The organism is Sphaerisporangium corydalis (assembly GCF_025506355.1).
Classification (GTDB): domain Bacteria; phylum Actinomycetota; class Actinomycetes; order Streptosporangiales; family Streptosporangiaceae; genus Sphaerisporangium; species Sphaerisporangium corydalis.
In genome coordinates this window covers 1-57671 of record NZ_JANZYP010000042.1, presented here as the reverse complement: position 1 = coordinate 57671, position 57671 = coordinate 1, and the positions used below count along the sequence as shown (strand labels likewise).

The 57671-nt window shown below is 70.9% G+C and carries 50 protein-coding genes and 1 tRNA gene (1 of these 51 running past the window's edge); 20 read left to right on the top strand and 31 right to left on the bottom strand.

From position 1 onward, the window contains the following. From NYZ98_RS25900 to NYZ98_RS25885, 4 genes are all read left to right on the top strand, one after another. A protein-coding gene (locus tag NYZ98_RS25900) for a hypothetical protein (RefSeq protein ID WP_262845864.1) crosses the window boundary here: on the top strand, positions 1-61 show its 3' portion. It extends 323 nt beyond the left edge of the window; 61 of the gene's 384 nt are visible here — the last part of the coding sequence; its start codon lies off the left edge, out of view; its stop codon occupies positions 59-61. Continuing rightward, entirely contained in the window at positions 58-1389 is a 1332-nt protein-coding gene (locus NYZ98_RS25895) for an ATP-binding protein (protein WP_262845862.1), read from the top strand. The genes NYZ98_RS25900 and NYZ98_RS25895 overlap by 4 nt, the downstream gene beginning before the upstream one ends. Then, a complete protein-coding gene (locus tag NYZ98_RS25890) occupies positions 1367-3301 on the top strand; it encodes a hypothetical protein (protein WP_262845860.1) in 1935 nt (644 codons plus the stop codon). Before NYZ98_RS25895 ends, NYZ98_RS25890 begins: the two co-directional genes overlap by 23 nt. A gap of 283 nt (positions 3302-3584) precedes the next feature. Further along, entirely contained in the window at positions 3585-4094 is a 510-nt protein-coding gene (locus NYZ98_RS25885; protein WP_262845858.1) for an HAD family hydrolase, read from the top strand. A 107-nt stretch (positions 4095-4201) separates the two neighbouring features. Here NYZ98_RS25885 and NYZ98_RS25880 read toward each other — a convergent pair whose 3' ends face one another. Next, positions 4202-5788, bottom strand: a complete 1587-nt coding sequence (locus NYZ98_RS25880; RefSeq protein WP_262845856.1) for an ISL3 family transposase — start codon at positions 5786-5788, stop codon at positions 4202-4204. Between the two features lie 33 nt (positions 5789-5821). Here NYZ98_RS25880 and NYZ98_RS25875 point away from each other — a divergent pair, with 33 nt between their 5' ends. Further along, on the top strand, positions 5822-6124 hold the full coding sequence (locus NYZ98_RS25875; RefSeq protein WP_262845854.1) for an HAD family hydrolase: 303 nt from the start codon (positions 5822-5824) through the stop codon (positions 6122-6124). A 76-nt stretch (positions 6125-6200) separates the two neighbouring features. Then, positions 6201-6275, top strand: a tRNA-Phe gene (locus NYZ98_RS25870). A gap of 190 nt (positions 6276-6465) precedes the next feature. Here the strand turns inward: NYZ98_RS25870 and NYZ98_RS25865 are convergent. Then, positions 6466-7452, bottom strand: a complete 987-nt coding sequence (locus NYZ98_RS25865; RefSeq protein ID WP_262845852.1) for a winged helix-turn-helix domain-containing protein — start codon at positions 7450-7452, stop codon at positions 6466-6468. A 431-nt stretch (positions 7453-7883) separates the two neighbouring features. Here NYZ98_RS25865 and NYZ98_RS25860 point away from each other — a divergent pair, with 431 nt between their 5' ends. Continuing rightward, positions 7884-8285 (top strand): hypothetical protein, encoded by a 402-nt coding sequence (locus NYZ98_RS25860; protein WP_262845850.1) that lies wholly within the window; start codon positions 7884-7886, stop codon positions 8283-8285. Positions 8286-8739: 454 nt separating this feature from the next. Here the strand turns inward: NYZ98_RS25860 and NYZ98_RS25855 are convergent, their stop codons facing one another. Then, positions 8740-10389 (bottom strand): ATP-binding protein, encoded by a 1650-nt coding sequence (locus NYZ98_RS25855; RefSeq protein ID WP_262845848.1) that lies wholly within the window; start codon positions 10387-10389, stop codon positions 8740-8742. Positions 10390-10669: 280 nt separating this feature from the next. On the opposite strand from NYZ98_RS25855, the gene NYZ98_RS25850 reads away from it, so the two are divergent. The 3 genes from NYZ98_RS25850 to NYZ98_RS25840 all read left to right on the top strand — a co-directional run bounded on the left by NYZ98_RS25850 (position 10670) and on the right by NYZ98_RS25840 (position 18606). Beyond that, positions 10670-11578 (top strand): hypothetical protein, encoded by a 909-nt coding sequence (locus NYZ98_RS25850; protein ID WP_262845846.1) that lies wholly within the window; start codon positions 10670-10672, stop codon positions 11576-11578. A gap of 112 nt (positions 11579-11690) precedes the next feature. Beyond that, complete coding sequence (locus NYZ98_RS25845) at positions 11691-18230, top strand: nucleotidyl transferase AbiEii/AbiGii toxin family protein (RefSeq protein WP_262845844.1); 6540 nt, start codon at positions 11691-11693, stop codon at positions 18228-18230. Beyond that, positions 18223-18606 carry a hypothetical protein gene (locus tag NYZ98_RS25840; protein ID WP_262845842.1) on the top strand — a complete coding sequence of 128 codons (384 nt, stop codon included), beginning with the start codon at positions 18223-18225 and terminating at the stop codon, positions 18604-18606. Before NYZ98_RS25845 ends, NYZ98_RS25840 begins: the two co-directional genes overlap by 8 nt. On the opposite strand, the gene NYZ98_RS25835 is transcribed toward NYZ98_RS25840, so the two are convergent. The 9 genes from NYZ98_RS25835 to NYZ98_RS25795 all read right to left on the bottom strand — a co-directional run bounded on the left by NYZ98_RS25835 (position 18564) and on the right by NYZ98_RS25795 (position 27130). After that, positions 18564-19472: a hypothetical protein gene (locus NYZ98_RS25835; protein WP_262845840.1), complete on the bottom strand. Its 909-nt coding sequence runs from the start codon at positions 19470-19472 to the stop codon at positions 18564-18566. The two genes, NYZ98_RS25840 and NYZ98_RS25835, sit on opposite strands and share 43 nt — an antisense overlap. Before the next feature lie 179 nt (positions 19473-19651). Beyond that, positions 19652-20833 (bottom strand): ABC transporter permease, encoded by a 1182-nt coding sequence (locus NYZ98_RS25830; protein ID WP_262845838.1) that lies wholly within the window; start codon positions 20831-20833, stop codon positions 19652-19654. Position 20834: 1 nt separating this feature from the next. Further along, a complete protein-coding gene (locus tag NYZ98_RS25825) occupies positions 20835-21533 on the bottom strand; it encodes an ABC transporter ATP-binding protein (protein ID WP_316249606.1) in 699 nt (232 codons plus the stop codon). Next, entirely contained in the window at positions 21530-22582 is a 1053-nt protein-coding gene (locus NYZ98_RS25820) for a peptidoglycan-binding protein (RefSeq protein ID WP_262845836.1), read from the bottom strand. Before NYZ98_RS25820 ends, NYZ98_RS25825 begins: the two co-directional genes overlap by 4 nt. Further along, complete coding sequence (locus NYZ98_RS25815) at positions 22582-23106, bottom strand: hypothetical protein (protein WP_262845835.1); 525 nt, start codon at positions 23104-23106, stop codon at positions 22582-22584. Before NYZ98_RS25815 ends, NYZ98_RS25820 begins: the two co-directional genes overlap by 1 nt. 93 nt (positions 23107-23199) lie before the next feature. Beyond that, positions 23200-24402, bottom strand: coding sequence for a sensor histidine kinase (locus NYZ98_RS25810; protein WP_262845834.1), 1203 nt, complete (start codon positions 24400-24402; stop codon positions 23200-23202). Between the two features lie 16 nt (positions 24403-24418). After that, a complete protein-coding gene (locus tag NYZ98_RS25805) occupies positions 24419-25072 on the bottom strand; it encodes a response regulator transcription factor (protein ID WP_262845832.1) in 654 nt (217 codons plus the stop codon). Between the two features lie 122 nt (positions 25073-25194). Then, positions 25195-25830 carry a LuxR C-terminal-related transcriptional regulator gene (locus NYZ98_RS25800; RefSeq protein ID WP_262845830.1) on the bottom strand — a complete coding sequence of 212 codons (636 nt, stop codon included), beginning with the start codon at positions 25828-25830 and terminating at the stop codon, positions 25195-25197. Positions 25831-25891: 61 nt separating this feature from the next. After that, positions 25892-27130 (bottom strand): sensor histidine kinase, encoded by a 1239-nt coding sequence (locus NYZ98_RS25795; protein ID WP_262845828.1) that lies wholly within the window; start codon positions 27128-27130, stop codon positions 25892-25894. Between the two features lie 334 nt (positions 27131-27464). Here NYZ98_RS25795 and NYZ98_RS25790 point away from each other — a divergent pair, with 334 nt between their 5' ends. After that, a complete protein-coding gene (locus tag NYZ98_RS25790; protein ID WP_262845826.1) occupies positions 27465-28889 on the top strand; it encodes an alpha/beta hydrolase family protein in 1425 nt (474 codons plus the stop codon). Between the two features lie 40 nt (positions 28890-28929). On the opposite strand, the gene NYZ98_RS25785 is transcribed toward NYZ98_RS25790, so the two are convergent. The 7 genes from NYZ98_RS25785 to NYZ98_RS25755 all read right to left on the bottom strand — a co-directional run bounded on the left by NYZ98_RS25785 (position 28930) and on the right by NYZ98_RS25755 (position 34198). Next, positions 28930-29745, bottom strand: a complete 816-nt coding sequence (locus NYZ98_RS25785) for an NIPSNAP family protein (protein WP_262845824.1) — start codon at positions 29743-29745, stop codon at positions 28930-28932. A 77-nt stretch (positions 29746-29822) separates the two neighbouring features. After that, positions 29823-30254: an Rrf2 family transcriptional regulator gene (locus tag NYZ98_RS25780; RefSeq protein WP_262845822.1), complete on the bottom strand. Its 432-nt coding sequence runs from the start codon at positions 30252-30254 to the stop codon at positions 29823-29825. Between the two features lie 90 nt (positions 30255-30344). Next, positions 30345-30977 carry a response regulator gene (locus NYZ98_RS25775; protein WP_262845821.1) on the bottom strand — a complete coding sequence of 211 codons (633 nt, stop codon included), beginning with the start codon at positions 30975-30977 and terminating at the stop codon, positions 30345-30347. Positions 30978-30980: 3 nt separating this feature from the next. Next, on the bottom strand, positions 30981-32315 hold the full coding sequence (locus tag NYZ98_RS25770) for a sensor histidine kinase (protein ID WP_262845820.1): 1335 nt from the start codon (positions 32313-32315) through the stop codon (positions 30981-30983). Further along, the gene (locus NYZ98_RS25765; RefSeq protein ID WP_262845818.1) at positions 32309-33031 is read right to left on the bottom strand and encodes an ABC transporter permease; all 723 of its coding nucleotides are present in this window, start codon (positions 33029-33031) and stop codon (positions 32309-32311) included. The genes NYZ98_RS25770 and NYZ98_RS25765 overlap by 7 nt, the downstream gene beginning before the upstream one ends. Beyond that, complete coding sequence (locus NYZ98_RS25760) at positions 33028-33744, bottom strand: ABC transporter ATP-binding protein (RefSeq protein ID WP_262845816.1); 717 nt, start codon at positions 33742-33744, stop codon at positions 33028-33030. The genes NYZ98_RS25765 and NYZ98_RS25760 overlap by 4 nt, the downstream gene beginning before the upstream one ends. 139 nt (positions 33745-33883) lie before the next feature. After that, positions 33884-34198 carry a hypothetical protein gene (locus tag NYZ98_RS25755; protein WP_262845814.1) on the bottom strand — a complete coding sequence of 105 codons (315 nt, stop codon included), beginning with the start codon at positions 34196-34198 and terminating at the stop codon, positions 33884-33886. A gap of 164 nt (positions 34199-34362) precedes the next feature. Between NYZ98_RS25755 and NYZ98_RS25750 the strand changes: the two genes are divergently transcribed. Further along, entirely contained in the window at positions 34363-34614 is a 252-nt protein-coding gene (locus NYZ98_RS25750) for a hypothetical protein (protein ID WP_262845813.1), read from the top strand. Between the two features lie 55 nt (positions 34615-34669). Here the strand turns inward: NYZ98_RS25750 and NYZ98_RS25745 are convergent, their stop codons facing one another. The 3 genes from NYZ98_RS25745 to NYZ98_RS25735 all read right to left on the bottom strand — a co-directional run bounded on the left by NYZ98_RS25745 (position 34670) and on the right by NYZ98_RS25735 (position 38066). Beyond that, positions 34670-35950 carry a WXG100-like domain-containing protein gene (locus NYZ98_RS25745; RefSeq protein WP_456115256.1) on the bottom strand — a complete coding sequence of 427 codons (1281 nt, stop codon included), beginning with the start codon at positions 35948-35950 and terminating at the stop codon, positions 34670-34672. A gap of 69 nt (positions 35951-36019) precedes the next feature. Beyond that, on the bottom strand, positions 36020-37504 hold the full coding sequence (locus tag NYZ98_RS25740) for an MFS transporter (protein ID WP_262845811.1): 1485 nt from the start codon (positions 37502-37504) through the stop codon (positions 36020-36022). Between the two features lie 73 nt (positions 37505-37577). Beyond that, complete coding sequence (locus tag NYZ98_RS25735; protein ID WP_262845810.1) at positions 37578-38066, bottom strand: MarR family winged helix-turn-helix transcriptional regulator; 489 nt, start codon at positions 38064-38066, stop codon at positions 37578-37580. A 147-nt stretch (positions 38067-38213) separates the two neighbouring features. Here NYZ98_RS25735 and NYZ98_RS25730 point away from each other — a divergent pair, with 147 nt between their 5' ends. Continuing rightward, on the top strand, positions 38214-38846 hold the full coding sequence (locus NYZ98_RS25730; RefSeq protein WP_262845809.1) for a class I SAM-dependent DNA methyltransferase: 633 nt from the start codon (positions 38214-38216) through the stop codon (positions 38844-38846). A gap of 15 nt (positions 38847-38861) precedes the next feature. On the opposite strand, the gene NYZ98_RS25725 is transcribed toward NYZ98_RS25730, so the two are convergent. Continuing rightward, complete coding sequence (locus tag NYZ98_RS25725) at positions 38862-39488, bottom strand: GntR family transcriptional regulator (protein ID WP_262845808.1); 627 nt, start codon at positions 39486-39488, stop codon at positions 38862-38864. A 148-nt stretch (positions 39489-39636) separates the two neighbouring features. On the opposite strand from NYZ98_RS25725, the gene NYZ98_RS25720 reads away from it, so the two are divergent. Further along, positions 39637-41160 (top strand): aldehyde dehydrogenase, encoded by a 1524-nt coding sequence (locus tag NYZ98_RS25720; RefSeq protein WP_262845807.1) that lies wholly within the window; start codon positions 39637-39639, stop codon positions 41158-41160. A 57-nt stretch (positions 41161-41217) separates the two neighbouring features. On the opposite strand, the gene modA is transcribed toward NYZ98_RS25720, so the two are convergent. From modA to NYZ98_RS25700, 4 genes are all read right to left on the bottom strand, one after another. Further along, positions 41218-42027 carry a molybdate ABC transporter substrate-binding protein gene (gene modA / locus NYZ98_RS25715; protein WP_262845805.1) on the bottom strand — a complete coding sequence of 270 codons (810 nt, stop codon included), beginning with the start codon at positions 42025-42027 and terminating at the stop codon, positions 41218-41220. Positions 42028-42037: 10 nt separating this feature from the next. Beyond that, complete coding sequence (locus NYZ98_RS25710; protein WP_262845803.1) at positions 42038-42448, bottom strand: helix-turn-helix transcriptional regulator; 411 nt, start codon at positions 42446-42448, stop codon at positions 42038-42040. A 209-nt stretch (positions 42449-42657) separates the two neighbouring features. Next, positions 42658-43359: a class F sortase gene (locus NYZ98_RS25705; protein ID WP_262845801.1), complete on the bottom strand. Its 702-nt coding sequence runs from the start codon at positions 43357-43359 to the stop codon at positions 42658-42660. Positions 43360-43501: 142 nt separating this feature from the next. Next, on the bottom strand, positions 43502-44329 hold the full coding sequence (locus NYZ98_RS25700) for an MBL fold metallo-hydrolase (RefSeq protein ID WP_262845799.1): 828 nt from the start codon (positions 44327-44329) through the stop codon (positions 43502-43504). Positions 44330-44801: 472 nt separating this feature from the next. Here NYZ98_RS25700 and NYZ98_RS25695 point away from each other — a divergent pair, with 472 nt between their 5' ends. Then, entirely contained in the window at positions 44802-46175 is a 1374-nt protein-coding gene (locus NYZ98_RS25695; protein ID WP_262845798.1) for an FAD-binding oxidoreductase, read from the top strand. Positions 46176-46325: 150 nt separating this feature from the next. Here the strand turns inward: NYZ98_RS25695 and NYZ98_RS25690 are convergent, their stop codons facing one another. Then, positions 46326-47363 carry an NAD(P)-dependent oxidoreductase gene (locus tag NYZ98_RS25690; protein ID WP_262845796.1) on the bottom strand — a complete coding sequence of 346 codons (1038 nt, stop codon included), beginning with the start codon at positions 47361-47363 and terminating at the stop codon, positions 46326-46328. Continuing rightward, positions 47353-47811, bottom strand: a complete 459-nt coding sequence (locus NYZ98_RS25685) for a nitroreductase family deazaflavin-dependent oxidoreductase (protein ID WP_262845794.1) — start codon at positions 47809-47811, stop codon at positions 47353-47355. The genes NYZ98_RS25690 and NYZ98_RS25685 overlap by 11 nt, the downstream gene beginning before the upstream one ends. Before the next feature lie 256 nt (positions 47812-48067). Here NYZ98_RS25685 and NYZ98_RS25680 point away from each other — a divergent pair, with 256 nt between their 5' ends. From NYZ98_RS25680 to NYZ98_RS25660, 5 genes are all read left to right on the top strand, one after another. Further along, the gene (locus NYZ98_RS25680) at positions 48068-48460 is read left to right on the top strand and encodes a YciI family protein (RefSeq protein WP_262845905.1); all 393 of its coding nucleotides are present in this window, start codon (positions 48068-48070) and stop codon (positions 48458-48460) included. Continuing rightward, positions 48457-49623: an epoxide hydrolase family protein gene (locus NYZ98_RS25675; protein ID WP_262845792.1), complete on the top strand. Its 1167-nt coding sequence runs from the start codon at positions 48457-48459 to the stop codon at positions 49621-49623. The genes NYZ98_RS25680 and NYZ98_RS25675 overlap by 4 nt, the downstream gene beginning before the upstream one ends. A 90-nt stretch (positions 49624-49713) precedes the next feature. Continuing rightward, positions 49714-51003, top strand: coding sequence for an alpha/beta hydrolase family protein (locus NYZ98_RS25670; protein ID WP_262845790.1), 1290 nt, complete (start codon positions 49714-49716; stop codon positions 51001-51003). Positions 51004-51181: 178 nt separating this feature from the next. Beyond that, the gene (locus NYZ98_RS25665; protein ID WP_262845788.1) at positions 51182-53125 is read left to right on the top strand and encodes an amidase; all 1944 of its coding nucleotides are present in this window, start codon (positions 51182-51184) and stop codon (positions 53123-53125) included. Further along, the gene (locus NYZ98_RS25660) at positions 53122-53307 is read left to right on the top strand and encodes a hypothetical protein (protein ID WP_262845786.1); all 186 of its coding nucleotides are present in this window, start codon (positions 53122-53124) and stop codon (positions 53305-53307) included. Before NYZ98_RS25665 ends, NYZ98_RS25660 begins: the two co-directional genes overlap by 4 nt. Here NYZ98_RS25660 and NYZ98_RS25655 read toward each other — a convergent pair. Together NYZ98_RS25655 and NYZ98_RS25650 are read right to left on the bottom strand one after the other, a co-directional pair. After that, positions 53302-55170, bottom strand: coding sequence for an ABC transporter ATP-binding protein (locus tag NYZ98_RS25655; protein WP_262845784.1), 1869 nt, complete (start codon positions 55168-55170; stop codon positions 53302-53304). The two genes, NYZ98_RS25660 and NYZ98_RS25655, sit on opposite strands and share 6 nt — an antisense overlap. Next, positions 55167-56969, bottom strand: a complete 1803-nt coding sequence (locus tag NYZ98_RS25650) for an ABC transporter ATP-binding protein (RefSeq protein ID WP_262845782.1) — start codon at positions 56967-56969, stop codon at positions 55167-55169. Before NYZ98_RS25650 ends, NYZ98_RS25655 begins: the two co-directional genes overlap by 4 nt. Positions 56970-57671 lie beyond the last annotated feature (702 nt).

Below are 57671 nucleotides of genomic sequence, written 5' to 3'. Positions count from 1 at the left end.
GGGTGGGTCGGTCACCCAGATCGGCGGCGACCAGAACCCGGACCCTTCAACCCAGCCATGACCGGCCATGCACAGAACCCGGGCATGGTGTCACAGGACGCCAAAGCCTTCGGTCGGAGCTATGTCAACCAGGTCGGCGGAGACCAGCACATTCATCATCACTACCCGCCGATGGGCAGTGCGGTGGCGGCGGGAACCGAGACGATGAGGGGGACGACACCGGGACGTGTGCGTCCGGGCAGGCCCCTGACCCAGGTAACCGATCCGTTCGCATTGGAGGTGCACCACGCCATCGAGTCGGCTACGGCCAGTCTGCCGCAGCTTCCAGCGTACGTGCCGCGCGAACACGACCACGAGCTGGCGCGGGCCGTGCAGGCCGCCCTGGACGGGCACAGCGCGATCGCGGTGCTGGTCGGTAGGTCCTCAACCGGTAAGACCCGCGCCTGTTGGGAGGCTTTGCAGCCGCTGCGCAAGACCGGCGGGTGGTGGCTATGGCACCCGATCGACCCAACTCGTCCAGATGCGGCACTGGCCGATCTAGGGCGGATCGAGCCTTACACGGTCGTGTGGTTGAACGAGGCCCAGTTCTACCTGGCCGACCCCGCCCTGGGTGAACGTGTGGCCGCCGGTCTTCGGGAACTCCTGCGCGATGCCAGCCGGAGGCCGGTGCTGGTGCTGGCCACCGTGTGGCCCGACCACTGGGGAACCTTGACCACAATCAGCCATCCCGATGTGCACTCCCAGGCACGGGCGCTCCTAACCGGGCACAACATCTGGGTGCCGGAGACTTTCGCCGGCACTGACCTCGATGCCTTGGCCATTCACTCCGCATATGATCCGCGACTGCGACAAGCCGCCAAGTACGCGGGCAACGGTCAGATCACCCAGTACCTGGCCGGGGTCCCGGTGCTGGTGGATCGCTATCGAGGCGCTCCGCCAGCCACCCGGGCGCTGATTCACGCGGCGATGGATGCCCGCCGGTTGGGGTGCGGGCCGCGCCTTCCGCTGGCGCTGCTGGTCGGCGCCGCCCCGGGGTATCTGACCAACCGTGAGTGGGAGCAGACCAGCGAGGATTGGTTCGAACAGGCGTTGAACTACACCGCGACCCCCTGCAACGGCATCCCCGGAATCCTTACCCCGGCCAAGGCCGCGGCCCTCCGTAATCGCCGCCGAGGGGCCCCTGGACTTCAGCCCGCAACCAAGCGCGGACCGGTATATCGGCTAGCCGACTACATAGACCAGTACGGCCACACCCACCGCGCCGAACAGATTCCGCCGATCGATTTCTGGACTGCTGCCGCAGCTCATGCACATCCTAGCGACCTGAGAGCCCTGGGAGACGCCGCCTGGAATCGTGGTCTGTACCGTGGACTCCGCTCAGCTCCATAAATACGCCACCGCCCACGGTGAGCCCTATGCCGCCGCTGCTCTGGTCGACCATCTGCACGCGCTGCACCCAGCCGACCCCCGGGCCGCAAACTGGGCCACTGCTCACGTCATCCTCGACGACCCAGCTGGCGTGGGCGAGCTGCTGGATGGGCTGCGCCAGGTTGGGGCACATGAGCAGGTCACCGCACTGCTGGCCCGTGGCCCCGCCGCCCATGTTGGCCTCGACGACCCAGCTGGCGTGGGCGAACTGCTGGATGGGCTGCACCAGATAGGGGCACATGAGCAGGTCACCGTGTTGGCCGAGCGGGCCGCTGCGCATGTCGCCCTCGACAACCCCCATGGCGTGGTGCGCGTGCTGGACAGCCTGCAGAAGGTCGGGGCACATGAGCAGGTCACCGTGTTGGCCGAGCGGGCCGTCGCCCATGCCACCTTCGATGACACAGATGGCGTGGGCGTGTTGCTGGACAGCCTGCAGAAAGTCGGGGCACATGAGCAGATCACCACACTGCTGGCTTGTGATCCCGCCATCCATGTCGCTCTGGACAGCCCGTACAGCGTGGGCGAATTGTTGGACAGCCTGCAGAAGGTGGGGGCACATGAGCAGGTCACCGTGTTGGCCGAGCGGGCCGTCGCCCATGCCACCTTCGATGACACAGATGGCGTGGGCGTGTTGCTGGACAGCCTGCAGAAAGTCGGGGCACATGAGCAGATCACCACACTGCTGGCTTGTGATCCCGCCATCCATGTCGCTCTGGACAGCCCGTACAGCGTGGGCGAATTGTTGGACAGCCTGCAGAAGGTGGGGGCACATGAGCAGGTCACCGTGTTGGCCGAGCGGGCCGTCGCCCATGCCACCTTCGATGACACAGATGGCGTGGGCGTGTTGCTGAGCAGCCTGCAGAAGGTCGGGGCGCATGAGCAGGTCAGCGTATTGGCGGAGCGGGCCGTCGCCCATGCCACCTTCGATGACACAGATGGCGTGGGCGTGTTGCTGGATGAGTTGCGCCAGGTTGGAGCATACGAGCAGGTCAGCATGTTGGCCGAGCGAGCCGTCGCCCATGTTGACCTCGATGATCCGGATGACGTAAACCGGGTACTGGCTGGGCTGCGCCAGGTTGAGGCACATGATCAAATCACTGCACTGCTGGCCCGTAACCCCGCTACCCACGTCGCCCTTGATGACCCAGATGGCTTGGGCGTGTTGCTGGATGGGCTGCGCCAGGTTGAGGCACATGATCAGGTCACTGCACTGCTGGCCCGTAACCCCGCTACCCATGTCACCCTTGATGGCCCTGACGAGGTGGGGTGGCTGCTGTACAGGCTGTGGGAAATTGGGGCGTACGAGCAGGTCACCGTGTTAGCCGAGCGGGCTGCGTCCCATGTTGACCTAGATGACCCGTACGGCCTGGGCGGCCTGCTGGACAGTCTGTGGAGGGTGGGGACAGACGAGCAGGTCATCGTGCTAGCCGAACGGGCCGCGGCCCATGTTGACCTCGATAACCCGTACGGGTTGAGCGGCCTGCTGAACGAACTGTGGGAGGTCGGGGTGTATGAGCAGGTTGCAGTGTTGGCCGAGCGGGTCGCTGCCCATGTCGCGCTCGATTATGTAGACGAGGTAGGCGGACTGCTTGATGGACTGCGGAAAGTGGGGGCAGACGAGCAGGTCACCGTGTTAGCCGAGCGGGTCGCTGCCCATGTCGCGCTCGATGATGTAGACGAGGTAGGCGAACTACTGAGCAGGTTGCGGGGGATTGGAGCTCACGACCAAGCCGTTGCATTGGCCGAGCGGGCCGCCGGTGCAGGCCAATTCGATCATTTCATGAACATTGGTGATCATAGGGAGCGGTTCCGGTTCGGGCTGGAGCCGGACATGACCGCCGCCGCTGCCTGGACATGGGACGATCTTGAATAGCCAGTGACGTCTTTTCCGTAGACGCCGCGGCGCTGGCCTTCCCACGGGACATGTGCGGGATGATCTTGCGAGCACTGCGGAATGCGCCCCGCGTTCACGCACCTCGGGCCAGATAAGCCCGCCAGACCCGTCACCGCTCTCCTAAGCGGTGCTCTTTGTGCTTCCGCGGGGGCTTCCGGTGTGTCCTCGGGCCTGACGGCCCTGCTGTACGGGTCTCCTTGTCACCGGATGACCTTGTGATTTCGCCATTTACGTACATGCGAACAGAGGAACGCCCGCGGGTATGGTGGCCGCCGTGCAGAGGCTCGCGCTCTTCGACCTGGACAACACACTCGTCAACCTGGATGAGGCGTTCCAGGTGTGGGTCGGAGAGTTCGTAAAGGAACATGGGTTGAAGCGCGAAGCGGCTGACTGGTTGATCTCCCTCAATCGGGCCAGCTATCCGCACCGTGAAGTTTTCTTCAGCAAAGTCCGGGACCGTTTCGCCTTGTCGGAGCAGGTTGATGAGCTGTGGAGCTGCTACCGCCAGCGCATGCCGTACCTCGTCCGCTGTGGGCCCGAGGTGATGAACGGGCTGTCTCGACTCCGCGCGTCGGGCTGGAAAATGGCGATCATCACCAATGGCACTGCGGACAACCAGCTCGGCAAGATCCAGCAGACAGGACTGGCTGAGGTCATTGATGCTTACGCGCTCTCAGGGTCTCGACGACGGCTGAATCCTGGTTCTGGATCACTTTTGGTGCCAGGGCCACGGAGGGTCACCGACTCCACGATCATGAGCGGTCGTGACTGACGATCTCCTCCAAGACCTCTGGCTCGGCCATATCCCTGACGTCGCGGTCAACACCCTCACCATCAGCGCCAACCGCGTGACCGTCCACGCCACGACAACCACGGACCTCATGCCGAGTGCAGGACGCGCTTGCGCAGGAGTTCGAAGCCGGCGCGACCGAACATCTGCCGCTTGAGCATCTTGTTGTTCTGGCCCTCGACGGCGCCGGAGCTGTAGCGCAGGCTGAGCCCGGCGACGACCGCGTCGAGGTCCTGGACGAGGCCGTCGGCGAAGGTTCGCAGGGCCGGGACCTGGTCCTGCTGGACGCGTGCGATCCAGTCCTTGAGCTTGTGGCCGCGGCGGTTGTTCATCAGCTCGGCGAAGGCTCTGACATGCTCGGCGGTGCGGGCGAGTTCCGGGACGCGGGCGAGGATCTGCTTGAGTTGCTGGGCATCGTCGGCTTTGAGCCGGTCGGGATGGCGAGTGATCCAACTGGTGACATCCCTGACGGAAGGCGTTCGGCGACGCGGAGCCTGGTGCGGAAACGCTTCGCGGAGCCGGTGGACGTACTGCCGGACGATCTGTTCCTGCCCGGGGTATCCACGCTGTTGGATCTCCGCGAACAGACGGCGGGCGACAGTGCATCCCTCGGCGAACCGTTGGTCGAGGTAGGGCTTGAAGGGGTCGAGGATGCTGGTGCGGCCGGTCCAGCGGCCGACCAGCAGCTCGTCGGGGTCCTTGGCGCCTGCCAGCCGGCGGACGGTGTTACGGGCCAGCCCGAGCCGGCGGGCGATGGTGCGTAGGCCGACGCCGTCTTTCAGCATTCCATGGACGATGGCGTGCTGTTCACGGACGCGGTCCGACAGACGGCCGGAGCGTCGTGGTTCGACGGTGACGGGCGGCAGGGTCACAGGCTGGGCCCGACCGGTTGGCGGTGCAGGCTCGGGCAGGAGCGCGCGGTAGTGCAACACGGTCTTCTCGACGGCTTCGGCCAGGTTTTTCCACAGGTGGAACCGGTCGGCGACGTGGATGGCGTCCGGGGCGCCCAGTCGTGCGGCCTCGGCGTAGGAAGCTGAGCGGTCGCGGCAGATGACCTTCACGCCGGGGTGCTGGGCCAGCCAGGACCGGACGGTCTCGACGGTGCGGTCGGGCAGCAGGTCGACCGGACGGCGGGTCTCGATGTCGACTAGGACCGTGGCATAGACATGGCCTTTGCGCAGGGCGAACTCGTCGATCCCCAGGACGCGTGGGACTTGGGGGGCAGCCTCGGGCAGCGCGCGTATCAGCCTCAGGAGGGTGGAGCGGCTCACCGGGACGGCGAAGGCATCGGCAAGGCGGGAGCCGGCCCGGCCGGCCAGCATCAGAGCCAGTCGCTGCAGCGCGCTCTGCAGTCCCTGACTGCGCCGCCCGTGCCGGAAGGTCAGACCGGCCACCTGCTCAACGAAGGTGGTTCGCGCACAGGCTCGTTCCCGACAGCGGAACCGGCGGACCCGTAACTCGATCACCACTCGACGCTGAGCTGCGGCGCTGTCATCGAGGCGGCGCACATAGCTGCTGTGCACCCGGGCCGAGGCCGTCCCGCACGACGGACACGCCGCCCCGTCCGTGGTTGTCGTGGCGTGGACGGTCACGCGGTTGGCGCTGATGGTGAGGGTGTTGACCGCGACGTCAGGGATATGGCCGAGCCAGAGGTCTTGGAGGAGATCGTCAGTCACGACCGCTCATGATCGTGGAGTCGGTGACCCTCCGTGGCCCTGGCACCAAAAGTGATCCAGAACCAACATTCGCGCGTCGTCGACACAGGGGTCGAAGGAGTCCGTAAGCCCGACATCAGGCTGTTCAAGGTCGCGGCCCAGCGCTGCGGTTTGCCCCTCGAAGGCGGGGGATGGATGGTCGGTGACAACCTTCTCGCCGACATCGGCGGGGGACAGGAGGCCGGGCTACGTACGATTTGGATCGACCGAGGCGTTTGGGTCGGCCACGATCACAGCGCCGATCATGTCGCCACCGACGTACTCCAAGCCATCGAGATCATCGAGTGTCATGCGTAGACCTGACGACAACAGTGACGACAACATCGGCCACCGCGAGCACACGTCAGCAGCCTTCCACAGCCTTCTGACCTCGGGTCTGTCGAGAGGAGCAGGGTGATCGCTCCGCCTGAAAAGCGGAAGGTCGGCGGTTCGACCCCGCCCCTGACCACATCATATGACCAGCATAAACGCCCCGAGCCATCCGGCTGCGGGGCGTTTTTGATTCGAATGACAGCAACTCTGACAGCAACATCGGTCAGCGTGCTGTCGACGATTATGGCCCTGCCTCTGCTGATTGCGGGGATACAAACGGCCAGGAGCGATCTAGAAGGCCTCGGACGTGGCCGTCGGCGTTGCCGTTATGTCCCGGCCGTCCGTCCCTCCAGCAGGGCGGTTCCGAGCGGCGTGAGTGAGTGCAGGACGGCGGGACCGGCGCGGCGGGTGTCGATCAGCCCGGCCTCGCGGAGCACCATGGTGTGGCGGCTCGCCGCGGCGGGCGAGATCTGAAGCCTGCGGGCGAGCTGGGTGGTGGTCGTGCAGTGGTCGAGGGCCGACAGCACAGCCGAACGGTTCCTGCCCATAAGGGCTGCCAGGTCGCGGCAGCCGGCCGTCGCGGAGCTCCAGCGGTGCCGATGCTCGATCGGGTAGATCAGCACCGGCTCCAGCCGGGGATCCGCCAAGGACACCGGCACGCGCTGGCAGAAGTAGGACGGCACGAGCCGCAGGCCGCGTCCGTCGAGTCGCAGTTCCTTGTCGACGACGTAGGCGACCTCCAGCACTGGTGGCTTCCAGCTCATGAGCGGGGACATCCCGGTGAGCAGTCCTTCGACCCCCGCGTCGAGCAGGCTCGCGGACCGGCACGCGCGCTCGGCGGCGAGCGAGGAGCGGACGAGCGACTCACACGGGGCGATGGCGGCCTCGTAGTAGGTGCGCAGCCCGTCGCAGAGCGCGGTGAGCGTGGTGACGTCCCCCTCGGCCAGAGGGCGAACCCACCCCGGCAGGGGGTGCCGCGCGGCCAGCAGGCACAGCTCGTCGGCGAGTCGGCCCTTCGGGGTCCGGAGGATCGCCTCCAGGCCGTCCGCGAGGCCGCCACCCGCCTCACGCGGGGTGAGGAAGTCGGGGAAGTACGGCGCCGGCGGGGCGAGTACGTCGAGAAAGCGGGCCCCGGCCTTGATCCGCGCGTTCCGTTCCGGGTGGGCGCGGAGTTCGGCGAGCCAGGGCGTGAAGGCCGCCGGGCGCACCCGGTCACGTAGCCGGAAACGGCTGAGCAGCACCTCCCACAATGGATCGGGTTCACCCGCGAGGCTCACGCGGGTGAGATCATCGGCGGTGAAATGAATTCGCAAGATCCCCATTCTGCCCCCCGGGAAACCGCTGCCGTGACGCCCCCTGTGCATCGGCTTCGAGGCTACAACACCATTCGATTAGTCGCCGGTCAGGGCGGTAAAGGCTGAATAGTGGTGGATCCGAAAAGCGTGCACCCGCCGCTGGTCCGCTCCGCTTTGATCAATGTTCATGGTGCGTTATCCCAGTTCACGGCCTGGTCGATCTTCAGATGGGTGACCGTTGATATTTCTCAGGGCGGGCTCTGATGCGTGGGCGGAGTTCATCCGCCGGGTGTTGTCCGGCGTGAGGGGTTACTCCCGTTCACAGTGGTCGAACGCTCTGACCAGGACCATTGACTTGGGGAGTAAACGCGTTGCCCGGCCGTTTCCGTGTGAGCCAGTCTGGTGCCCATCCGATCGATCAGTTTCACCACGGGGAATTGGAGCTTGAGTTGTCTGACAGGAGAATGCTGGGCCTAGCCTCGCTGGCCGTCGGCGTCGTGATGGCGTGCGCCGTCACCCTGCCGGCGGCGGCCGCCGGATCGACCGCCTCGGGGCCGGGCGGCGACCCGGTGCCGCTCGGAACCTGCACTGCCGGGGTCATCTGCGGGACCGTCCAGAACGCCGGCGGATCCGACGACGATCTGTGGATCATCAACAACTGGCCGCCGGACACCGCGTCCGGAGCCTTCTTGAGCCCGGGGGAGACCTCGACCAAGTACTTCAAGGACACCGACGGCTTCTACATCCCCACCGGATGTAAGGGAGTCCGCAGCTGGGCCCCGGACCTCTCCGGAGGGGCCTGGTACAAGATGCCCGACACCTTCCACTCGACCATCAGGCTCGACTGCTGAGTCGCCCGGGCGGGAGGTTAGGTCCCCGCCTCGACACGAGTTCCAGCGGCCGGTTGCCGGTCTTGTACTGGTGGGGATGGGCTTGGGGGCAAGGGCGGTGTCGGAACGGGGGGTCCGGCACCCCTGGCCCATCCCTGCCAGGTCACTTTGGAAACGACTCGACAAAGCTAGCAACTACCTCTGTCTGGTATGCAGGCTGTGGACCACGAACCGGATGATCGTGATAGGAAGTGCTCCTCGTTTTGTCGGACCATCTCAACTATCTCGTGATGATCCGGAACGTGGGCTTTGCCCTGACCACATCACATGGCCCGCACGAAGACGTGAACGGGTGGACCTGGTCGCCCGCCGTGGGGATCACGTCCTTTCCTCGCGTTGACGGCATGTCTGGGGGCGCTGGCGTATGGCCAGGCCCAACCGGATCAATCAGTGGGCCGGCTACGAGGTGGGAGGGCTATGGGCGTTTGTTTGTTAGGGGGAGGCGGAGGACGAAGCGGGCGCCGTGGAGGGAGTCTTCGATGGTGAGGGTGCCGTTGTGGGCGTGGGCTATGTCGCGGGAGATGGCCAGGCCGAGGCCGCTGCCGCCCGGTTCCCTGCGTCGGCCCTCGTCCAGGCGGACGAAGCGCTCGAAGACGTACTCCCGGTCCTGCGGCGCGATTCCGGCGCCGTCGTCGCACACGGTGATGGCGGCCGAGCCCTTCGCTCGTGCCACGGTCACCTCGACCTTTGTGTCCGCGTGCCGCCGGGCGTTGACCAGGAGGTTGTCGATGACACGGATGAGCTGGATCCGGTTGCCGAGGACGTTCACGTCCCGGCCCGCGTCGACGTGGAGCGGCACGCGACCCGCCGTGGCCGCCACCTCTCGTACCACCAGCGCGCCGACGTCGATCGGCTCGTACGCGGTCGGCTCCCCGGCGTGGAGCCGAGCCAGCACCAGCAGGTCGTCGACGATCGTCTCCAGGCGATCGGTGACCGCCAGCGCCTCCCTGATGGTCTCCTGCGGATCGATGTCGGTGGGGTAGAGCACCGCCTCCTCGAGCCGGGCGCGGAGGCCGGCGAGCGGCGTTCTGAGTTCGTGAGAGGCGGAGGAGGCGAACCGGCGTTGCTCCTCGAACATGTTGGCGTTGTCCACCGCGAGCCCGGCCCGGCTGGCGATGTCGCCGACAAGGGACAGGTCGGCGGAGTCGTACGACAGGGAGGTCTCATAACGGGCCAGGGTGAGCGCACCCAGCACCCGGCGCGGCGTACGCAGCGGCGCGACGATGACCGAATGGGCACCCAACTCCTGATAAGGCCGCCGCCGCTGGATGCCGCACTCCTCCTGTTCCATTCGCTCGGCCAGTTCCTCAGGGCCGAACAGCACCGCGGGGCCGCCGCGCAGCACCCGCGCCATCGGCTCCTGGGAGGTCTCAGGAAAGGCCGGAAGCGGCCCCTCCCACTGCTCGCACTCGACACCGTCCCGGTCCTGTCTTACCACGACCGCCACCCGGTCCACCCCGTCGCCGCTGGGGCCGAGCAGGTCGATCATCGCCCAGTCGGCCAGTCGGGGCACCACCAGGCGAGACAGCCGCCGCAGCGCCTCGTCCACCTTCAGGGTGGAGGCCAGCACGGTACTGGTCTCGGCCATCAGCGACAACCGGTCGGTCAGCTTCTCCAGTGCCGCGAGGGCGGCCGCCTGCTCGTGTTCCACGGCCTTGTGCCGCGACAGGTCGTAGAACAGGACCACCGAGCCCGTTTCCTCCCCGCCCAACGGGAGCGGGGCCGCCATCACGCCCACTGGGAGCAGGCCTCCGGATCCGCGGGTGAACCACGCCTCATCGCTGCGGACGTACACCCCCTCGGCGAACGCGGCCAGAATCTGGCAATCCCCCCGGGGGATCGGGCTGCCGTCGGGGTTGCGGTGCAGCAGGTCGTGGGGGTCGGCCCCGATCAACTGCCGTGCGGGACGATCAAGCAGCCTCTCGGCATACGGATTGACCAGGAGGACCTTCCCCGTAGGGCCGACCACGTACAGACCCACGCGCAGACCATGGAACAGAGCTCTGACGAGTTCCTCGCTGAACCCGTACCTCGCCCAGTAATCCAGGCCATCGCTGTCTGTCACGGCGGCCCCCCTTACCCCCCACCTGTCCAGCCCGCCCAAACGGGGAACAATCCTCTAAGGGTATGTACCTCGCGAGAGACTGCCGTGTGCCCTGGGGAGATCCTTCGTAGATCGTTGTCGACCTAATGCCGAAATATGGTCGTACGGCGCACGTGGCTCGTTTCCACGGCCAGGGCCGATCATGGCCGGGGCGCTTTTGTCCATGGGGGTCGGGTGGAACGTCGGGAGTGTCTTGTTCGTCATTTGAAATGTGACCAGTTCATCAGAACTTGACGGGCGGTTGCGTGACGCGGCCGCCAGGACACACCGGGCCGACCATCTGCGGCGGCTGCGGAAAGTCACCGATGAGCAGATCAGGGGAGCCCAGCACGCTCTGGCGGGCCTGGAGCTGGAGTTGACCAAGGAGAAAAAGGACGTCGCCCGTTTGGAGAGCGGGGTGTCCGCCATGCTGGCTCGCCTGCTGGGCGTTCGCGAGGAGCATCTGGCTCGTGAGCGCGTCGAGGTGGCCGTCGCCCGGCAGCGTGTCGACGGCCATCGGGCCAGGCTGGCCCGGCTCGAGGCGGACGCGCGGGCGGCCGAGGCGGAGCTGGCCGGGCTCGCGACGGCTCCGGCTGAATACGCCGGGCTGCTGGCCGAGAAGGAACGGCGACTCATCGGCGACGGTGATCCCCGTTCCAGAGAGCTGGCCGACATCGGCGCCGCCCTTGACCGCGTGACGGCGGGAGAGCTTGAGCACAGGCAGGCCCACCACGCCGGGCAGGTCGCTCATAACGCCATCGGTGGCGTGCTGCACTATTTGGACTCGGCCCTGGGCGCGTCCACCTGGGATGTCTTCGGCGGCGGCCTGATCGCCGATTCGATCGAGCACGACCGGCTGGGCAGCGCCGACCAGGCGGCCTGGGGGGCCCAGCGGGCCCTGGACGTCTTCTCCCGTGAACTGGCGGACGTCGGCATCTCGGCACGTGCTCGCCTGCCCCAGATCGACACGCGGTGGTTCGCCGACGTCTTCTTCGACAACATCATCACCGATGTGATCAGGCATGACCGGATTGAGCGCAGCCGGGCTGAGGTCGTGAAGACGGCCGGATGGGTCCGGAACATGAACGCGTGTGTGCGGGACCGCCACACCGCGCTGTCCGCCGAGCGTGCGCGGCTGCTGGCAAGGCGAGAGGGGCTACTGAGCGATTAGCGAGGCGTGTGGGGGCGAGGGGCTGTGCGGGGGCACGGTTCGTTGATCGTAATATTGACGATCAACAGGGGGAAAGTTGGCTATTCGGGGGGTTGACGGCTACGGCCGGCGCGTGGGGTACGTAGAGGTCTATCCGAACAAGATCACGGCGGCCGCCGAGGTGATCGCCGACGCGGGACTGGTGCTGACGGCCGGCCTGGTCGGGCTGGTCAGTGCGCTGAACGCGGAGGGGTCGCCCTGGGGTAACGACGAGCTCGGGCGGGCCTTCTTCGACGGATCGGCCGAGGGCATCGGGTTCCGGGAGGCGCGCGACGAGCTGCTCGACGGCATCGCACAGCTCGCGCTGGCCCTGCGGGGGCACGCGGTCGGAGCGGTCCGCATGGCACAGCGCTGGGCGCAGGTCGAGTCCGGCGACAACCCCCGCTTCGATCTCGACGGGGACAGGGTGGCCTCCGGCGAGGCGTCCACGATCCGGCGGGTGGCCGGGCCCGAGGCCGATCACCTGGTGCGCGACGACCCGCCGCCGGCCTGGTACCACGAGGTCGAGCCGTTCCTGCAGCTGATAACCGTCAACTGCAGGATGCCCGACGGTGACTCGATGGGCATGGAGCGCGTGGCGGCGGCCTTCGACCGGATGGCCCAGGTCATCGAAGAGGTGACCGACAGCGCCGCGGGGCACGCCTCGCGGATCTCCACCGAGAACGCCGGGGCCGACATCGAGGCGTTCGGCAACTCGTTCGCCGCGCTGGCCAACGCCGGTGGCGGGTATCTCGCCGACGCCCTGGCCGCGTGCAAGGGCCTCGCCGCCTTCTGCCGCTCCCTGGCGAACGAGATCAAGTCGGCCAAGGCGCAGTTCTACCTGTCGACGGTTTATCTGTTCGGCCTGTGGGCGGTCGCGCGCATCTTCGCCCCGACCCCCGCCGGACCCGCCGCGCAGCTCACCGCGTTGACCGAGACCCGCGTCGCCGGGCTGAACCTGTCGGCGATGCTGCGCACGGCCGAGGCCCGCGCCGCCGCGGCCGGCGCCGTCTACGTCGGCGGTCTGAACCTCGTCGTCCAGGGCAGCCGCCACTGGTACGGCCTGCAGGAGGGTTTCGACGCCCGCGCGTTCAACGAATCGGTGGCGCTCGGTGCGGCCGGCGGCGGGATGACCGGCGCGATGTACCGCGTGATGGGTGACGCCGCCACGAACGGCAGCTCCCTCGCGGCGGTGTTCACCGACTCCACCCCGGGTCGTCTGGCCCTGCACACGGGTGTGAACGCCACCGTCAACATCAGCACCGACGTCGGCGGGAACGCGCTGCAGAACCACGGGAACGTCAACTGGCACGAGATCAGGTGGGGTGAGAACCTGCTGATGGCCGTCGGCATGGGCGTCCACGCCGAGGCCACGAACGCCCTCCACGGCTCCAGCACCGCCGAAGGGTTCGCCGTCCCCGGGACGCGGGGGGAGGTGTCCTCGGGGCAGACCATGGCAGGCCACGTCCACCCTGCCGCCGGTCACGCCCAGGCCTCTCCGGGGGCGTCGATCCCCGTCCATACCGAGCTGTCCGGCCTGGACGCCCAGGCTTCCCCGGCCGGTGCGCACGGCCCCGCCCTCGGGGAGCCCGTCCCGCCCGGCACTCATGTACGGCCGGCCGGCGACCACGATCCCGGCGCCGGGACGATGGTCACCGGTCACGACCCGCGGGGACCCGTTCGCACCGACGCGGGGGACGGCCAGGTGGCGGGTCGTCCCGAGCAGGGCTCGGGCGGCGCGCGGCAGCCCCTCACCGGCGACCTCGCGCCGGCCGACCGGATCCGCCAGGCCGGCTCGCTCGACCCGGCCGGCTCGCTCGACCCGGCCGCCGCCGACCGGACACGGAAGCCGGGGCCGCCGGAGGCGGAGGCACGCCCGGCGGAGCCGAGGGACGACCTGCCGCCCGGCGGGGGGCGTCCGGCCGGCGCGCGCGTCGACCTGGCCGCTGACGGCGCGCCCGCGGTCGCGCGTGACGAGGTGAGGACCGAACTCGCCGGGCCCGGTGCGGTGGCCCGGAACATGTCCGCGGATCGCGTGCCTTCGTCGCGGGAGCCCGCGACCGGAGAGCCCTCGTACAACAAGGTGGCGCAGGCGTTGGGCGATCCGGACGTCCAGGACGCGCATCCCGGGCCGAGGGCCGAGCAGGCGGGTCACCCGGCGACCACCTCGCCGGACGGGGTGGCGACGGCGTTGGCCACGCACCCGGAAGCGGTCAAGACGGCGCATTCCGAGGGGTCCTTGCCCGCGCGCGCCCACCCGTCCGCGGACGGTGGGGATCGGGCGGCGGCGCACTGGACGGACCGGGCGGCGGGCGGGGCGCGTCCGGACGCCCTTTCCGGAGGTCACTCCGGTGACGATGTTCCCGGGCGGCGCGTTCCCGAGGATCGGGCGGTGGGCGGTGGGCGTCCCGAAGGGCTCTCCGGAGATCGTGATCCCGGGCGGCGCGCCCCTGAGGACGGCGACCGTCAGCCGAGGTCCGACAGGGATGGTGATGGTCAGCCGGGGTCCGACAGGGATGGCGACGGTCGGGCGGGATCCGATGGGGACGGTCAGGGGCGGTCTGATGGGGACGACGGGGCCGGCTCGCCGGGGGTCGGATTCGGTCCCGCGGGCGGGCATCAGGTCGGGGGCGGTCCCGCGGGTGTTCCGTTCTCCGAGTTCTGGCGCGATCTTGGTGGGCGGGTGCGGGCCGAGGCTGAACGCCAGGGCACCACGCCTCTGGACGCCATGCAGCAGTTCGCCCTCCAGCGCGCGCTCGCGCGGATCTTCTCCGCCAGCCCGGACGGCTGGATGCTCAAGGGCGGGCAGTCTCTGCTCGCCCGGCACCCGGACAGCCGGGCGAGTACCGACATCGACCTCGTACGGCAGGGCGACACCGACCCCGTACGCATGGCCGCCGAGTACTCCGAGGCGCTGCGGCTCGACCTTGGGGACCATCTGAGGTTCGAGCCGAAGTCCGAGGTCCCGCTGATGCACGGCGAGGCGGTGCGGATCGCGCACACCGTACTCCTCGGCGACATGCCGCTCATGGAGCTGAGCGTCGACCTGGTCCCGCCGGCCCGGCCGCTCTGGAAGACGCCGGAGATCATCCCGTTCCCCGAGCACATCATGAGCACCGGCTCCCCGCACGAGCGACCTGACCTGCGCGTCATCTCCAGGGAGGACACTCTCGCCCACAAGATCTCGGGTATGTTCACCCACGGCATCAGGACGTTGGACACCAAGTGCCTCGACTGCGTGTCCAGGGGCGGGGGACTGTTCAGTTGCAAGTCCGGTGATCTGCCCTACCGCTCACAGGACCTGGTCGACACGCTGTTCCTCGCCCTGAACCACCCCTGGGACGGGCCCGCCACGCACGCCATGCTGCGCGGCGAGTTCGCGATGAGGATCGAATGGGGCGAGAACCTGCAGGTGCCCGACCGGTTCGAGCTGCCCAACCCTAACTGGGGCAAGGCCATCGCGAAGTACCTCGCGACCACCCCCGGGATGCCGTACCTGTCGCTGCTGGAGGCCACACCGCTGGCCTCGGCCTTCCTCGACCCGCTCCTGGCGCACGACCCGCCGAACGCGGACTGGAACCCCGCCACCCGGCAATGGGTCGAACGGACGCCGGAACGGCTCCCCGGCCCGGAGTTCACGGTCACGGAGGCCGGAATCACACCTGCCGCGTCCACCGACGGCGTGTCCGGTACGGCGCACCCGTACCAGGCGCGCGCCGCCGACGTCGCGCCCGAGGGGCCGGTGCGGCCGATCGAGGCCACCGGGCACGCGCCGCCGTCCAAGGCGGTCGCCGAGCGGGACATGATCGCACGGTGGAACGAGCTTTCGTCGGGACCGGATGACCCGCGCGGCCTCGAAGCGCGGCTCGACGCGCTCAAGGCACGGACCGACCTGACGACCGGGGAGAAGATCACTTATGTCCGCAAGGAGCTGATGGCCCCCTCCGGGTACGAACCGACCCGGATCTCCGACCTGGACAACAAGAGCCTCCGCCTGTACACCCACCAGAGCGGCGAGGTCTACATCCACGCCGCGGCGCTGATGGCCGACCCGAAGACCACGGTCGAGATCGCGTACATGCCGGATCGGACCTTCGGCACCTTCCAGTGGGAGGCCAACGAGACGCACTTCTCCCATCTGGACGCCGTCCCCGAGGGCATGACCGCCGACGAGGCCAACGCCGTGGCGGTGCGGCGGGCGCTGCGGGGCCTGCCCATCCACGGCGTCGACCCCACCGTGCTGAGCGGAGACCTCGTCGACCTGCACGCCCAGCCGCTCGGCGACGCGCTCGCGATGCGGCGGCGCTTCATCGACGAGTACGGCATCGAGCCGCACCGCGTCCGGCTGGCGCACGCCGACTCGGCGCAGGAGTCGCACTACAGCGAGACCCGTTGGGTCAGGTCGCACATGTTCGCGCTGGACAGGGTCCGTGAGACGCCGGTCGAGGCGCGCCAGGCCATGGTCGACGGCATGCGCGGCACCCGGGAGACCGCGAGGTCGCGCGACGCGCGGGCCCAGGCGGTGGCCGAGCGCGTGTACGCGGCGAACGAGAGGCAGCGGCCCCGGAGCACGGGCACGGGCCGGGAGAAGTACGCGCTGCTGTGGGTCAGGGAGACCCGCGCACAGCCGGTGGGGGGCCGGCACGGCCCGCACCTGGACACCCGGCCGGAGATCCTCCGCCAGACCATCGAGACGCTGCGCGAGTCACAGCCCGACCGGCACATCCTCCTGGTGGGGGACGACCTGTTCGCCAGGCGCCCCGAGCTGCGCGAGGCGTGGGATCGCGAAGGCGTTCTGGACGGCGTCGACTCCTCGACCCTGGTGAAGTTCTGGGACGCGGCGCGCAACGACGGCGTGCGCCTGAACCACGCCGAGCAGGCGCTGTTCTTCCACCGGCTCAACACCGAGCGGGACATCGTGCAGATCGGCGTGGAGAGCGGCGTGCTGGAGATGCCTGCCGTCCTCGGGGTGCCGACGGTGTACTTCGAGGCCCGTGAGCACGACGGCAACAAGGGAAACCGCTGGCAGCTCTACTGGGCGGACTGGCAGTACGGCCGCACAGAAGCGGTGCACGACGAGCAGGGCAATCCGTACTTCGACACCTCGGCCCGTCCGGTGACCGCGTTCCGCGGGACCCGTGACCGGCTTCCCCCGCCGCTGGACGCGATGCGGCGCGTGCTGTACGGCCCCGACCTGCCCGACCCGGCCAACCGCAGGGGCGCGCCGGTGGCCGTCTACCTCCCCGCGAAGGTGGCGGTGACCGCCGACCGGATCAACCGGCTGGTCGAGAGCGGGGAGCTCGCCGAGTGGCCGCGGCGGCTCGGCCGCGGGGTGCTGCTCAAGGCCGAGGAGTGGTACTCCTGGGACGACGCGGACTGGAGGCGGAGCCGGTTCTACACCGAGGAGCTCCACCGATGGCTGCGCACCGAGGTCGCCATCCCGCAGGAGGCCGGCCGCAAGTGGGACGCCATCCGGCTCACGCTCAAGGGCGTGATCGAACCGCGCTTCGACACCGACTCCAGCTACGAGGGCGCCTCGATCGTGCACCCGTACAGGATGCTCGTCTCCGAGCACGAGCTTCCCCCCGCCGAGACGGCGCGGATCGGCGACGCCTTCGACGCCCCGCCCGAGCGGCGCGGCCAGGCCGTCGCCGGGATAATCAAGGACCTTCTGGATAGCCCGGACTTCCGCCGCCAGGCGGTCGACGACCTCCGGATCTTCCGCCTCGACGAGGGAGAGATCCACCACCTGCGGGAGGCGATCGACGAGGCGGTCCAGGTCAACGCGGCCCGCCGCATCGCGCCGTTCGACCTCGGCGGCGACGCGCCGCCCCCGCGGTTCGCCGAACGGCTCGACGTTCCTCTCGGTGAGGGGCGGCCCACGCCCCGGGAGGTGCTGGAGAGGTTCGACGCCACCCAGGCCGGGCTCCCCGAGATGACCAGGCGGGACGCGGTCGCGTACATCGCCGCCAACGCCGAGAGGCGGCCGTGGCTCGCCCCGGCGCGCAACCTCCACCCGGACGTCCAGCGCGTCGTCGCGGCCCTCGACCTCGGCAGGTCGCACGTCTTGGAGCGGCACGCCGGGCACGTCGACGAGGCCGCGCTTCATCGCCGCGCCACCCGGCTGGAGGATCCCGCGCAGACCGACCCGGTCCTGCGCGCCTGGGGGGTCGACGCGTATCGCGGGGGCGACCGCTGGCACCGCTGCCCCGACGTGGCCACGTCCATCCCGGACCTCACCGCGTTCGCCACGGCGCTCGCCCGGGGGCTTGAGCACCCGGAGGTGCAGAAGTCCCTCCACATGTACGTCGACCCCGACATTCGTCCCGACCGGGTGTCGCTGCCGATCGCCGACCTGCTCGGGCCGGACGGGCATCGGTACTGCGTCGGCTACCTGCTCGATCCCCTGGCCGGCAGCGTGGGGGTGGCGCAGGAGGCGCGCGAGACGTGGGTGGAGGCCAGGCGGGCGGGACGCGAGCCGGACGTGCCCGAGCCCACCGCGACCAGGATCGACACCTTCGAGGGCGGCACCATCGACTTCCTGTTCACGCCGAACTCCGTCGGCGACGGCTACGAGGTCATCACGATGTTCATGGAGCCGCCGTTCGCCAAGGAGGGGAGAACCGATGGATGAGCCGTTCCGCCCGCCCGGCGCTTCTTTCGCCACGCTGCTGCGGGTGGCGGGCACCTACTGCCATCCGGAGGCCGACGAGGAGGCGTACGGCGGGCTCGTGCGGCGCGCGCGGCGCGAGCACGACCACGAGATGGCCCTGTTCAAGCAGGACCTGCGTCTCGCCTTGGCGCACCCCGAGCGGGTGCCCGAGGAGGAGCTGCGCCGCCGGGTGAGGTACTTCGACAGGAACGCGCCGCGTTTTCTGCGGCGCCTCTGGCACGACCTCTACCCCGGCGAGGCACCCCCCGGTCAGCCGCCTCCCGGGCGATCGCTTCCCGGTCAGTCGCTTCCCGGTCAGCCGCCTCCCGGACGGTCGCTTCCCGGGCGCGGCGATTGACCTGTGGTCGTCGTGCGCGGACGCCGGCCGGTCAGCTCGATCCGCGCGACGAGCTCCTCGGCGAGGTCGCGGGCCAGCTCGTCCTCCCCGTCCCCCCCTCCGTTCGTGGTGGGGATGGCGGCCCGCATCGCCGCCACCACGGGTTCGAGCAGGCGCCGTGCCTCCGCGACGGTGTCGCCCGAGACCAGGTCGGCGAGCGCGCGCAGGTTGCGGGTCGACAGGTGGCCCGGTGGCAGGTCGGGCAGGAAGTACCGGACGAACCCCAGCCCGTCCGCAGGGAACTCGTGCCGGTCCGCCAGCGGGGCCAGGTCCGCGTGCAGGGCCCGCAGGTCGACCAGGTCTCCCCGGACCGCCTCGGTCACGGCACTCCGGACGTCGTTGGGGTTGGTCCAGTCGCGGACCAGGTCGAGGATCGTCCGGTGCGGCGTGGTGACGGGCGTGCCCTTGACGACCTCGATCTCGCCGGCCGCCAGGCTCGCCACGTGGACCTTGACGGCGCGGGGCGACCGCAGCTCGTCCGGGGCGGTGAAGACCATCAGCGGGGCCGGCACCGAGCCGAGGCCATGCAGGCGGCAGGCCGACTCGTGCGACAGCACCGCGTCACGTTCCGGCCGTTCGGGGCGCTCCCAGCGGAACAGCTCGGGCGACAGGGCCAGCCAGGCCGCGTACGGGTAGCCGTACATCGGGCCGAGCGAGGCGCCCGCGAGCTCGTAGACCCCCCAGTCGAGCTGCATGATCAGGCGCGCCTGGGAGAGGCCGGTGAGCGCCGCGCCGTCGACGCCCAGCCTGGCCGCCTGGGCAGCGGTGATCATCCCTTGCTGGCGCGCGGCCGCTGTCGCGAGCTGGTAGAAGGATTCCTCCCACATCGTTCCTCCAGGGGAAGCGGGCGCCGGGCGGACGATCGGTGCCGGACGAGGCCGACGATCATCCCATATCGTGGTGCCCAGGCTACGGTACGCGGATCTTGGAGATCCCGGTCCGCCCAGGTCCCCACGCGAGACCCACTGTTCACGAGCCGGAAGGCGCCTCCCCGGAGCGGTGTTCGTCAGGTTGTCGCCAGGGCCTCCGTGGGGGACAGGCGGGCGGCGCGGATCGCCGGGTACAGGCCCGCGAGGGCGCCGATCAGCACCGTCGCGCCGACGGCGCTCGCGAGGACCCACAGCGGGACGACCGTGGGCCATTTCTGTGTCGTGGCATACATTCCGGTCACCAGGTAGCCGAGCAGCGCGCCGAACGCGCCGCCGAGCAGTGAAAGCAGCAGCGATTCCATGACGAACTGCGTACGGACCTGGCCTTTCGTGGCGCCCTGCGATCTGCGCAGGCCGATCTCCGAGCGCCTTTCCAGCACCGAGATCACCATCGTGTTGGCGACGCCGATGCCGCCCACGAGCAACGCGACCGCGCCCAACCCGAGGAGCAGCGCGTCGAAGGTCGCGTTGGTGGCCCGGCGCGCGGCCAGCGCGTCGGACGGCTTCGAGACCTGCACCGAGCCCGGCGCCGACGGGTTGGCCGTGGGCGCGAGCACCGCGCGCACCGCCTCCACCTGCGACTCCACCGACCGCGTGTAGACGGTCGTCGGATGCCCGTCGAAGCCCAGGTACGTCGTGGCCGCCGGCCACCCCATGAGCACCGCCGAGTCGAGCTCCGGCGCGAGCAGCACCTTCCGCAGCACGCCGACCACGACCCACCATCGGCCGCCGATGTAGACGGCGGGCACGTTCCCGAGCCGCTCGGCCGCCGTCGTGCCGAGCACCACCGCCGGGTACCTGTCGGTGGCCGCGTTGAGCCAGGCGCCGTGTTCGAGCGTGCCGCCGACCGTTTCGAGCAGGTCGAGCTTGGCGGCGAGCACGGACAGGCCGCCGGACTGCGCCGCCGGGATCCGGTCGTTGCGATAGGCGTAGGTGGCGCTGAGCGTGCCGGTCGCGGTGACCGACCGTACCGGGCCGATCCACTTGATCATGGCGATCGACTCGTCGGGCAGCGTGGCCTGCTTGCCGAACATCGTCGTGCCGGGTGACACGGTCAGCATGTTGGTGCCGAGTTTGGCGAGTTCCTGGTCGAGGTCGGCGCGGCTGGAGGCGGAGATGCCGACCACGGCGGTCATCGCCGCGATGCCGATCGCGATGCCCAGCGCCGACAGCACGGCGCGCAGCGGGCGCGAGCGCAGGCCGTATCCGCCGAGCCGGGCCAGATCCGACAGGCGCAGGCGGGCGGGACGCAGCGACATCTCAGACCACCTGCCCGTCGCGCATCGGCACCTGCCGGGGCAGGGCGGAGGCGATCTCGCGGTCGTGCGTGATGACCAGGATCGTCGTGCCCGCCTCGTTCAGCTCGCGCAGCAGTCCCATCACCCCGGCTCCGGAGACCGAGTCGAGGTTCCCGGTCGGCTCGTCCGCGAGCAGCAGCGGCGGGTCGCCCGCGACCGCGCGGGCGATGGCCACCCGCTGGCGTTCGCCGCCGGAGAGCTGGTAGGGGCGGTGGGTGAGCCGCTCGCCCAGACCGACCCGCACCAGCGCGGCCTCGGCGCGCCGCTCGCGTTCCCGCCTGACGAGGCCGGTGTAGAGCAGGCCGTCGGCGACGTTGCCCAGCGCGTCCCGCCCCGGCGCGAGGTGGAACTGCTGGAAGACGAAGCCGATGCGCCGGGCGCGCAGCGCGGAGAGCCGCCGGTCGGACAGCGACGCCACGTCGTGCCCGTCGATCCGGACGGTGCCCTGCGACGGCCGGTCGAGCGTGCCGACCAGGTTCAGCATCGTGGACTTGCCCGAGCCCGACGGCCCGACGATCGCCAGCAGTTCGCCGTAGCCGACGACCAGGTCGACCGAGCGCAGCGCGGTGACGCCGCCGGGGTAGGTCTTGGTGACGCCCGCGAGCTCGATCACCGGGTGGCCAGCGAGAGGAGCCGTCATGATGGTTTTGAGGGGGTTCATGACGGCATCGCCACCTTCAGGCCGGCCCGCAGCCCGGTCCCGGTGATCTCCACCTTGCCGTCGGCGAACAGCCCGCTCTTCACCGCCACGATCCGCGTCGTGCTCCCTTCTACGACCCGCACCCCGTACCCGCCCTCGGCGAGCGCGAGCAGCGCGGCCACCGGGACGGCCAGCACGTCCGGCCGACTGCCGGCGGTGAAGGCGACGGAGACGGCGGCCGCGCCCATGCTCCTTACCGCCGAGGTGAAGCGGATCGTCACCTGGATCCGGGTGCTGTCCGCTTCGCCGTTCTCGCCCTGGCTCACGACCGTGGCCACTTTGATGATCTTGCCTCGGACGACCTTCTTGCCGGGAAGGGTGACCCGCACCCTGGCGCCCTTCCTGGCGAGCCGCCCCGAGCTCGTGTCCAGCGTGACCGTGGCCAGCGGTGTGGTGCCGGTGATCTTCTCCACGGTGGTGCCGGGCCCGATCACGGTCCCCACCTGCGTGCTCAGCGAGTCCACCCGCACCGCGCCGGCGGCGTAGACGATCTGGCCGGGACCCACCGTGCCGGCCTTGGTGAGACCGAGGTCGTCCTGCCAGTCCTCGACCGCGGAGGCGGTCGCCCAGTTGTAGGTCCTGTCGACGGTGAAGCCTCGGTAGCCGAGCGCCCGGAGGTTCCGCTCGAACTGCTTGACGTCGGCGCCCTTCACGCCCGCCGAGAGCGTGCGAAAGGCGGGGAGCGCGCCGTAGAGCAGGGTGACCGGCCTGTTGTCGAGGTGGAAGATCGCCTTGCCGCGGGTGACCGTCGCGCCCTCCGCGGGCAGCCCGGTCACGGTGCCGGTACCGCGCGACGAGATCGACGTGGTGTCGCCGTGGCCGAGCGTGCCGTCGTGGTCCTCCCGGTCGACCAGCGTCAGCTTGGTGATCTCGGCGGTGGCCGCCGGCGCGCTACTGGCGGAGCTGGGGATGGCCTCCGACATCGGCAGGTTGAAGACCGTGATCGCGGCGGCCACGGCACCGGCCGCGAGCACGCCGGCGATCACACCCGCGGCGCGTCGCGCATCCATCAAGAGTTTTCCTTGTTACGCGGCGCCGGCAGGTACTTGTCGCATTCCTGGCGCGCCTTCTGAAAGGCCGGGTCGTCGGGCTCGAAACCGGCGGCACCGGAGTCGATCTTGATGGAGCCGTTCGCGTCGGGGTCGGGGTATTTCGCGAATCCGTGGTCCCGTACGCACTGCGACACCTTCCGCAGCTTGTCGAGATCCTCCGCGCTGATCGGCCGGCCCTGCCGGCTTTCCCAGGGGGAGTACGCCTTGCACGCCTCCTCCGCCTTATCGATTTTGCCCTGGTCGGCGCCTTCGGGGGCGTGCACTCCCAGATTGCCCTGGGCGTTCGGGTCGGGGAACCACGTGAGGCCCTGATCGCGCATGCACTGCGAGAATTTCAGCGTCGAGACCTGGTCGTTTCCCGCCGTCGCGGCGGCTTTGGGCGCGCCGGACGTGGCGGTCGCCACCGTCGGGTCATTTTGACGGGCGCAACCCGCCGTTCCCGCGACAAGCAGCAAAGTGACCGAGGCGAGAGTTCGTCGCATTGTCGTCTTCTTCGCCCGAGGCTTTTTCGTATTCGTGGACATGCGTCATGTTCTACGCTTCGACCGGTCACACGACGGGCACAGAAATCGCCCTCAGGCGCTTTCCCGAGCCGGGAAGAGCACCCTGATCGCGAGGCCGCCCGCCGGCCGGGCCCGCACGGTCAGGTCCGCCGCGTGGGCGACGGCGATCGACTGGACGATGGACAGCCCGAGGCCGTGGTGACCGTCGTCGGCCGTCCGGTCGAGCCGCTGGAACGGGTCGAGAAGCCGAAGAACCATCTCCGGCGGGACGCGCGGCCCCGTGTTGGTCACCGACAGGAAGGGTCGCCCGCCCTCCGTGCCCGTCGCCACCTCCACCCGCCCGTCCGGGACGTTGTGGCTCATCGCGTTGTCGACCAGGTTGGCCACCAGCCGCTCGACGAGGGCCGGGTCGCCGGTGACCCGGGCGGGCCGGACCTCCGCCGCGACGGCCAGGCCCTGCCGTCGCGCCTGCGGGCCGGCGGCCCGCAGCACGTCGCCGGTCAACCCCGACAGATCAACGCTCTCCAGGCGGTCCAGGCCGCGTTCGCTGGTCGCCAGGACGAGCAGCGATTCGAGGAGCCTGGCCTGTTGCTCGCTGACGGCCATCAACTGCTCGAACTGCCCCCGGAAGGAGTCCGCCGTCGCGTCCGGGTCGATGACGGCCTCCTCCAGCAGCGCGTGCTCCAGCGTCAGCGGTGTACGCAACTCGTGCGCGGCGTTGGCGACGAACCGCTTGTGCGAGTCGAGCGCCGCCTCCAACCGGCCGAGCAGCCCGTCGACGGTGTCCGCGAGATTCTTGAGCTCGTCGCGCGGCCCGGTGACGGCCAGCCGCTCGTCCACGTTCCGCGCCGAGATGCGCTGGATGCTGTCCGTCATCGTCCGCAGCGGCCGCAGCACCCGCCCGGCCACCAGCCAGCCGAGCACGGCCGCGAGCACCGACATGATGGCGAGCGCCACGCCCGACTGCACGAGCAGCTGATGCATGATCTCCGCCTGCTGCCGGCGGGCCTGCCCCTGGACCGCCTCGGCGACGCGCCGATCCGCCTCGGACAGCGGGGCTCCCCTCGGCAGGACCTCCCCCAGGTAGACGCTGACGCTCCGCCCGCCGGAGGGCGTCGTGCTGGTCGTGGACATCGCGATGTTCGACCCGCTGTGCGCGACCAGGAGATAGGTGATGGCCAGCAGTACGGCGCCGGAGATCAGGAAGAGCGCGCCGTACAGGAGGGTGAGCCGCAGCCGGACCCGCATACCGGAGATCGTGGACTTCAGGCCCATGAGGATCCCGTCCCGTTCAGATTCGATAGCCGGCCCGGGGAACGGTCTCGATGACGGGCGGCTCACCGAGCTTCGACCTGAGGCGGTTCATGGTCGCCTTCACCGTCGTCGTGAACGGGTCGGTGGCCTCGTCCCACACCCGTTCGAGGAGTTCCTCTGCGGAGACGACCCGGCCCCCCGCGGTGAGCAGGTATTCGAGGACGGCCATTTCCTTGGGATTGAGCGCCAGCCGTGTCCCGGCCCGGGTGGCGACCCGCCGCGCCGGGTCGAGCGCGAGGTCACCGCGCACCAGCACGGGCGGCACGGCGGGCTGGGAACGCCGGCCGAGCGCCCGTACGCGGGCCACCAGTTCGGGATAGGCGAACGGCTTCGGCAGGTAGTCGTCGGCGCCGATGGTGAGGCCGCGCACCCGGTCGGCGATGGTGGCGGCAGCGGTCAGCATGAGCACCCGGGTGCGCATCGGCTCCCGCGTCAGCCGGTGGCACACCTCGTCGCCGGAGACCCCCGGCAGATCACGGTCGAGGACCACCACGTCGTAGTCGACCTCGGCGGCGCGTTCGAGGGCCGCCGTCCCGTCATACGCCACGTCGACCGCCATGCCCTCGCGCCGCAGGACCCGCGCCACCGAATCGGCGAGCCGCGCCTGATCCTCGACCACCAGGACCCTCATCCGCCTCCCCCGACCACCCTTCACCTTCGAACCGGACGCCAGCGTACGGGTGACCCGGTCACATGGTGGTCACAGCCTTCTGGTCCACGCCGTGGAGGCGTGAAGGGCACGTGTCGCGAGGTCTACTGGTCGAGGTAGGCCAGGACGGCGAGGACGCGGCGGTGGTCGTTGCCGGACGGGGGGAGGCCGAGTTTGGCGAAGAGGGTGTTGATGTGGTTGCTGACGGACTTCTCGGTGATGACCATCTGAGCGGCGATCGCGGCGTTGGAGCGGCCCTCGGCCATCAGGCGGAGCACGTCCCGCTCGCGCGGGGTCAGGACGGCCAGGGTGTCGCGCTGGTGGAGAAGCTGCGCGACGACCTCCGGGTCCATGACCGTGGCGCCGGCGGCGATCTGGCGGATCGTGTCGACGAACCGGCGTACGTCGCCGACGCGGTCCTTGAGCAGGTATCCGACCGCGCCCGTACGGTCGGAGAGCAGTTCGCGGGCGTAGAGCCGCTCGACGTACTGGGAAAGGATCAGGACCGGCAGGCCGGGGACCTCGGCGCGGGCGGCGATTGCGGCGCGCAGTCCCTCGTCGGTGAAGGTGGGAGGCAGGCGCACGTCGATCACGGCGACGTCCGGCCGGAGTGAGACGAGCGTCTCGGTCAGCCAAGACCCCTCGTCGACGGCGGCCACCACGTCGAAGCCGTACGCGGTCAGCATCCGGCTCAGCCCGTCGCGCAGCAGGAGCTGGTCTTCGGCGATCAGAACGCGCATCGGGGTTCCGTGTCCGGGGTTCAACGGGCATGCCCGATCGTGCGGAGCGTGTCCAGGGCGGTCAGGGCGCGCATGGCAGGTCCATGCGCAGTACGGTGGGGCCGTCCGGGGGGCTGGTGATCTGGAGGGTTCCGTCGAAGGCGGACAGGCGACGCTGGATGCCGCGCAAGCCGGTGCCGAGTGACGGGTCGGCGCCGCCTCGGCCGTCGTCGCTGACGGTGATGCGCAGTACGTCGCCCGCGTCGGTGACCGCCACCTGGATGTGCCGGGCGCCGCTGTACCGGACCGCGTTGGCCAGCGACTCGGCGATGACGAAGTACGCCGCCGACTCCACCGGGGCGGCGAGGCGCCGGTCGAGGCGGAGATCCAGTTCGACGGGGCCGCAGGACAGGGCGAGGGCCCGCACCGCACCGGCCAGGCCCCGGTCGGCCAGCACCGGCGGATGGATGCCGCGCACGAGGTCGCGCAGCTCCGTCAGTGCCACGCCGACACCGGCCTTCGCCTCGGCCAGCAGCGCCTTGGCGCCGGCCGGATCGGTGTCGATGACGTCCTCGGCGATGCCGAGGTTCATGGTCGCCGCGACAAGGCGTACCTGGGCGCCATCGTGCAGATCACGTTCCACGCGGCGCAACTCCACCGCGGAGGCGTCGACGGCGGCGGCCCTGCTGGCGGTCAGCCGATCGACTCGCGCGGCCAGCCGGGCGGTGCTCGTGGGGCGCAGCAGCGCACGCGACAGCAGGGCCTGGGCGGCGATGAGATGCCGGGGCAGGCGGTAAGCCGGCAGGATCAGACCCGCGCCGACCGGGACCAGCAGCCAGGTCAGCGGGCCGGACCGGCCGGTGATCTCCAGCACCACGGGATCGAAGCTCGTGGCGGCCGGCAGCAGCGCCCGCAGCAACGGCGCCGACACGCATTGCACGACCGCGAGCCACAGCCCGAGGCCCACCGTCACGCTGAGCGTGCCCAGGACGAACTGGCACGGCAACCACGCGAGGTCCCGCCAGGTGGCCGGGTCGCCGAGCAGGACCCGGATCCTCGGCAGAACGCCCGCGGGCAACGGCGCGTACGGGGAGGTCACCGGTCCGCCCAGCACCGTGGCGGCCCGGCGGCGCTGCAGGTCGGCCAGCTTGCGGGTCACCCAGACGGTCGCCGCGAAGATCAGGACGCCGAGACCCGCGGCCAGGCTCGCCGGCACCGAGATCAGCGTCAGCACCAGCAAGGGCGGTGCGCCGAAACCGATGGCCGCGCCGGCCAGCAGCCATCCTTGCTCGCGCGCCATGCGCACGATCGTCGATCGCATGATGACGATCCTCCCAGTCTCCGACGGACCTCTCCGGCCGACGCGACCAACGCTAGGCGCGGGCCTGCCGGTGATCGACGGCGCGGAGACCCCGACCGATCCAGGTGCCTGCACCCCCATGACCTCAGGTGCGGTGGCCATGGTCCGTTTTCCATGATCCAGCGAGGCTGTGTGTCGCGGACGGCACGTCACCGGACGCGTCCACCGAGCTGTAGAGGGACGGATCGTCATGCGGCACACAGGGGTTCATGCGCGGGCGACGGGGCGAATCAGCGGATCCACCGCAAGCGCCCCATTCCGGGGTAGACGGTCACCGCGCGTCTTGGCAGCCCTGATGGTACTCGCCTCATCGGCGTTCGCCCTGGCGGCCACCCCCGCGTACGCCGGGCCGGCCACTCCCGCGTACGCCGGGCCGGCCGCCCTGAGCGCGCCCGCCGGGCTGGCCGCCGCCGAGGTGTCCTTCACCGCCAAGGACGGCGTGGTGCTGCACGGCACCGTCATCGCACCCGCGCCCGCGCCGGGGTCCGGGACGCGGCGTCGGGCGGCGCTGGTGATGATGGAGGGCGCGGGGAACCGTGGCCGGGGAAACCTGCTCCCCGAGGCCGAGGCGTTCGCCCGGCGCGGCATCGTGACGCTCATCTACGACAAGCGGACCGTGGGCTACTCCCTGGTACACCGCGACTATTCGGTACTGGCCGACGACGCGCTCGCCGGCCTGCGGCTGCTGCGCTCCCGCGCCGACGTCGACCCGGGGCGGCTCGGGCTGTGGGCGCTGTCCGAGGGCGCGTTCGCCGCACCGCTGGCCGCGAGCCGCTCGGCCGACGTGAAGTTCCTGATCACCGTGGGCGCGGTCGGCATCGCCCCGGCGGCCCAGACGGCATGGCAGTACGGCGAGTACCTGAGGCACGCCGGAGTGTCCGGGTCGCTGCCGCACACGTTGCAGTCGACCGCGATCCGGATGACGATGAGCGCGGGCATCTTCCCGGAGGCGAACTTCGACCCGGCGCCCGCCTGGGAACGCGTACGCCAGCCGGTGCTCGCCCAGTGGGGGGCGCTCGACCGCCAGGCCATTCCCCAGGAAAGCGGCAGGATCATCCGGCAGGCGCTGGAACGCGGCGGCAACACCCGGCACACGATCCGGATCGTGCCAGGACTCCGGCACAATCTGCAGCTCACCGCCGATGGTGGCTTCGACCGGATCGTCAGCCTGCCGCCGGACTACGGTGCCTACGAGGCGTCCTGGATCGAGCGCTCGGCATCCGCACGGCCCGGGACGAGCGCGGGCCCGGCTCCGGCCGATGACCTGCCCGTGCCCACGTTCACGCCGCCTGCCTGGTACGAGTCGCCCTGGTGGGAGCTCGTCGCGTTTCTGGTGTTCCTCGTGGGTTTCGCCGGTTATCCGGTGACGGCTGTCGTACGCCGCGTCCGTGGCCGCCGGAGCGCACCGCCGGCCCGGCGTCCCGCACGCTGGCTGGCCGCCCTCGGCCTGGCGACCACGCTGGGCGGGCTCGCGTACGTCCTCTTCATGCTGGCCACCGCGGCGAACGTGATCGGACCCGTGGTGGCCGGCCACCCCATCCCCTGGCTCGTCCTGCGGCTGCTCGCCGTCGCCACCGTCGTGACCACCGCCGCGTGCGCGCTGTCGTGGCGGCGTCACCGCCGCGACATGACACGGGGGGACAAGGCCCGGGTCGGCCTGCTCATCGGCGCCGGCCTGGTCTTCCTGCCCTGGGCGGTCTACTGGGGACTCCTCGTCTGAACGGAAGGCCCAGGACCCGGCCGGCCGGGCCCGTCGGCGGTCAGCGCAGCAGGGATCTCGCGGTGGGGGACAGGCGCAGCCGTTGGGGGGTTCTGGCCAGCATTCCCGACAAGGCGGGCTGGACCGTGGCGCGCCAATCCGGCGAGTGCTCCAGGCGGTCCAGGTGCTCGGCGAGGTGCCGTTCATCAGGGAACCGGGCGAACCACACGAAGACCTCCTCACCCGTCCGTACCGGCAGGGCCGGGAAGGTGTTGGGCGCGTGTTCCGACCACAGGCAGGCCAGCGGAACGGCGCCCGCCTCCGTTACGGCGGGGCGGATCCGCCGCTCGAAGAACTGCGCGAACGTCGCGTCGAAGGGGCCGTCGCCGTAGTAGATCGTCGCGAGAACGACCGGCTCGGGCGCGGCGGTCCCATGCGGCCGTGCGGCGGTCTCACGCGGTCGCGCGGCGGTCTCATGCGGCCGTGCGACCGTCTCGCCGGCGCCGGCGGCGGCGGTGGCGGGCGGGCGGGGGGTGGTGGGGGCCGGGAAACCGGTCCGTGGCGTGACGGGACGCAGCAGCAGGACGTCGTCCGAGTCGATCATCGTGGCGTTGGCCTGGTCGCGGTGTGCCTTCCAGACCGGCCCGCCGTAGAAGCGGCCGAGCGCTTCGGCGCGCCGCGGCATGTCGTCGAATCCCCGCAGCCAGACGAACCGGTCCGGGTCGTCCAGGTCACGGAACTGGCCCAGGACCGTCATGCCCGCCGCCTCCAGCGGGTCGGCGAACTCCCGGTCGAAAAGGTCGATCAGCACGTCGCGCCGACCGGGGTGCAGCGTGTACTGCCGCAGCTCGACGACCGGGCATCGTACGTCGGACACGAGGAACTCCTTCAATAGTTGGAACAACTCTTGTTACAACAACGGGCGCACGGAAAGCCGCCGGGCCAAAGGGATGCCTAGTTCACCAGCAGGGTCTCGCTGAGCACGTCGGCCACCGACGTGCGCCCCAGCTCCGTGCGCAGGGCCAGCTCGGCCCTGCCGTACACATCGCCCAGCGCGGGCCTGATCCCCTTGCCGACCGGGCATTCGAGGTTGGGCTCGGTGTGGTGCATGCCGAACAGCGGCTCCCTCTCGACGGCGTCGTACACGTCGAGCAGCACGATCTCCTCCGGCGCGCGGGCCAGGCTCCACCCCGCCCCCGCGCCGTGGCGTACGGTCACCAGGCCCGCCCGGCGCAGGTCCCCGAGACTGCGCCGGATTATCACCGGATTGGTGTTGACGCTGGCGGCGACCTGGTCAGAGGTCAGCAGCTCGGTTCCGCGCCGGTGCGCGAGGGCCAGCCACGTCAGAATGTGCACGGCGATCGTGAGCCGGCTGTTCGCTGCCATCATCACCCTTTCTGCTGTAACAGCCTCTATTACAGCAAGGGAGGTGTCAACCGGCGGCCTCTCGGGGAGCATGCGGGCGTCGCGCTCTTGTCAGGTGGCCGGCTTGAGCAGGCCGGTCTCGTAGGCCGCCGCGACCGCCGCCGCGCGGTCGTTCACCTCGAGTTTGGCGAAGATGTGCAGCAGGTGCGTCTTCACCGTCGCCTCGGTGATGAACAGTTTCGCGGCGACCTCACGGTTGGTCGCGCCACGGGCGATCAGTGCGAGCACCTCCAGCTCGCGGCGGCTCGGCTTCTGGTGTTCCGGCGTCCGCGTTTTGTGCGTCAGCACGCCGGCCACGGAGGGGGACAGCACCGTCTCACCACGGGCCGCTGCCTGTACGGCGCGACGCAGGTCGGCGCGCGGGGTGTCCTTGAGCAGGTAGCCGGTGGCGCCCTGCTGGATCGCGGGCAGGACGTCGGCGTCGTTGTCGAAGGTGGTCAGGACCAGCACGTGGACGCCGGGCGTCTGCTCGCGCAGCCGGCGGATGACCTCCGCCCCGCTCATCTTCGGCATCCGCAGGTCCATGAGCACGATATCGGGCTTGGTCCGCAGGGCGACGACGAGCGCTTCCGGTCCGTCGGCCGCCTCGCCGACGACCTCGAAGGCGTCGTCGTCGGCGAAGATCCCGCGTAACCCATCACGCACGACCGGATGGTCGTCCACGATGATCATACGAATCGGCATGTCTCACAACGCGTTTCTGGAGCGGCCGGCCGCTTCCGAGTCCAAGACCGGTTCCGAAGACGAGGCCGCGTCCGGAGACGAGGCCGCGTCCGGAGAGGAGACCGGTTCCGGAGACGAGACCGGTTCCGGAGACAACGCGGCCGGGATGGCCGGAATGGTGGCGGAGATGCCCGTTCCCTGGCCGGGGGCCGACTCGATCGTGAAGTCACCGGCCAGCCGGATGACTCGCTGGCGCATCGCGATGAGCCCGAAGCCGCCCCCGTCCGGGGAGCCCGCCGCCTCCTGCGCGAAGCCGGAGCCGTCGTCGCGTACGTCCAGCGCCACGACGTCCTCCATGTACGACAGGGTGAGCCCGGCCCTGGTGGCCTCGGCGTGCTTGCCGACGTTGGCCAGCGCCTCCTGCGCCACCCGCAGCAACGTGATCTCCACCTCGGTGTGCAACGGCCGGGGGTCGCCGGTGACGGACACCGAGGCGGGCACGCCGGTGGCCCGCGACCATTTCGCGGCGATGTCGTGGAGCGCGGTGGCGAGCTGGGCGTCGTCCAGCGGCGCCGGACGCAACGCCTGGACCGATCGCCTGGCCTCGTTCAGGCTTTCCTTGGCCAGGACGCGTACCGTGCTCAGGCGCGAGCGGGCGGCGGGCACGTCACCGATCACGTCGTCGGCGGCTTCGAGCTGGGTGAGGATGGCGATCAGTCCCTGCGCGACGGTGTCGTGGATCTCCCTGGCCATCCGCTGCCGCTCCCCGAGCACGCCGGCCTCGCGGGCGCTGGTCAGCAGCCGGGCCTGGAGGTCGGCGTTCTCCTCCGCGAGCGCGGCCAGCTTGGCCCCTGTCTCCCGTAACTGCGCGATCATCACCTTGCGGTTGTGGTTCTGGTCGCGGACGGTCTGGGTGGCCAGGCCGACCGCGGAGGCGACCAGCACCGCGACGAGGAAGGAGTAGACCATCTCGCCCGGTGTCCGCCCGGACGAAGGGCGGGCGGCGATCAGCAGGCCGGCGGTCGCGGCCACCCCGCCGTACGCCCACCAACCGGGGATCAGCGTGAAGGACTGGACGAACATCGCCAGGGCCGTCACCGTGAACAGCGTGTCGATCCTGATCAGGGCCCCGATGACGGTGAGCATCACCAGGAAGTAGACGACCACCGCCATCGGCCGCTCGATCCAGCGGGGGTGGGACGTGACCATGAACCAGTGCCACGCCCCGGCGAGCGACGCCAGGGCCAGCACGTCCAGCCTCCAGTCCCGCGCCAGGGCGAAGACCGCAGGAAGCAGGATGAACAGGTACGGCAGGACCGGCCACGCGCGATCCCACCGGGAGACGTCGGGGGTCACCATCGGAACGCCCTGACGGCGACGCCACCGGCGGCGATGAATATCGCGAACATGACAACCAGGGCGACCGGGGACATCGCGGTCCCGGCCCAGCCGTCGCGGACCGCCTCGACCGCGGGGGCCATGGGGGTGAGGTCGCCGATGGCGCGCATCGACCCGGACAGGGTCTCGCGGGGGATCACGACGCCGGAGATGAAGACCATCGGGAAGAAGAGGCCCAGCCCGATCACGGTCGCGCCGCGGCCGCTGGGGACGAGCGCGCCGACGAGGAGGCCGATGGCGCTGAGGCTCAGTGCGCTGAGCGTCCACGCCAGGATGACGCCCGCCGTGTTCGCCGGTGCGGTCAGCCCGTAGGCGGCCAGGCCGATGACGATCAGCAGCGCCGTCCCGAGCGCGGCCAGCAGCATGTGGGCGGCCCACTGCGCGCCGAAGAGCGTGGCGGCCGAGGCGGGAGTGGCGCGCAGCCGCTTCAGCACCCGCCGTTCCCTGTACTGGGCCAGCGTCGCCGGGAGGACGACCAGGGCGGCCAGGCCGATGACGAATACGCTCAGCATCGGCACCGTGGCGTCGATGGCCGGCAGCCCGCCCGGCAGGGGTTTGCCGCTGCGCATCTTCACCCACAGCATGATCGCCGGGAAGGCGAGGGCGAAGAACGCCGACATCGGGTCACGCATGATGAGCTTCAGTTCGACCGCGATGACGTTCGTGATGCCTTTCATTCCGTTCCACCTCCGGTCAGCGCGAAGTAGGCGTCCTCCAGCGAGGCGGACTTTCCCGCCGCTGTCAGTTCGCGGGGGCTGCCCTCGGCGATGACACGGCCCTCGCCGACGATCGCGATGCGGTCGCACAGCGCCTCGGCCTCGTCCATGAAGTGGGTGACCAGGACCACGGAGATCCCGCGATCGCGCATGTCGCGGATCAGGCCCCACGTCATCCGGCGGGCGGAGGGGTCGAGGCCCGTGGTGAGCTCGTCGAGGAAGACGACTTCGGGGTCGCCGACCAGGGCCAGCGCGATGAACAGCCGCTGCTTCCAGCCGCCGGACAGCCCGGCGAAGCCGGCGCGTTCCTTGTCCGCCAGCCCCCACTCGTCCATGAGTTTCCGCCAGTCGGCGGGCCTGTCGTAGAAGGAGGCGTACATCCGTAACGCCTCGCCGACCTTGATCGCGTCGGGCAGGGCCGCCTCCTGCAGCTGGACACCTATGCGCTGCAGCAGCGCGCGGCGGTCGTTCCACGGGTCCAGGCCCAGCACCCGCAGGGTGCCGCCGTCCCGCCGCCGCAACCCCGAGGCGCACTCCACGATCGTGGTCTTCCCCGCCCCGTTGGGCCCGGCGATTCCGAAGATCTCGCCTTTCGCCACGGTCAGGGAGATGCCGTCCACCGCCTTGCGGTTCTTGTAGCTCTTGCTCAGGCCGTCGATCTCGATGACTTTCATGTTCTGAGAATCGCCGCTGGGCACCGCCACCGAATCCACCGAACGGTTGATGGGGCACGCCGGGCCGGCGCCCGCCCTGGGCCGATGGGTACGCCGGGCCAGCGCGCGCCCTGGGCCGAGGTCGACCGCGCGGCGTCCGTCAGATCGACGTTTCCAGGTCCTCGGCGGCGGTGGCGACGGCGTGCTCGGTGGTGGTCAGGCGATCGGCCATGGTCTGGATCCCCGCGCCGGTCGCGCCGAGGTTGGTCTGGAGGTGGCGGCACGCCTGCCCGAGCATCTCGTTGACGTGGTCCATCGCCATGCCGATGACGCCGACCCCCCACGGCGACCGCCCGTCGCCGGAGATGGCGGTGAGCAGCGCCTCGGTATGCTGCCCGAACAGGTCGGCGGAGTCGCGCATGCTCCCCGCGGCGCCGGCCATCGACACGTGATCGGCGTTCAGCTCCTGCCCCAACGGTCCTCCGCCCCTCGGCCGGTCACCCTGACCCGGTGCCACAGGGTATCGCCCGCCGTGCCGGGAACGCGTGGGTACGACGGTCGGAGCGCGTTCGGGATCAGGTGTGTTCCGGGGGCGGCGGACGTGATGGCGGTAGGCTCGTGGCGTCCGGGAGGGGGCTCATGGTACGGGATCCGAGCATCTGTGACGCGTGCGCTCGCCTGCGGCGGCGGCGCGACCCCGAAGCGGAGACCTCGGCCGACATGTGGACGCCGCACTGCGACGCCTTCCCCGGCCGCGTACCCGACGAGATCTACTTCGGTGGTTTCGACCACCGGACCCCCTACCCCGGTGACCAGGGCGTCCGGTTCCTGCTCAAGGAGCACGGCGAGACGGCGCTACGGCTCTACGAGAAGCGGATCGGCGCCTCCTGAGCCGGCTTCCGGGCCCGGCGGAGCGCGTCGCCGGGCGCGGACCTCGTGCCCGGTCTCATCGGAAGATCCGCTCCAGGCTTTCCCCGATCGCGGCGGCGAGCGGCCGGGGCGAGCTCGACGACATGTACTCGGCGAACGCCTCGGCGATCATCTCGTGGGGTTCGGTGGCCGCGTAGGCGCCCAGTTCGTCGCTGACCCTGGCGGCGGTCGCGGGGTGGAACATGCCGCTCTGCACGTCGACCCTGCGGCCGACCACGTCACGGAACGCCTGGTTCAGCTCGCGTTCCGCGCTGGCCGGCAGGTTGGCCAGGAGGTGGTGGCCGAACTCGTGGTAGACGAGCGCCTGCGGCGACTGCCAGCCGTTCGCCAGCCAGCCCGAGTCCACGTTCGCCGTGAACCTGGCCCTGACGAGGTCGGGGTCGCCCAGCCGGCGGGCGTCGATGTAGATGCCCCGGCCGTCGCCGGCCAGCACCGAGTACGCGCCGAGCCCTTCGACGGAGTCGAACCTGTTCCTCGGGTCGCGCACGCCGACCTCCTTCAGCGTGGCCGTCACCCGGGGGAACCGTTCGGCGAGCCGGTCGAGCGCGGTGGTGAACTCGCGGGCGATGCCGGGGTGCAGAGGGCTGGAGGTGAGGTCGAGCCTCGGGGCGAACGGCCCGAGCCGGTCGATCAGCGCCCGCTGCCCGTTCGCCTCGGCCTCGGTGAGCAGCCGGAGCTCGTCGGGGGTGAACCGCCGGGCGCCGGGGACGCCGTCGCCGACCATGGCGTTGTGCACGGGCCCTCGGGCGCCGAGGATGCGCCGCAGCCGCGTCTCGACGCCGCGGACCAGGCTCCTGCCGAAGAACCGTTCGAGTTCGCGGCGGAAGACGGCCACCGAACGCTGGGCGGCGCCGCGCAGGCCGGCGATCAGCGTCCGCGCCTGGACGGCGCCCATCCCGGCGGTGAAGGCGGCCGAGGCCGCGGCCCAGAGCAGGACGGCGGTGACGTAGACGGCCGCGCCGATGAGGAAGGCCTTGAGCGCCTGGACGAGGTCGGCGGCGAGGTCGTGGGCATCGGCGAGGCCGTGCAGGGTGGTCGCGAGGCTGGGGAGGTGGGCGGTCTCGTCGCCGTCCTGGTAGTAGCCGGCCCAGAGGGTGCCGAGCGCGTCGACGCCGTCGCCGCTGTTGCCGGCCACCGCGTATTGGACGGCGCCGTGCGCCAGGGGGATGGTGTGGCCGGTGAGCGTCGTGGCGCAGGCGCGGTACGCGGCCGCGCACTCGCGCAGCCCGTCCTCGTCCTCGGTGGGCCAGGGCACGCCCAGCATGCCGAAAGCGGTCTCCAGGGCGGGAGGGAGCATCACCGCCACCGGGACCTCCGCGTACCCTCCCCAGCCATGCCGTCAGGGTATCCGGCCGCCGGGGGGCGATCAGGCGTTCTGGACGGACACCTCGGCGGGCGGGGCGTCCTCGGAGGCGACATCGGGGGTGGGCCGGCGCAGCACGATCGCCGCGACGGCGAACGCGGCCACGAGCAGACCGGCGGCCGTTCCGAAGGCCAGGCGGTAGCCGCCGGTCAGCGCGGACGCCTGGTCCACGCCCGAGGCGAGCAGCGTGCCGGTGCGCGAGGCGGCGAGCGTGGACAGCACCGCGACGCCGACGGCCATGCCGATCTGCTGGGTGGTGCTGAACAGCCCGGACGCGAGGCCCGCGTCGTCGGCCCTGGCGCCGGACATGCCGAGCGCGGTCAGCGCGGGGAGCACCAGCCCGCCGCCCGCGATGAGCAGCATCACCGGGAGCAGGTCGGTGACGTAGTGCGCGTCCACCGGGACGCGGGTGAGCCAGCCCATCGCGCCGAGCAGGAGCGCGAGTCCCGCGAGCAGGACGGCGCGCGCGCCGAACCGGGTGCTGAGCCGGGCGGAGACGAACAGGGAGACGCCGCCGATGGTCACCGCGGCGGGGAGCATGGCGAGGCCGGTGTCCAGCGCGCCGTAGCCGAGGACCTTCTGCATGTAGAGCGCGACGAGGATCTGGAAGGCGAACATGGCCGAGAGCGCGAGCATCTGGACCACGTTGGCGCCGGAGACGTTGCGCGAGCGCAGGATCCGCAGCGGCATCAGCGGAGTCCTTGCGGTGGCCTGGCGGACGAAGAACGCGGCCAGCAGCGCGAGCGAGATGGCGCCGAGGCCGAGGGTGTGCGCGGCGAGCCAGCCGTACTCCTCGATCTTCACCACGGTGTAGATGCCCAGCATCAGCCCGCCGGTGACCAGGACGGCGCCGATGACGTCCGCCCCCCGGGCGAGCCCGTCCCCGCGCCCGCCGGGGAGTGCCCGGATCGCCAGCGCGATCGTGGCCAGCCCGATCGGCACGTTGATGAAGAAGATCCAGTGCCAGCTCAGCGCGTCGGTGAGCACCCCGCCGAGCACCTGGCCGATCGAGGCTCCGGCGGCGCCGGTGAAGCTGAAGATCCCGATCGCCTTCGCGCGTTCCCCTGGCTCGGTGAACAGGGTGACCAGGATGCCCAGCACGACCGAGGAGGCCATGGCGCTGCCGACGCCCTGCGCGAAGCGGGCGGCGATCACCATGCCGGGCCCGGTGGAGGCCCCGGCCAGCAGCGACGCGGCGGTGAAGACCGCGTTCCCCGCCAGGAACATGGTCTTGCGTCCGATGAGGTCGCCGAGCCGGCCGGCCAGCAGGAGCAGCCCGCCGAAGGCGATCAGGTAGGCGTTGACCATCCAGCTCAGCCCGGTGGGCGAGAAGCCCAGGTCGGTCTGGATCGCCGGCATCGCGACGGTCACGATGCTGCCGTCCAGGATCGTCATCAGCATCGCGGCGGACAGGACGCCGAGCGCCAGCCAGCGCGATCGGGATGCCGTGCCGGCGTCCGGTCCAAGAGGGGTCGTGGTGGGTGACATGGGTCGTCTCCTGTTCATAGGGAACAGTAGCGACCGTAGCAGATGGTTTTGTTGTAGACGATCCCCTGTGGATCTATTTGCTGCGCTGCCGGGCGCGCCGCACGGCCTGCGGCGCCTCCGCGGGGGTGGCCAGATAGCCGGTGACCAGGCGGTTCAGGGCCCGCACCAGCACCTCGCGCTCGTCTCCCGCCAGCGCGTCCAGGACCGCCCGGTGCCCGCCGTCGACGATCTGCTGGCTCCGGCGCGCGATCTCCGCGCCCTTGTCGGTGACCGCGATGATCCGGGCCCGGCGGTCCGTGCTGGACGGGCGGCGCTCCGCGAGCCCCGCCTTCTCCAGGGCGTCGACCGTGACCACCATCGTGGTCTTGTCCATGTCGCCGAGCTCGGCGAGCTGGATCTGGGTGCGCTCCTCCTCCAGGGCGTGGACCAGCACGCAGTGCATGCGCGCGGTCAGGCCGATCTCGGCCAGCTCCGCCGCCATCCGGGTTCTCAGGACGTGGCCGGCGTGGTCCAGGAGGAACGACAGGTCGGGCTCGGTGCGAGCGGGCGCCATGGCGGTCATCCCTCTAGCCTAACAACTGGTTTTGTGGTGGATTATCCGAAGAAATCCCATATGACGGCCCGTACGGGACGCCTGGGCGGCGAACGGAGGTCCATAAGCGAGGACGTGTGTGGTGATACAGGGCATTTGTCCGGGTATGGGCGGATTGTGAGTGAAGGGCGGCCAGAGGAGGGAACGCTCGGGGCGGAGTACGTCGAGCGGATGTACGCGGCCTCGCCCGGCCCGTGGGGGTTCACCTCCCGGTGGTACGAGGAGCGGAAGCACGCCGTCGGCGCCGCGATGCTGCCGCGCCGGCGTTACCACGACGCCTTCGAGGTCGGCTGCTCCATCGGGGTGTTCACCGTCGTGCTCGCCTCCCGCTGCGACCGCCTGCTGGCCTGTGACGCGTCCCCGGTCGCGGTCGCTGCGGCCACCGAGCGCACCGCCCGCTACCACCCGCACACGCGGGTGGAACAGCGCTCGATGCCCGGCGGCTGGCCGGTGCGCGACCGGGGGTTCGACCTCATCGTGCTGTCCGAGGTGCTGTACCACTTCGGCGGCGCGGACCTGGACCGGATGCTCGACCTCGCGATCGGCGCCCTGACCCCCGGCGGCACCCTGCTGGCCGTCCACTGGAGGCGTCCCGCCGCCGGCTGCCCGAGGGGCGGCGAGGAGGTGCACGACGCCCTCGCCGGCCGTGCGGGGCTGTCCCGCCTCGTCGACCACCGCGAACCGGACTTCATCGCCGAGGTCTACCTTCGCGACCCCCCGGCCGCGCAGGTGGCCGAGGGGTTCGTCTGATCGGGCCGCCGCCGGTCACCGGCCGAGCATGTACCCCAGCAGGTGCTCGTGGGACCGCACGATGTGCAGGCGGGTCAGTTCGGCGGCCCCGGCGGCGTCGTGGTCCCGGACGGCGGCGAGGATCGCGGCGTGCTCTGCCCGCAGGTTCTCGGTGTCGCCCACCACGCCGACCTGGAGGAACAGGTAGCGGTCGGTCAGCCGTCTGAGCTGCTCGGTGAGTTCGATCATGCGGGTCCGGTCGGCGCACCTGTAGACCAGCGCGTGGAACCTGGCGTTCGCGGCGAGCCACTCGGTCGCCGGGATGTCGGCCAGCATCTCCTGGTGCAGCGCCGTCATCATGGCGATCTCGGCCCGGCCGACGTTCGGCACGGCGAGGCGGGTCAGGACCGGCTCGATGATCTCGCGGAGTTCGTACAGCTCCTGCAGCTCGTCGATCGACAGGCCCCGGACGACGGCGGTGAAGGCGCCCAGGTCGATCAGGCCTTCAGCGGCCAGGGTCTGAAGCGCGTCGCGCACCGGGATGCGGCTGACCCCGTACTCGGCGGCCACCCGCGACTGCGACAGGGGGTGGCCGGGCTTGAGCTCGCCGGTCAGCATGCGCCGGCGCAGCGAGCCGGTGATCCTCGCCGCCGCTGACTCCACCGCCGGCCCCTCTCTCCTCGCCCGGCCCGCGCGCCGCGGGCGTCCTCGGTGGGCATGGCCCCCATTGAATCGTATGAAACCAGACATATCATGACATAAGGTGGGTCGTATACAGGATGCGAAGACGGTATACGGGGGCGCTGCAGCGATGATCGTCAGGGGTGAGCAGAACGTGTTCCAGGGGACGGCGACCGGCCTGCGCGTCGGCGGCCGCGTGGTGGACGGCCACGCCGCGCCCATCGACCTGGTGAACCCGGCCACGGGGGAGATCTTCACCCAGGTGGCCGGTGCGGGCGAGCAGGACGTCGACCGGGCGGTCCGGGTCGCCGACGAGGCGTTCCGCCTCCCCGGGTGGCGTGACCTGACCCCGCACGACCGGGCCCGCCTGGTCAACCGTTTCGCGGACGGCATCGAGGCCAGGATGGACGATCTGTTCCACCTGGAGACGACGAACAACGGCCGCCCCATCGCCGAGACCAAGGCGCAGATCGCCCGGCTTCCCGAGTGGTACCGCTACAACGCCTCCCTCCTGCTGGCCGACCGTGGCGCGGTGGTGCCGATGGGCGATGGCTACCACGCCTACACCAGCAGGTTCCCGCTCGGCGTGGTCGGGATCCTGTCGTCCTTCAACCACCCGCTGATGATCGCGTCCAAGAGCCTGGCCCCGGCGCTGGCCACCGGGAACACCGTGGTGCTCAAGCCGTCGGAACGCACGCCGCTCACCACGCTGCTGCTCGCCGACATCGCCGCGCGCGCCGGCGTCCCGGACGGGGTGCTGAACGTGATCCCGGGCCTCGGGCCCGAGGCGGGCTCAGCGCTGGCCGGGCACCCTTTGGTGAAGAAGGTCGTGTTCACCGGCGGCACCGAGCCGGGCCGGGCGATCGCCATGGCCGCCGCGGAGCGCTTCGCCAAGGCGACCCTGGAGCTCGGCGGGAAGGCGCCCGTCATCGTGTTCGACGACGTCCCGGTGGAGGCCGCCGCCCAGGGCGCGGCCTTCGCCGCCTTCGCCGGGGCGGGGCAGACGTGCGTCGCCGGCAGCCGGCTGCTCGTCCAGCGTGCCGTGTACGACGACGTCATCGAGGCGCTGGTGAAGATCGCCCGCTCGATCCGCATCGGCGACCCGTCCCTGGCGGGCACCCAGCTCGGCCCGGTGATCTCGGCCGCCGCCCGGGAGCGCGTCCTCGGGTACGTGCGGCTCGGGCTGGACGAGGGCGCGAGGCTGGTGACCGGCGGGCGGGAGGCCCGCGTCCCGGGGCTGCCGGGCGGGTACTTCGTCGAGCCCACCGTCCTCGCCGACGTGCGCAACGACATGCGGGTGGCCCGCGAGGAGATCTTCGGGCCTGTGGTAGTGGTCATCCCCTTCGACGACGAGGAGGAGGCCGTGTCGGTGGCGAACGACTCGCCGTACGGGCTGGGGTCGGCGGTCTGGACGCGTGACGTGGCCCGGGCCCACCGGGTGGCCGAGCGGCTCGAAGTGGGCATGACGTGGGTCAACGACCACCACCGGCTCGACCCGGCCTCGCCGTGGGGCGGGGTGGGCGAGAGCGGCGCCGGCCGCGAGGGCGGCTGGGAGTCGTTCCACGAATTCACCCAGATCCGTGTCGTCACGGTACGCACCGCCGCGGACGACGCCGGGTGGTTCGACGGGAGGGGCGGCGGCCGGCTCAACTAGCCGCGCCGCCGTACCCCCTCCCATCGCCGCCCCTGGGAATGAAGGGCGGGATGAGGGTCAGGCGCCCTCGAAGCCCGCCTTGGTGAAGACGTCCTTGCCCTGGGGGGACAGGACGAGGTCGACGAACTGCTTGGCCAGGTCGGCCGCGGGGGCCTTGGTCAGGGCGGCGACGGGGTAGTCGTTGATCGCCTTGTCGGCCTCGGGGAACGCGATCCCCTTGACCTTGTCCCCAGCGGCCAGCACGTCCGTGGTGTAGACGAGGGCGGCGTCGACCTCACCGAGCTCGACCTTGGTGAGGGTGGCCTTGACGTCCTGCTCGTAGGAGACGGGCGTGACCTTCAGCCCGGCCGCGTCCAGTGCCTTGATCGCGGCGGCGCCGCACGGGACCTGCTCGGCGCACAGGGCGACCTTGACCTTGGAGTCGGCCAGGTCCTTCAGGTCGTCCACCTTGGCCGGGTTGTCGGCCGGGACGGCGATCTGCAGCTTGTTGCGGACGAAGGTGGTGGGCGCGGACGCGAGGGAGGCGTCGGTGACGGTCTTCATCGTGGCCGGGCTGGCGGCGGCGAAGACGTCGGCCGGCGCGCCCTGGGTGATCTGCTGGGCCAGGGTGGCGCTGGAGCCGAAGTTGAACTTCACCGAGGTCCCGGGGTGGGCGGCCTCGAAGGTCTTGCCCAGCTCGGTGAAGGTCTCGGTCAGCGAGGCGGCGGCGAACACCGTCAGCGTCGTGGCCCCACCGGCGGCGGAGGAGGAAGCGGAAGAGGAGGCCGAGGGGGTGGCCGGGTCGCTGGAGCCGCAACCGGCGAGGCCGGCGGTCAGCACCAGGGCGAGGGGCAGGGCGGCGGCCCACCGGGAAACACGCCTGAACAACAAGGGCTCCTTACTGACTCGCTAAGCGAGCGTGGTCGGGGATCTCCACGACGACGTTGGTGGACTTGATCACAGCGACCGCCACCACCCCCACCGCGAGGCCGAGTTCGTCCACGGCCTGGCGGCTCATCAGCGAGACGACCCGGTACGGGCCGGCGGCGATCTCCACCTGGGCCATCACCGCGTCCTTGATCACCTCGGTCACGATGCCGCGGAAGCGGTTACGCGCCGAGGAGTATCCCGAGCCGTCCTCGGCCTCGATCTGGGCGCGCGCGAACGCGGCCAGATCGGTGCCGTCGACCAGCCGGTGGCCGTGCTCGTCGCGGCGGGCCGTCAGCCGTCCGGCGTCGACCCACCGCCGGACGGTGTCGGGGCTGACCCCGAGCAGCACCGCCGCCTCGCTGATCCGAAACGTCGTCACGAACAATCACCCTACCTTCGCATATTCGGACCTTGATATCTCCCTGCCATGGCAATCGCATCGTTACCAAGGGATTTCTCATCGCACTTGCGATACGAGCGCCCGGACGGCCCCTCCGGAGACCGGCCGCACCTGCCCCGCCCCGGGTTCCCGATCGCCGTCGTGATCCCGAGGTCGTTCGACGGTATCGCCCTGGTTCCGATGTCCGGTCAGGCTGGAACGGCGAACACATAGACGTTGTCGTCATAGGAGCGGGCGGACGCGTCGAAGGCGCCGCCGCAGGTGATCAGCACCAGCCGCCGCGGGCCGGCGGGACCCGCGAACGCGGTGGGATCGGTTCCCGCCCGTTTCGACAGCGCGGTGACCTCGGTGACCCGCCACGCGCTCTGCCGCCCGTGGGCGTCCGCGGTGTAGATCAGCTGGCCGGGGCGCAGGCGCGCGAGGCGCCTGAACGCGAAGGGGGCCATCCCGCCCCAGCTCACGTGCCCCGCTATGGTCACCTCGCCCGTGGCCGCCTCCAGGGGAGCGGACCCGGCCCACATGCCGACCTCGCCGGGCACCCGGGGCGGGACCAGGACGCCGTCCTCGACCTCGGCCCTGCCGATCCTCGCGGTCACCCCGAGGGCCGGGACGCGGATGCTCGACGCCCGCAGGCCCGGCTGGTGGCGGACCGCCGGGCGCTCCCCGTGCGACCGTGGCGCCGCCGCCTTCGCCGCCGCGCCCGGTGCCGGGTCGGGAAGGGGGGCGGGGGGCGGCTCGGCCCTGCGGGTGCCGCCGACGACGACCAGGATCACACCGGCGGCGATCAGGGCGGGCAGGGCCACGATCGCGGCGGTACGGCGGCCCCCGGCCGTGACCGTCGCGGACGAGGCGGGCTCCCGCGCCGGGGAAGGGAACCTCGGATCTGCCATCGCGCACCTATGGCCCTCGATCGACTACGGTCTGCAACGTATCAATCCCGACGTGCCGCCCTACCTTGGACACTCTGCACATCAGCCGACGATTACCGCCACATAGCCAGAAATTAGGCCACCGTACCGGCCGTCCCGAGCGTCAGCCGAGGTCCACGGTCAGCCCGCCCGAGGCCACGCCCACCCGGCCGGGGAACGTGCCCGCGGCCGTCTCGCGGGCGCGGTCCGGATCCGTCCCTGGCTGCAGGTGGGTCAGCAGGAGCCGCGCGGCCCCGGCCTGGGCGGCCTGCGATCCTGCCTGGCGGGCGTTGCCGAGGTACCGGGCGGCGTCGCCGGGGGGCGGGTCAAGGAAGGTCGCCTCGGCCACCAGGAGATCGGCGTCCCGGGCCAGCGTGACCACCTCCGGGCTCGGGCCGCTGTCCCCGGTGTAGGTCAGCGTCCTGCCCCCGGCGGTGAGGCGCAGGCCCGCGTTGGGCACCGAGTGGGGCAGCAGCCGCGTGCCGACCGTGAACGGCCCCACCTCGAACCGGTCGCCGGCCTGGAAGTCGTGCAGCACGTAGGCGTCGTCGAGCATGCCCGGCCGGTCCAGGGCGAGGACCGCGTCGAGGGCCCCGGGCAGCGTGTACACCGGCAGGGGCGGCGCGGGCTCCGCGCAGTACGTCCTCGCCCGCAGCAGGGGGTTGAGGTCGGCGCAGTGGTCGGGGTGCCCATGGCTGATCAGGACCGCGTCGACCTGCCCGGCCGTCATCCCGCCTCCGGTGCTCCCCTGCCCATGCGTGGTGTCGCGCGAGCCCGTCGTCCCGAGTCCGGCCGGCGTACGATCCGCCGCCGGCAACCCCAGCAGCCGGGGCAGGGTCGCGTACCCCACGTCCATCAGCAGCCGGAACCCGTCATGCTCGACGAGGAACCCGCTGCACGCCTCCTCCGCCGTGGGCCATGCCCCGCTGCCGCCGAGAACCGTGAGTTTCATCTGCCTGTCCCTTGCCGTGCCGCCCGATGACACCGGATATGTGCGTTATGGCCGCATTATTCCGTATTCGGGGCGGCGGGCGTCCGGGGCCGCCACCCGGCGCCGGCCCGCCGGGCGGTGAATGGTCCGCGGGTATGCGCCGTACAAGGCCCGGCCGGAATCGAATTCAGTGGCGGACGGGGGCTCCCGCGGCCCATCAGGCCCCCCGGGGGTACGCCGCCGCCCGGCGATCTGGGGGTACCCCTATTTCTCTAGGGGTACGAGCGGCCGTCACGAGAGTTTCCGCAGGTGAAAGGCCATTCGATGGCCACGGGTACCCCACCCCTATTCGGGTTGAAAGTCGATTCTCCGGCAGAGATGATTTATAAAGGAGAATCCCTCATCGATGGCTCCGTCATCGTGGGAACATGAGCACGGCATTTTCTGTCAGCGACGTGCGGCAGGCAAGAAGGCGCCGCGAAGGAGTTCCCTTATGCATGTCTCGCCCGTCACGATCTCGCGCCTCCAGGCTGCCCTCAAGGGCCGGGTGATCGAGCCGGATGACACCGATTACGACCAGTTGCGCGCCGTCCACTACGGCGGCTTCGACCGCCGGCCGGCGGCCATAGCCCGGGTCGCCGACGCCGAGGACGTCGCCGCCGTCATCGCCTACGCCCGCGAGACCGGCGTGGAGCTGGCCGTCCGCAACGGCGGCCACAGCAACGCCGGCCACAGCGTGACCGAGGGCGGCATCGTGCTCGACCTGCGCGACCTGAACGCGATCGACATCGACGTCGAAGGACGCACCGCCTGGGCCCAGTCCGGGGTGACCGCGGGCGCGTACACCCTCGCGGCCGAGGCCCACGGCCTGGCCACCGGTTTCGGCGACACCGGGTCCGTCGCCATCGGCGGCATCACCCTCGGAGGGGGGATCGGGTTCCTCGTCCGCAAGCGCGGCATGGCCATCGACCACCTGCTGGCCGCCGAGATCGTGACCGCCGACGGCCAGATCCTCCAGGTCGACGCCGACAACCACCCCGACCTGTTCTGGGCGATCCGGGGCGGCGGCGGCAACTTCGGCGTCGTCACCCGCCTGCGCTACGACCTGCACCAGCAGGGCCCCATCGTCGGCGGCATGCTGATCCTCCCGGCCACGCCGGAGATCATCGCCGGGTTCGTCGCCGAGGCCGGGGCCGCGCCCGAGGAACTGTCCACCATCGTCAACGTCATGCCCGCCCCGCCGATGCCGTTCCTGCCCGAGGAGATGCACGGCAAGCTGATCCTGCTGGCCTTCATGGCCTACTCGGGTGACGCCGAGAACGGGGACGCCGTCATCGCGCCGTTCCGCGCGCTGGCCACCCCCCTGTTCGACATGGTCCAGACCATGCCGTACTCGGGCATGTTCCCCCCTGAGGAGGGCCCCGACCAGTCGACGGCGGTGGCGCGCACCATGTTCCTCGACACCGTCGACCTGAGCGTGGCCCAGATGATCGCCGAGTACCTCGAAGCCTCCGACGCCGTGATGCGCGCGGTGCAGCTCCGGGTGCTGGGCGGCCAGATGGCCCGCGTGTCGAACGACGCGACCGCGTTCGCCCACCGCGACAGCCACATCCTGGCGAACGTCGCGGCGTTCTACGAGAGCGCCGAGGAGCGGCCGATCCGCGAGGCCTGGGTCGACGGCTTCACCGACGCCCTCGAGCAGACCGACAAGGGCGCCTACGTCGGCTTCCTGGCCGACGAGGACAGCTCCCGGGTCCGCAGCGCCTACCCGGACGCGACGTGGAACCGGCTGCGGAAGATCAAGGCCCAGTACGACCCGGCCAACCTGTTCCGCCTCAACCAGAACATCCCCCCGGCGACCGACTGACCCCCGGCGACCGGCTGACCCCGCGCGACCACGCGGCCGACGGCCGTAGCGGCCCCCCACCGGCGGTGGGGGGCCGCGTCGCGTTCCGGGCGGAAACCGCAACCGGCGCCGGGCGGCCGTGCGGGATCGGTGGCACGCCGCCGGGAGCCGTCATCCGGGCCCGTCGACCGGGCGGTTGCGGTAGCGGCCGACCAGTTCACGGGCCGCGACCTGCATCCTGGCCGGCGGCAGGCCGCGGGCCATCAGGGTGAGGTCGTCCAGGACCATCTCGCCGATCTCGAGGAACGCCGCCGGGATGCCCCCGGCCCGGTGCGCGGACAGCACCATGCCCTCCAGCCCGCGCGCCGGGTGGCCCGCCGGCACCGGCTCGTCCGGCCACACGTCGACGGCGGCCAGGAACCGCCCCTCGGCGACCCCGGCCACCAGCGCGTCGTGGTCGACGACCGGCGCCCGGCTGACCAGGATGATCCTGGCGCCCGGCGGCACCATCGCCAGGTGCTCGGCGTCGAGCAGGTGGCGGCTCTCGTCGGTCACCGTCGCCAGGACGAACAGGAAGGTGCTCCTGGCGAGGACCTCCCCGAGGCCCGCGGGCACTACGCCGTGCTCGCGCAGCGCGCCGTCCGGCAGCCACGGGTCGTAGACCCGGATGACCGGCGCGAACCCGGTCAGCACGGTGCGCAGCGCGCGGCCGAGGTTGCCGAAGCCGACGAGGCCGACGTCGGCGTTCCGCAGCAGGATGGCGTCGCCGTTGCCGTCGGCGACGTACCGTTCCCGCCCGGCGCGGAAGGCCCGGTCCTCCCTGCTGATCCCGCGTGCCAGGTCCAGGGCCAGGCCGAGGGAGTACTCGGCGACCGCCTGGGCGTACGCCGGGCCGCAGCCGAGGACGTGGACGCCCTGCTCGTAACAGGTCTCGTAGTCGACGTTGGGGTAGAAGTTCCCCTCCACGTTGAGCAGCGCGCGCAGCCGGGGGGCGCGGGCGAGCCGTTCGCGGGGCAGGTCGGGCTGCCCGACGATCGCGAAGGCGTCGGGCAGCGCCCGGTCGAACGCCTCCGGGGAGTCGTCCGCTTCGAGGTCCACCACGGTGAACCGCTCGTGCAGGGCCCTGAACGCCGCCTCGGTGAAGATCCGGCGGGACCCGTGGGGGGCGGGCTTCAGGATGACGACGGGTCTTCCAGGGTCATCCGTCATGGACGTCGGCCGTTCGCCGGAGGACGACCACGGGGATCGTCCGGTGGGCCTTCTCCTGGTATCCGGTGTAGACGGGGAAGACCGAAACCATCATCGTCCACAGTTCGGCCCTCTCCTCGCCGTCGGTCGCGCGGGCCTGGGCGGTGAACTTGTCCGCGCCGACCTGGACGTCGACCTCGGGGTTCGCCAGCAGGTTGAGGTACCAGGCGGGGTGCTGGTCGGAGCCACCGTTCGAGGCCACGACCACGTGGTCGTCGCCGTGCCGCCCGTAGATCAACGCGGTGCGGCGCAGCTTTCCCGACTTCCGCCCCCGGGTGGTGATCAGCAGCGTGTCGTACCCGTTGTTGCGGGCGCCGTCCCGCCCGTCGGACTCGACATAGCGCCTGACATGCTTGGCCACCCACTCCGTGGGACTGTCCACGATCTCGTCCGGCTCTGGCGTTGCCAACGGTCCTCCAGGTGATCATCGGATGCCGCCCACGGTACCCGCGCCCGCGCCGTCACCGTCAAGCCGGGACCGGTACCACGGGGAGCCGCGTGACGGTGCCGTCCTCGCCGGGGGCGGAACGGTCGCGGAGAATCGAAGATAGGGGTTTGCCGGAATTGGTGGGGGTGAGGTGTCGAGAGCGGGGACGGTGTTCCGACCTGTGCTCAGAGGGGCCCGATCGGGGCCGCCACCGATGTGAGGAACTGCCGTGGAATACATGGTGTTGATCTACGCGAATCTTCAGAACTGGGGGCATCCCACCTTCCTGCGCACGCCCCAGGCGCTGGCGATGTCGCAGGACGAGCGCGACGACATGAGCGCGGGGTTCGAGGCGCTGATGAAGGAGATCTCCGAGTCCGGCGAGCTGATCGGGGGCGCGCCCCTGGCCGACCCGGCGAGCGCCACGACCGTCCGGGTGCGCGACGGCGGGACGGTGGCCACCGACGGGCCTTACGTCGAGGCCAAGGAGCAGTTCGCCGGGTACTTCCTGCTCGACTGCGCGAGCCCCGAGCGCGCCATGGAGATCGCGGCGCGCTTCCCCGACGCCCGGTTCGCGGCCGTGGAAGTGCGCCCGGTCATGGGTACGTCCCGCGCGGACCACGCCCGATGAGCACCGCCACCGCCACCGCCGTCGGCGGGGACGTGCGGCCGTTCCGTGTCGAGGTGGCCGACGGCGAGCTGGCCGAGCTGCGCGACCGGCTGGCCCGGGTCCGCTGGGCGCCGGAGCCGGCGGACGGCGCGGGCGGGTACGGCGTCTCCGGCGCCGAGGTGCGTGCGCTGGTCGAGCACTGGCGGGACCGGTACGACTGGCGCGCGTGGGAGGCCAGGCTCAACGAACACCCGCAGTTCACGACCACGGTCGACGGCACCAACGTGCACTTCCTGCACGTGCGCTCCCCCGAGCCGGGCGCGCTTCCGCTGGTGCTCAGCCACGGCTGGCCGGGCTCGGTCGCCGAGTTCCTCGACGTGATCGGGCCGTTGAGCGACCCGCGCCGGCACGGACTGGACCCCGCGATCGCCTTCGACCTGGTGGTGCCCTCGCTGCCGGGGTTCGGCTGGTCGGGGCCGACCCCCGACACCGGCTGGGGCCCGCGCCGGATCGCCCGTGCGTGGGCGAGCCTGATGCGGCGCCTGGGCTACCGGCGCTACGGCGCGGCCGGCAACGACTGGGGCTCCTACATCTCCCCCGAACTCGGGCGGATCGCACCGGACGAGGTCGTCGGCGTGCACGTGACGCAGCTCTTCTCGCTCCCGGACGGGGAGTCGGCGTACTTCCCGCCGACCGCGAGCCCTCTGGACCGGGCCGAGCTGACGCCCGGCGACCGCGCCCTCATCGAGGGACTGCGCCACTTCCAGCGGAACATGGGCGCCTACCACCACGTCCACGCGCAGCAGCCGCAGACCCTCGCGCACGCGCTGTGCGACTCGCCCGCCGGCCTGCTCGCCTGGAACAGCCAGGTGATGCGCGGCCTCGATCCCGACGTCCTGCTCACCCATGTCTCGATCCACTGGCTGACGGGCACGGCCGGGTCGGCGCCGCGGATCTACGCCGAGCAGGAGCGGCAGGAACCCCCCGAAGGTCCCACCACGGTCCCGCTCGGCCTCGCGCAGTTCCCGTTCGACACGCGGCCGATCCGGGCGGACGCCGAGCGCGACCACGCCAACATCGTGTCCTGGAACACCTACGACCGGGGCGGCCACTACGCCGCGCACCAGGCGCCCGACCTGCTGGTGGGTGACATCCGCGGCTTCTTCGCGGCGCTGCGCGGCTGACCTCGCGCCGGTCGTACCGGCCGAAAGTATGATCACGGCTCCTGCCTTCGTCCGATGTGGGGCGCCGGGCCGGGCCCGGAGGATGTGCGCATGTCACGATCACATCCGATGCCGGAAAACCAGGGCCGGACCTCCTTCGGCCGGGGGCGGCGGAACCCGGTCCTGCGCGGCGGCCTGACCGCGGTCGCCGGGCTGCTCGCCCTCGTCGCCGCCGCCCTCCCCTCGTCCGCCGCCGCGGGCCCACCGCCCCCGGCCACCCCCGCCGGGCTCGCGGCCACGCCTGCCGGGCTCGCGACCACGCCCGCCGGTCGCGTCGCCACGCCGAGGCTGCCCGCGCCGACCGGGCCCCATCCGGTGGGGACCACGTCCCTGTACCTCAAGGACACCTCACGGCCCGACCCCTGGGTCCCCGAGGTGAAGGCGCGGGAGCTCATGGTCACCCTGTGGTACCCGGCGACGTCACCGGGCGGTCGGCGGGCGCGGTACATGACGCCGAAGGAGTCGGAGCTCCTCCTGAAGGGCACGGGGGTGACCGGCGTGCCGGTCGACATCCTGAGCAGGACGCGGACCAACGCCACCGTCGGCGCCAGACCGGACGGGCGGCGGCACACCCTGCCGCTCGTGGTGCTCTCTCCCGGTTTCACCTGGCCTGCCGGGTCGCTCACGTCCGTGGCCGAGGAACTGGCCAGCAGAGGGTACGCGGTGGCCGGGATCGACCACACGTACGAGAGCTTCGCCACGACCTTCCCCGACGGGCGGGTCACCACCTGCGCCGCGTGCGAGATCGAGTCCGGCGGGGACTTCGGCGAGCAGGTGGTGAAGAGCCGCGCGGCCGACGTGTCCTTCGTCCTGGACGAGCTGACCGGGCCGCACCCGAAGTGGCGGTTCGGCTCGCTCATCGATCCGGCCCAGATCGCGATGGCGGGCAGCTCACTCGGTGGCGCGAGCACCGTCGAGGTCCTGCTGACGAACCCCCGGGTGCGCGCCGGGGTCAACCTGGACGGCACCATGTTCGCCACGATCCCGCCGGGAGGCCTGTCGCGGCCGTTCATGTTCATGGGCCAGCCGGCGCACCGTACCGGAGGCGACGACCCCACGTGGGACCGCGACTGGAACCTGCTGACCGGGTGGAAGCGCTGGCTCGTGGTGACCGGGTCGGTGCACGCGTCCTTCACCGACTACGACATGCTCGGCCGGCAGATCGGCGTCGACCTCGGTGGCGAGCTCCCGGGCACCCGTTCCGTGGAGATCACCCGCAGGTATGTCCGCGCCTTCTTCGACCTGCACCTGCGCGAGAAGCCGCAACCCCTGCTGGAGGGACCGTCGGCGCGTTACCCCGAGGTCACGTTCTGCGCCCCGGAGACCGGCACCTGCTCATAGCGCTGGTCAGATTTAACGGGATAAGGGCGAATAATCCCGAAATGTCGGCGTGATGATCTGAGTACGCGGCTGAAACGATCTCTGCTTATCGTCTCGCCTGGCGTTCCGGGTGCCGCCGGGCCGTGGCCCTCGGTGCCCGGTTCGCGTGCGACAACCACGGCAGAGACGAGGTACGTACGTGGGACGACACGAGGACGCGGGCGAGACCGGGCAGACCGTCGAGGACGGCGGCCGGCCCACGCTGAGCCGCCGGTTCCTGATCGGCGGCGCCGGCGCGGCGGCCGCGGGCACGGCACTGGGCGTGACCCTGGGCGGCGGGGTCGCGTCGGCGCGGGTCACGACGAAGGGGCCGGAGGCCAAGGGGCCCGGTCAGGGCAGGGACATCTCGGACGCCACGTCGCTGCCCTCGGTGCGGGACATCCCGCGCCGGTCGCGGCTGGTCGACCACGAGATCCTGGAGCTGGCGGCGCTGCTGCGGGCGGGCAGGGTGTCGAGCGTCGAGCTGACCCGGGCCTATCTGGACCGCATCGCCGCGTTCAACGGCCCCTTCGAGACCTACGGGAACAACGGGCTCTACAACGCGTTCGTCCGCCTGGACGAGGCCGGCGCGCTCGCCGCCGCCAAGGCCGCCGACAAGCGCATCTCGGCGTGCCGGCGCGGCGGCGGACCGGTGCCGCTGCTGTGCGGCATCCCCATGGGGATCAAGGACTCCGTCGGGATCAAGGGGCTCACCGCGCAGAACGGCTCGGCCGCGTTCGCCGGGAACCTCGCGCTCCAGGACGCCGTCGTGGTCGCCCGGCTGCGGGCGGCGGGCGTGGTCCTGCTCGGCAGCACGATCTGCTCGGCCTTCTCCGGCTCCATCACCGGCACCTTCGCCGGCAACGCCTGGAACACCGCGTACGTCCCCGGCGGGTCCAGCCAGGGTTCCGGTGTCGCGCCGGTGGCCCGGCTGGCGGCGGCCTGCATCGGCGAGGAGACCGGCGGCAGCATCATCATGCCCTCGGCCGCCAACGGTGCCACCGGCATCAAGCCCTCCCTCGGCACCGTCTCGATCGCCGGCGTCATGCCGCTGTCCCCCGGCTACGACGTGCTCGGGCCGCTGAGCCGCAGCGCCCGCGACTCGGCGCTGATCCTCGCCACCATCCTCGGCCCCGACCCGGTCAACGACCCGCAGACGCTCTCGGCGCCGGACCCCTTCCCCGCGATCCCCCTCACCCCGCGCCGGGGGCGCAGGCCGCTCCAGGGCATGACCATCGGCATCCCGCAGACCGACTGGATGAACGCCGGCGGGTCGATCAAGGTCGGCGTCAGCCCGCAGTCCACCTACGGCGCGGCCCACCTCGCCGCTTTCAACCGGCTGACCGGACAGCTGCAGAGCCTCGGTGCCCGGGTCGTCCAGTTCCCCGGCCTGGACATGACCGACCCGTCCCAGAACCCGTACTTCGCCTCCGCCGACGTGCTGGCCACCGTGGACGGCTCGCCGGTGTCGCCGTCCGCCGCGGTCGTCAACTCCAACCGGTACGAGGTGCGCTTCGCCTCGGCCGTCGCCGACTTCTGCGCGGGCGGCATCCCGTCGGCCGCCGCGGTGGCCACGCTGACCGGCCAGTACGGCCGCCGGGCCCCCGGCGAGGCGGCCGCGAGCTTCGCCGCCGCCGACCGGTTCAACGGCGGCATCTCCGGCGCCGTGCGGTACGAGGGCGAGCAGCGGCGCCGGCGGCTGATCGGCAACTACGCCACGGCGCTGCGCGACCACGGGGTGGACTTCATGCTCGTCATGTCGATCGGCGACGTCATCGGCCAGCGGTCCGGCGGGGCGGGCTTCCCGGTCTTCCGCGCCTACTACCAGGTGCCGAACGCGCTCGGCTGGCCGATGGTCAGCTTCCCGATCGGGTACGCGCAGGGGCTCGCGGTGTCGGCCCAGTTCTGGGGTCCCCGCTTCGCCGAGGCCGACATCACCCAGGCGATGATCGACTACCAGGCCGCCTTCCCCGAGTACCACAACGCGGTGCCGCCGGATCCCGCCCCACCGGCGACCGCGCGGGCCCTGCCGTCCTTCCCCGACGACGGCCCGAGCAACGACCCCCTCATCGGCGAGGCCGAGGTAAGGGCGGCACTGCGATGAGCCTCGGCACCCCTGCGCGGTTCCTCACCGTCGCCTACGGCACCCCGATCGACATCGGCCTGCTCCCACCGGCTCCGGACGAGGGGGACGGCCGGCTGCTGACCGTCGGATGGCAGGCGCGGCTCGGGGCCTCCTTCCTGCCCTACGACCCCGAGGACGAGGAGATCGGGCCCCGGCTATGACAGGCTGTCCAGCCACGCGCGGTGCAGCCCGGCGTAGTGGCCGGCCTCGGTGATGAGCCGGTCCGGGGGGCCGTCCTCGACGACGCGGCCGGCGTCCATGACCAGCACCCGTTCGGCGATCTCGACCGTGGACAGGCGGTGGGCGATGATCAGGGCGGTCCGGCCGGTGAGCACGGTGCGCAGGGCCCGCTGGACGAGCCGTTCGCTGGGCACGTCGAGGCTGGACGTCGCCTCGTCCAGGATCACCAGCGCCGGGTCGGCGAGGAAGACCCGCGCGAACGCCACGAGCTGCCGCTGACCGGCCGACATGCGGCCGCCGCGCTTGCCGACCTCGGTCTGGTACCCGTCCGGCAGTCCCGCGACGAAGTCGTGGGCGCCGATCGCCCGGGCCGCCTCCTCGATCTCGGCCGGGGTGGCGTCCGGGCGGCCGAACCTGATGTTGTCCGCCACGGTGCCGGTGAACAGGAAGTTCTCCTGCGTCACCGTCACCACGGCCCGGCGCAGCGTGGCCTCGTCGAGGTCGCGCAGGTCGACGCCGTCGAGCAGGACGCGGCCCGCCGTCGGGTCGTAGAAACGGGCGATCAGCTTCGCCACCGTCGTCTTGCCCGCGCCGGTCGCGCCGACCAGCGCCACGATCTGCCCGGAGGGGATCTCCAGATGCAGCCGGGGCAGGATCGGCACACCGTCGATGTAGGAGAACTCGGCCCCCTCGAACCGCACCGCGCCGCGCGGGCGGGGCAGCGGCACCGGATGGTCGGGCTCGGCCACCTCGGGTCGCTCCTCCAGCACCCCGGAGAGGTTCGAGAGCGCCGCCCCGGCCGACTGGAGCGTGTTGTAGAACTGGGAGATCTCCTGCATCGGCTCGTAGAACTGCCGCAGGTACAGCAGGAACGCGGCGAGCACCCCCACCGTGACCGCGTGGTGGAGTGCGAGCAGGCCGCCGTACAGCAGGACGACCGCGACGGTGAGGTTGCCGATCAGCTTGATGCCCGGCATGAACACCGCGACCAGGTGCATGCCGCGCGCGCTGGCGTCACGGTAGCCGGTGTTGAGCTCCTGGAAGATCTCCTGGTTGCGCGGCTCCCTGCGGAACGCCTGGACCGCCCGGATGCCGGTCATCGACTCCACGAAGTGGACGATGACCAGCGCCACCGCCTCACGAGTCCGGCGGTACACCACGCTCGACTCGCGCCGGAACCACCGGGTGAACAGCAACAGGATCGGCAGCGGTACCAGCGCGACCGCGCCGAGCGGAAGGTCGAGCACCAGGAGCAGGACCGCGGTGCCGAACATGGTCAGGACGGCGGTCACGATGCTGTCGAAGCCCGACTGCAGCATCTCGGCGATCGCGTCGATGTCGGAGGTGAGCCGGGCGATGACCCGCCCCGAGGTGTACCGCTCGTGGAACGCCAGCGACAGCCGCTGGAAGTGGTCGAAGACGCGGCGGCGCAGCTCCAGCAGGACGTCCTGCCCGATCCGCCCGGAGATCTGGAGGAACGCCTGCCGGGTGAACGCCTGGGTCAGCGCGGCGACCAGGATCGCCGCGACGGTCGCGAGCAGCGTCCCGGTGCCCTCGTGCCGCAGCATCGGCGGGATGCCGGAGTCGATGCCGACCTTCACCAGGTACGGGATCGCGAGCGCGGCCGCGTTCGAGACCACGATGACCGCGATCAGCAGGGTGATGGCCCGGCGGTGCGGGCGCAGCAGGTCGCCGAGCAGCCTGCGGGACCGGGCCCGCAGCAGCAGTGACACCTTGTCCGGCAGCTCGTCTTGCTTCTCGGCGGCGACGCCGCGCCAGCGCCCCGGTTCGGTGGCCGCGCCCGCCCGCGCGCCGTCTTTCGCTTCGGTGGCCGTGCCGCTCATCGCAGCGCCTCCTCGTGGTCGAAGTCGGCGTCCTGGGCCAGGAGCTCCCGGTACTCGGGGACCTGGGACAGCAGCTCCTGATGCAGGCCGAGGTGGGTGATGGTGCCGTCGCGGAGCAGCGCGACCTTGTCGGCGAGCAGCACCGTGGACGCGCGATGCGCCACGACCAGGCCGGTCGCGTCGGCGAGCACCCCGCGCAACGCCTGCTCGACCAGGGCCTCGGTCTCCACGTCGAGCGCCGAGAGGGTGTCGTCCAGCACGAGGATCCTGGGCTTGACGAGCACCGCGCGGGCCAGGGCGAGCCGCTGCCGCTGGCCGCCGGACAGCGACATGCCCTGCTCGCCGATACGCGTGTCGAGCCCCCACGGAAGGTCGTAGGCGAAGGTGGCCTGCACGGTCTCTAACGCCTCGCGTAGTTCCTCCTCGGTCACCGTGTCCCGCCCCAGCGTGAGGTTCTCCCGCACGCTCATCGAGAACAGCGTCGGCTCCTCGAAGGCGGTCGCGACCATGGACCGCAACGCCGGCAGCGAAAGGTCGCGGATGTCCCGCCCGTCGATCGTGACCCGGCCCGAGGTCACGTCGAGCAGCCTCGGCACCAGCGCGGTCAGCGTCGTCTTGCCCGAACCGGTGGCCCCGACGATCGCGACCGTCTCGCCCGGCCGCACGTCCAGCCAGACGTCCCGCAGCACCGGCCGGTCGGCGCCGGGGAACCGGAAACCGACACCCTCGAACCGCAGGTGCCCGCGCGGCCGGTCGATCACCTCGGTGCCGCCGACGATGTCCGGCTCGGTGTCGAGCACCTCCATGACCCGGTCGGCGGAGGTCATCGCCTCCTGCGCCATCGCCAGGATGTACCCGAGCGACGCGATCGGCCACACGAGCTGGAGCATCAGCGTGATGAACGCCACCAGGGTGCCGAGCGTCAGCGTCCCCGCGCCGACCGCCAGCGCGCCGAGCAGCAGCACCATGGCCAGGGTGACGTTCGGGATCACCTCCAGGAAGGTGAAGAAACGGGACGCCAGCCGCACCTTGTCCATCGAGACCCGGTGGATGTCACGCGCGGCGGTGTCGAACTCGGCGAACACGTGCGGCCTGCGCCCGAACGCCTTGACCGTGCGGATCCCGAGCGCCGCCTCCTCGACGTAGGTGGCGATGTCGCCCTGCATGTCCTGCACCTGGCGGGAGACGCGGCGGTACCTCTTCTCGAACCGCAGCGACACGGCGAAAATGGGCACCGCGGCCGCCACGATGAGCAGACCGAGCGGCCAGTACATCCGCAGCAGAAGCACGGTCACCGCGACCAGCTGCACCAGGTTCATGACGAGGAACAGCAGGCCGAAGCCCGAGAACCGCCGGATGGTGGACAGGTCGGTCGTCGCGCGGGACAGCAGCTGGCCCGACTGCCAGTCGCCGTGGAAGCTCATCGGCAGCCGCTGCAGGTGCCGGTACAGGTCATCGCGGATCGCCGTCTCCAGCCCGAGCACCGCCTTGGTCTGCGTCCACCGGCGTACGAACGTCAGGAACGCCTCGACGGCGCCGAGGGCCAGCGCGAGCAGTCCGAGGGGGAGGAGGGCGTCGCCGTGCCCCTGGCCGACCGGGCCATCGATGATCTCCTTGCCCACCAGCGGGATGGCGACGCTGGTGGCGAGGCCCGTCATGGTGGCGAGCCAGATGAGGACCAGGCGCAGGATGTAGGGACGGAGGTAGGGCGTGAGCCGGCGCAGTGACCGGGCTCTCCCGCTACGGGGCGTTTCTAGGGAACCAGGGGCATGATCGGCATCTTTTCCGTCGGAAGGCATGGAACAGGGCACTCCTTACGAGACGGCGCGGGTCGGCGCGGTGGGCGGGGCGATCGCGCTGACGGGTCGCGCGGAACGGTGACACGCGAGAAGCGACAACCGCGGGCGTTGCCCATACGCTCCAAGGCCGTCGCTCCCCGATCAACCGATTTTGCGCCGCACCCGATACCCCACGCCCCGGCAGACGGCCCCGATTCGGCATACCCACAGCGCCGCCATGGTCCACCTGACCGACCTGGGCGAGACGAACGGAACGCCCCTTACCTATTGGCCTTATGTCCTGCTGGGTGTGCGGGCCTGCTTTGGCTGGGTCGGTGGGCTTCGGCGATTGGTCTCGTGTCCTGCTGGGTGTGCGGGTTTGTTTTGGTTGGGTCGGTGGGCTTGTCGGTGCCTCCCACCCGGCGCCGGGTTGGGTGGGCCTGCGCTTGTTGCCCACCCGAACCCGTGACCTGCTGGGGCGGGTCACCAGCGTCCGGCGGGGACGTTGCCTGCTCCCGCCGGCACGGGGTGGGTCTGTGTGTCGCCCTTTCTGCGGGGCACTTTGGTGGTGTCGATTGGTCTCGTGTCCTGCTGGGTGAACCGCGCCGGGATTGATGGAGACTTCATCGGTTGGAAAGGATGGAGTCCATGTCAGGTCGATCCAGTTCCCCTCACCCTGCCCAGCGTCGCTATCCACCGGAGCTGAAGGAACGGGGGGTGCGG

Bases quoted from the DNA above. Each gene is read 5' to 3' on its own strand.
- NYZ98_RS25745 (WP_456115256.1), bottom strand. From the start codon at position 35,950: ATGCTCCCTCCCGCCCTGGAGACCGCTTTCGGCATGCTGGGCGTGCCC.
- NYZ98_RS25795 (WP_262845828.1), bottom strand. From the start codon at position 27,130: ATGCGATCGACGATCGTGCGCATGGCGCGCGAGCAAGGATGGCTGCTG.
- NYZ98_RS25885 (WP_262845858.1), top strand. From the start codon at position 3,585: ATGGTGGCCGCCGTGCAGAGGCTCGCGCTCTTCGACCTGGACAACACA.
- NYZ98_RS25775 (WP_262845821.1), bottom strand. From the start codon at position 30,977: ATGCCGATTCGTATGATCATCGTGGACGACCATCCGGTCGTGCGTGAT.
- NYZ98_RS25835 (WP_262845840.1), bottom strand. From the start codon at position 19,472: ATGTGGGAGGAATCCTTCTACCAGCTCGCGACAGCGGCCGCGCGCCAG.
- NYZ98_RS25790 (WP_262845826.1), top strand. From the start codon at position 27,465: ATGGTACTCGCCTCATCGGCGTTCGCCCTGGCGGCCACCCCCGCGTAC.
- NYZ98_RS25650 (WP_262845782.1), bottom strand. From the start codon at position 56,969: ATGCCTTCCGACGGAAAAGATGCCGATCATGCCCCTGGTTCCCTAGAA.
- NYZ98_RS25695 (WP_262845798.1), top strand. From the start codon at position 44,802: ATGCATGTCTCGCCCGTCACGATCTCGCGCCTCCAGGCTGCCCTCAAG.
- NYZ98_RS25840 (WP_262845842.1), top strand. From the start codon at position 18,223: ATGGATGAGCCGTTCCGCCCGCCCGGCGCTTCTTTCGCCACGCTGCTG.
- NYZ98_RS25655 (WP_262845784.1), bottom strand. From the start codon at position 55,170: ATGAGCGGCACGGCCACCGAAGCGAAAGACGGCGCGCGGGCGGGCGCG.
- NYZ98_RS25690 (WP_262845796.1), bottom strand. From the start codon at position 47,363: ATGACGGATGACCCTGGAAGACCCGTCGTCATCCTGAAGCCCGCCCCC.
- NYZ98_RS25760 (WP_262845816.1), bottom strand. From the start codon at position 33,744: ATGAAAGTCATCGAGATCGACGGCCTGAGCAAGAGCTACAAGAACCGC.
- NYZ98_RS25680 (WP_262845905.1), top strand. From the start codon at position 48,068: ATGGTGTTGATCTACGCGAATCTTCAGAACTGGGGGCATCCCACCTTC.
- NYZ98_RS25765 (WP_262845818.1), bottom strand. From the start codon at position 33,031: ATGAAAGGCATCACGAACGTCATCGCGGTCGAACTGAAGCTCATCATG.
- NYZ98_RS25820 (WP_262845836.1), bottom strand. From the start codon at position 22,582: ATGGATGCGCGACGCGCCGCGGGTGTGATCGCCGGCGTGCTCGCGGCC.
- NYZ98_RS25780 (WP_262845822.1), bottom strand. From the start codon at position 30,254: ATGGCAGCGAACAGCCGGCTCACGATCGCCGTGCACATTCTGACGTGG.
- NYZ98_RS25815 (WP_262845835.1), bottom strand. From the start codon at position 23,106: ATGCGACGAACTCTCGCCTCGGTCACTTTGCTGCTTGTCGCGGGAACG.
- NYZ98_RS25825 (WP_316249606.1), bottom strand. From the start codon at position 21,533: ATGAACCCCCTCAAAACCATCATGACGGCTCCTCTCGCTGGCCACCCG.
- NYZ98_RS25830 (WP_262845838.1), bottom strand. From the start codon at position 20,833: ATGTCGCTGCGTCCCGCCCGCCTGCGCCTGTCGGATCTGGCCCGGCTC.
- NYZ98_RS25660 (WP_262845786.1), top strand. From the start codon at position 53,122: ATGAGCCTCGGCACCCCTGCGCGGTTCCTCACCGTCGCCTACGGCACC.
- NYZ98_RS25735 (WP_262845810.1), bottom strand. From the start codon at position 38,066: ATGACCGCCATGGCGCCCGCTCGCACCGAGCCCGACCTGTCGTTCCTC.
- NYZ98_RS25770 (WP_262845820.1), bottom strand. From the start codon at position 32,315: ATGGTGACCCCCGACGTCTCCCGGTGGGATCGCGCGTGGCCGGTCCTG.
- NYZ98_RS25720 (WP_262845807.1), top strand. From the start codon at position 39,637: ATGATCGTCAGGGGTGAGCAGAACGTGTTCCAGGGGACGGCGACCGGC.
- NYZ98_RS25800 (WP_262845830.1), bottom strand. From the start codon at position 25,830: ATGCGCGTTCTGATCGCCGAAGACCAGCTCCTGCTGCGCGACGGGCTG.
- NYZ98_RS25700 (WP_262845799.1), bottom strand. From the start codon at position 44,329: ATGAAACTCACGGTTCTCGGCGGCAGCGGGGCATGGCCCACGGCGGAG.
- NYZ98_RS25805 (WP_262845832.1), bottom strand. From the start codon at position 25,072: ATGAGGGTCCTGGTGGTCGAGGATCAGGCGCGGCTCGCCGATTCGGTG.
- NYZ98_RS25810 (WP_262845834.1), bottom strand. From the start codon at position 24,402: ATGGGCCTGAAGTCCACGATCTCCGGTATGCGGGTCCGGCTGCGGCTC.
- NYZ98_RS25670 (WP_262845790.1), top strand. From the start codon at position 49,714: ATGTCACGATCACATCCGATGCCGGAAAACCAGGGCCGGACCTCCTTC.
- NYZ98_RS25675 (WP_262845792.1), top strand. From the start codon at position 48,457: ATGAGCACCGCCACCGCCACCGCCGTCGGCGGGGACGTGCGGCCGTTC.
- NYZ98_RS25705 (WP_262845801.1), bottom strand. From the start codon at position 43,359: ATGGCAGATCCGAGGTTCCCTTCCCCGGCGCGGGAGCCCGCCTCGTCC.
- NYZ98_RS25750 (WP_262845813.1), top strand. From the start codon at position 34,363: ATGGTACGGGATCCGAGCATCTGTGACGCGTGCGCTCGCCTGCGGCGG.
- NYZ98_RS25895 (WP_262845862.1), top strand. From the start codon at position 58: ATGACCGGCCATGCACAGAACCCGGGCATGGTGTCACAGGACGCCAAA.
- NYZ98_RS25740 (WP_262845811.1), bottom strand. From the start codon at position 37,504: ATGTCACCCACCACGACCCCTCTTGGACCGGACGCCGGCACGGCATCC.